We start from the raw sequence: 46617 nt of genomic DNA on the forward strand, positions 1-46617 counted from the left end.
GCGGTGGGCAGTGCGCGCGCCAGCTGTGCGGCGGTGCTGGCGACCGCGGCCGCCTTGCCGGCACCGCCTGCGGCCCCCGCCGCGGCGCCCCCCCCCCCCCCCCCCCCGGGGGCCCGCCCCCGCCCGGGGGGGGGGGCCCCCCCCCCCCACGACGGGACTCAGGTGGCGGTGGAGAAGCGGTAACCCGCGCCGCGCACGGTCTGCACCATGTTCTCGGCATTGAACGGTTCCAGCGTCTTGCGCAGGCGGCGGATGTGCACGTCGATGGTGCGCTCCTCCACGTACACGCTGCCGCCCCACACGTGGTCGAGCAGCTGGGCGCGGGTGTACACGCGCTCGGGGTGGGTCATGAAGAAGTGCAGCAGGCGGTATTCGGTCGGGCCGATCGGCACCGGCTGTTCGTTGGCGAACACGCGATGCGCGGCACCGTCGATGCGGATCGGACCGACCGCCACGCTGCCGTCCTCGTCGTCTTCGCGGGCGCGGCGCATGACCGCACGGATGCGGGCCAGCAGCTCCCGGGCCGAGAACGGCTTGACCACGTAATCGTCGACGCCGGCTTCCAGGCCGCCGACACGGTCGTTCTCCTCGCCACGCGCGGTCAGCATGATGATGGGCACCTCGCGGGTCAGCGTCTCCTTGCGCCAGCGGCGCGCCAGGTCCAGGCCGCTGGTGCCGGGCAGCATCCAGTCCAGCAGGATCAGGTCGGGAACACGGTCGGCGATCGCGGTCTGGGCTTCGCGGGCATCACCGGCGTGAACCGGCTCGTAGTCACCCTTGCGCAGGGCGAAGGCGACCATTTCGCGGATCGCGGGCTCGTCATCGACGATCAGGATACGTTTCTGCACGAGGGCACCGTAGGGCTCGGTTACTGGACGGGTGCCAGTAGACTACGGTTTGATGACATTTTTGTGACCATCGGGCCGGAACCGCTCCCGATTGCCACGGACCGGTCATGCAGCGCTCAGCGGCGGTCCAGGTCGGGGTCCTGCACGCCCTGCCGGCGCAGTTCCAACACGGTCGGGGTGATCGATTCGATGCGCGCGTCGACCCGGGCCCGTCCCACGTAGTCCAGCGCGGGATTGCGCTTGAGTGCCTGCAGCTGCATCAGCGCCTGCTCCGGCCGGCCGCTGAGGAAGGCGGCCTCGGCGTAGGCCTCGCTGGCACGGACGCTGTCCCCGGCCAGCTCGCTGGCACGGGCGTAGCGCTGCTGGAACACCGGATCGTTACCACTTTGCGACAGCAGCGGCCGCAGCATGGCCTGCGCGCGCTGCCCCGCCTCGCGGTTGCCCTGTTCGTTGAGGATCTCGGCGTAGGTCAGCGCGACGGGCCGGCTGTTGGGATGCTCGCGCAGCAGCTGCTCGAAACGGGCATTGGCCTGCGTGGCCTGGCCCGAGCGCGATTCGGCCTCGGCCAGGGCAAGGGCTACCCACAGGCTGTCCGGATGGGCCTGCAGCAGGCCGTTCAGGGTCTGCCGCGCCTCGCCGGCACCGCTGCGTCCCCCCCGCATCACCGCCAGGGCCTGGCCGTAGCGCTGGGCATCGTTCAATCCGCTCTTCTGGCGTTTGCCCAGATCGGCGTATTCACGCTCCACCTCGCCGGTGGAGTCGGCACTGAGCACCCGCAACCGTTCACGTGCCCAGTCGAAGTCGCCGCTGGGGCCCCGGCTGAGCTGGCCAACCGGCACCCGCAGCACACTGCTTGGCAGCAGCGGGTTGCTGCCGCGCAGCAGCGGTTCGGACAGGGTCGGGTCGGCCGGGTCCACCCGTTCCCTGCGCTCGCCGCTGGGCGTGGTGGTGGTCAGCAGCACCGTGTCCTTCTTCATCTGCTCGGCGCGGGCCTTCGCTTCGCTGATGCGGGTGATGTTGACCGGGTGCGTGCGCAGGAACTCCGGCACGCTGTAGCCGCCCTCGTTGCCGCGCATGGCCGTCGACATCCGCTCGAAGAAGCCGGCCATCGCGTCCACGTCGTAACCGCTGCGTGACAGGGTGCGTATGCCCAGCCGATCGGCTTCCGATTCGTTGGAGCGGGTGTAGTTGATCTGCCGCTGCTGCATCAGGCCCATGCCCGAGCTGATCGCGGCCATGGTCGCATTGCCTGAAGAGGTGCTGTTGCTGGCCTGTGCCGCCACCACTGCCGCCAGCATGCCCAGCAGGATCGGGATCTGGTCGCGCTGGGCGCGCTCGACCCCGCGCAGCACGTGCTGCTGGGTGACGTGGGCGATTTCGTGTGACAGCACCGCGGCAACCTCGTCTTCGCGTTCGGCCGTCAGCACCAGCCCGGCGTTGACCCCGATGTAGCCGCCCAGGGTCGCGAAGGCGTTGATCTGGCGGTCCTTCATCACGAAGAAGGTGTAGGGCTGGCGCGGCTGGTCGCTGTTGGACCCCAGGCGGGTGCCCATGGTCTGCAGCCAGTCATTGACCAGCGGATCGTCCAGCAGGTAGCCATAGTTGCGCAGCTCGCGCAGCATCATCGCGCCGTACTCGGCCTGGCGGGCCGGGGTCAGCAGCTCGCCGGCCGAGGAGCCGATGTCGGGCAGCTTCTCCTGGGCCTGGGCCAGCGGCATGGCCAGGGCGAAGGTGACGGCGGTCGAAAGCAGCAGGGCTCGCAAGCGGGAGGTCCTCGGGCGGGGCGCGCCAAGCGTGGCAGGGCAGGGGGCAACCATTCGTTAATCCACAGTGTTGCGGTGGTAGCGTGGAAATTCCAGCGCACCGGTACCATATGTAGACCGTCGATCCATCGTGGAGTTTCCCGTGACAGCCCAGACCGCCGGCGGTGCCCCCGCCATCACCATCTATTCCACTGCCGTCTGCCCGTACTGCGTGGCCGCCAAGAACTTCCTCAAGAGCAAGGGCCAGCAGTGGACCGAGGTCCGCATCGACCTGGACCCGGCCGAACGCGAGAAGATGATGGCGCTGACCCGCCGCACCAGCGTGCCGCAGATCTTCGTCGGCGACGTCCATGTCGGTGGCTATGACGACATGATGGCGCTGCACCGTGAAGGCAAGCTTGAGCCGCTGCTGGCCGGGCAGGGCCAGGCATGAGCGCGGCCGACGACGGCAGCAAGGACCGCATCGCCGAGTTCACCGCGTTCCGCAAGCGCATGAACGAGCGCATCCTGGGCGAGCCGAACCAGGTGGTGCGCCGGTTCTTCGCGCTGGATACGCAGACCTACCAGGCCGGCGCGCTGGATGTGAAGACCAAGGAGCTGCTGGGGCTGGTGGCCTCGATGGTGCTGCGCTGCGACGACTGCATCAGCTACCACGTGGCCCAGTGCAAGGAGGCCGGGGTGACCCGCGAGGAGTTCTTCGAGACCTTCTCGGTCGGCCTGGTGGTCGGCGGCTCGATCGTGATCCCGCACTTGCGCCGCGCGGTCGATTTCCTCGACCAGCTCGAAGGCGGTGCCGCCGCCCCGGAAGCCCACGAGCACTGAGGGTAACGCCGGGCCATGCCCGGCGAATGACCGGACGCCCACCCGCCGGGCATGGCCCGGCGCTACCGGAATACGCGGGCAATTCTGCCTGAGCCGGGGACTGGGACCATGGTCTATTTGGGACCTCGGCCCCGGCTCAGGCATAATTGCCGGTGAAACTTCCTTTGCGCCGGCGTTTCCGGGCACGTCCGGACGGCGTTTTTTCCCCCTGTTCGGAACATCGATCAATGACGCAGAAAATTACGGTCATCCGCGGCGACGGCATCGGCCCGGAGATCATGGACGCCACCCTGTACGTGCTCGACCAGCTCAATGCCGGCCTGGAGTATGAAGAGGCCGACGCCGGCCTGGCGGCGCTGGAGAAGCACGGCGACCTGATGCCGGCGGTCACCCTGGACTCGATCGCGCGCAACAAGGTTGCCCTGAAGAGCCCGCTGACCACGCCGGTCGGTGGTGGCTTCACCTCGATCAATGTCAGCCTGCGCCGCCATTTCGACCTGTACGCCAACGTGCGTCCGGCCCACACCTTCCCGAACACCAAGTCGCGTTTCGACAACGTCGACCTGATCACCGTGCGTGAGAACACCGAAGGCGCCTACCTGGCTGAAGGCCAGGAAGTGTCGGCCGACGGCGAGACTGCCTTCTCCGGCACCCGCATCACCCGCAAGGGCTCGGAGCGCATCGTGCGCTACGCCTTCGAGCTGGCCCGCAGCGTCGGCCGCAAGAAGGTCACGGCCGTGCACAAGGCCAACATCATTAAGTCGACCTCGGGCCTGTTCCTGAACGTCGCCCGTGAAGTGGCCGCGCAGTATCCGGACATCGAGTTCCAGGAAATGATCGTCGACAACACCTGCATGCAGCTGGTGATGCGCCCGGAACAGTTCGATGTGATCGTCACCACCAACCTGTTCGGCGACATCATTTCCGATCTCTGCGCCGGCCTGGTCGGCGGCCTGGGCCTGGCCCCGGGTGCCAACATCGGCAAGGACGCGGCGATCTTCGAAGCGGTGCACGGCACCGCGCCGGACATCGCGGGCCAGGGCAAGGCCAATCCCTGCGCGCTGCTGCTGGCGGCGGCACAAATGCTGGATCATATCGGCCAGCCGCAGAATGCCGAGCGCCTGCGCAAGGCCATCGTGGCGACCATGGAAGCCAAGGACTCGCTGACCGGCGACCTGGGCGGCACCGGCACCACCATGAGCTTCGCCAAGGCCATCGCCACGCGCCTGTAAGCGGTGGCTGGACCTTGTCTGGATTTCCAGCGGGGCGCCTTCGGGCGCCCCGTTGCGTTTGGGTGCCTGCGCATGCTCTGCGCAGCTCATGTGGTGTGGCGGCACCGAAAGTGCGCGCGCTGGTCGGGTACCTTGCCACGCACTACGCTGCCCAGGCCGGCGTGGCAGCGTAGCCACGGGGTCGTAGCGAGGTGATGATGGATTCGGTGTATCTGCTGGTCGCACTTGGAGCGATCGTGGCGGGATTCGTGCAGGGACTGTCCGGCTTTGCGTTCGGAATGGTCGCCATGTCGTTCTGGGCGTGGGGGCTGGAGCCACGCCTGGCGGCGACGCTGTCGGTGTTCGGCGCGCTGGTGGGTCAGCTGGTGGCGGTGTTCACCGTGCGGCGCGGATTCAATCTGCGTCTGCTGCTGCCCTTCGTCTTCGGCGGCCTGGCGGGCATTCCGCTGGGCGTGATGGTATTGCCGCAGCTGGACATGGACTGGTTCAAGGCCCTGCTGGGAGGCTTCCTGGCACTGTGGTGCCCGGTGATGCTGATGGCCCGTTCGCTGCCGCCGATCACCACGGGCGGGCGCATCGGCGACACCGTGGCGGGCATGGCCGGTGGCGTGCTCAGCGGCATCGGCGGCTTCGCAGGTCCCGTGCCCACGTTGTGGAGCACGCTGCGTGGTTTCGGCAAGGAGGAGCAGCGCGCGGTCATCCAGAACTTCAACCTGGCGATGCTGTCGGTCACCATGGCCACCTACGTCGGCAGTGGCCTGGTTACCCGGCAGATGTTGCCGTACTTCGCTGTCGTCGCCCCGGCCATGCTGGTTCCGGCGCTGCTGGGGGCGCGGGTCTACATCGGCATCAGCGAGGCGCGGTTCCGCCAGATCGTATTGAGCCTGCTGACGCTGTCGGGCATCGCGCTGCTCGCCTCGTCGCTGCCGGCCCTGTTGGCGCGCCCGGTTGCCGGCTGAGATTCAGGCCGGCCGGAACATGCGGAAACGCTGCTCGGCACTGACGCGGAAATAGTCGGCCGGTCCACCGCCGCGCAGGATCGGGTCGGCGGCTGCAGTGTCGTAGATGCCATCGACCAGCAGTCGTGCCTCGATATGTACGGCGACCACCTCGCCAAGCACCAGCCAGCCGTTGGTGTCCTGTCCGGCGGCATCGCGCAGGCGGACGATCTGGGTGCAGCGGCATTCCATGCTGACCGGGCTTTCTGCAACACGCGGCGGCTTGACCTGCCCGGAAGCCAACGGCGTCAAGCCGGCCAGCGTGAACTCGTCGACGTCCGGCGCGACCGCCCGGCAGCTCTCATTCATGGCTTCGGCCAGGTCGAAAGTGGCCAGGTTCCAGACGAACTCGCCCGTCGCTTCGATGTTGTGCAGCGAGTCCTTGCGGCCCTGGCTGGAGAAACCAATGATCGGCGGCGTGTAGTTGAAGGCGTTGAAGAAGCTGTAGGGCGCCAGGTTCAACGCGCCGTCGGCAGCGCAGCTGGAAATCCAGCCGATCGGGCGGGGGCCGATGATGGCGTTGAACGGGTCATGCGGCAGGCGATGGCCGTCAGCGGGGCGATAGCTGTGGAAGAGGGCAGGCATGGCGGGGTCGAAAGGGGGAGGGGAACAGAAAGGGCGCCACGGAGGCGCCCTTTGTCGTTTTCAGCCTGACCGGAATCAGCGCTGCTGGATCTTTGACAGCAGGCGGAGGAACTCGACGTACAGCCAGACCAGGGTCACCATCAGGCCGAATGCGCCATACCACTCCATGTACTTGGGCGCGCGCTGGGCCACACCGCTCTCAATGAAATCGAAATCCAGCACCAGGTTCAGCGCGGCGACCACGACCACGAACAGGCTGAAGGCGATGCCCCAGCCGCTGGAGGAGTGGATCAGCGGGACTTCGATGTTGAAGAACGACAGCACGAACGACGCCAGGTAGAGCAGGGCGATGCCACCGGTGGCGGCGACCACGCCGAGCTTGAAATTCTCGGTGGCCTTGATGACGCCGGTGCGGTAGGCCACCAGCAGGGCAGCCAGCGTGCCGAAGGTCAGCAGCACGGCCTGGAATACGATGCCCGGGAACCGCAGCTCGAACACGGCGGAAATGGCGCCGAGGAACAGGCCTTCCACCAGCGCGTACAGCGGTGCGGTGACCGGCGACCATTGCTTCTTGAACACGGTGACCAGCGCCAGCACCAGGCCGCCGATCGCGCCGCCCATGGCATACAGCTTGGCGGCCGGCAGCACCTGGCCGAAGGCCACGGTCTGGTTCCAGGCGAAGGCTGCGGTCAGCACGGTCAGCAGCAACAGGATGCCGGTCTTGTTGACGGTGCCGTTGAGGGTCATCGCCTGGTCGGGGCGGGTCACCACCGAGCCGTTGGCGAGGTCGAGGAAAGTCGACTCGGAAAGAGCCGGGTTGCCGCTGCGCATGCGCGTTCTCCGTGCGAATGAGGGATCAGGAAGGCCATCCGGCCGACGATGTCGAGCATAGCCGATGGCCACTGGCACTGCCGTGACCGCGCGCCCGGGACAGATCGCTGCGTTGACAGTTCGCCGCGTGCTTGGCGACAATGACCAACTCCCCGGGCCTGGCTCGAGGGGATTGCAAGACCGGGGTATAGCGCAGTCTGGTAGCGCGCCTGCTTTGGGAGCAGGATGTCGGGGGTTCGAATCCCTCTACCCCGACCAATCCCACGCCACGTCGGATTGGACGCCGTTCCGGTTCGGGCGCCCGTAGCTCAACTGGATAGAGCACCGGCCTTCTAAGCCGGCGGTTACAGGTTCGATTCCTGTCGGGCGCGCCATTGGCGAGGCACCGGGACCGCGTCGGCGGATGTGAAGAAAGGCTTGCAAAAGCGTGAGGACTCCACCAGAATATCGGACTCGCTTCGGCGGCCCGAACTTCGGTGACGGTCTCCAGGCAAGGCTTCAAAGCTCCAGCGCCAGCAGCATTGGCGATGAAGCGAATGTTTCAGTGGTGGCTGTAGCTCAGTTGGTTAGAGTACCGGATTGTGATTCCGGTGGTCGGGGGTTCGAATCCCCTCAGCCACCCCACTGATTCAACCGCATCGGCACAGCCGACACGGTGTTGCAATAAACAGAATGCACGCTATAATGTGCGTCTGAGTTTCACGGGCCGTTAGCTCAGTTGGTAGAGCAGTTGACTCTTAATCAATAGGTCCAAGGTTCGAATCCTTGACGGCCCACCAAGACAGAAGCCACCTGGTACGCCAGGTGGCTTTTTTCTTGCCTGCAGGCCGCGCAAAGAGCATGCGAAGCACCTTGGGTCGTGGCACGCATGCATCGATCAACGATGTTGAAAAAAAGCTTGCACCCCGTGTGCGCATCAGGTCATAATTCGCGCCCCGATTTCGGGCTGTTAGCTCAGTTGGTAGAGCAGTTGACTCTTAATCAATAGGTCCAAGGTTCGAATCCTTGACAGCCCACCAGACGAAAGCCACTTGGTCCTCCAGGTGGCTTTTTTCTTGGGTGTTCAGCGGCTGCCGGACGGCTCTGCGAGTGTGCCGATGGACACCAGGCGCCTTCCTGCTTCATGCACCAGCAACGGCAGGGCCCAGCTCAGCACCAGCAGGCTCGGCACCATCACCAGGGGCGATGCCAGCTGCATGAGCGCAGGCACCAGCAGCGACAGGCGGAACACCGCGGGTGACAGCGTCACCAGGTAGCTGCGCAGCATCCATCGCCGGTGCTGCTCGACGTCGCCACGCCGGATGCTGCGATAGCCGCAGAATGACGTGACCAACCACGCCAGGCCGGTCGCAGCGAACGCCATTTTCAGTGCCAGCCAGCCCTGGGTGGTGGCGATCAGGCCGGCGACAGCGGCGCTCCCCAGCAGGATGCCGGCCAGGTAGATCCGTCCCAGCCAGCGATGCAGCCGGGGACGGTGTCGCCGCAGGGGACCGATGAACTGCGTGGCGCCAGCCAGCATGGCCAGGCTGCCGCCGGCGACATGCAGCCACAGCCAGTTGCGACGCTCCCAGAACATGCCATAGGCCTCGGCGCTGACCTGCCCGTAGCGCTGTGCGGTGACCCACAGGAAGTGCAGCGCGACTGCAAGACCGAGCAGCCAGACGAGTGTGGACCAGCCGGGCATCCGGGCCTGCAGGGGCGTGCGGAGTGGGGTGCGTTCCATCGGGGCAGACCGGGTGGCGGCAACGGCACGAGTCTACGCGCACGTGCCGGCGCCTGCGCGTGGGTGCCTGGACTACGTATTCAGGTTTGTCACGCCTTCCGCTTTGTGCACCCGCCTGCGACAATGACGGCCTGTGCCGGCCACGCGAAAGTGGCGGAATTGGTAGACGCCCTGGATTTAGGTTCCAGTGCCGCAAGGCGTGGGGGTTCGAGTCCCCCCTTTCGCACCAGTGCCGGCCTGCCTCCGCCCCCGCCGGGCGTTCCCGAGGCGCTTGCCCGGCCTGCGCTGGCAGTGCACGCCGAATTGGGCGAAACTAAAGGGCTGCGGCAAGCAGGCGCGTCCCGGACGCCGTCACCTTACAACCGTTTCATCCATCATCGAGCCGGAGGCCAGAGCGCCACCGGTGGCAGGAGTCAACATGCAAGCTTCGATCGAATCCATCGGCAACCTGGAACGCCGCCTGAGCTTCTCGCTGCCGGAAGACCGTCTGCAGAGCCACATCAACGGCCGCCTGGGCGAAATCGCCCGTACCACCCGCATCAAGGGTTTCCGTCCGGGCAAGGTGCCGGCCAAGGTGATCGAGCAGCGCTTCGGCGCGCAGGTCCGTGGCGAGGCGCTGGACGGCCTGCTGCGCGAAACCTTCGACGCGGCCGTGCGCGAGCACGACCTGCGCATCGTCGGCAGCCCGCGCATCGACAAGGGCGACGAGGGTGAGTTCTCCTTCGTGGCCACCGTGGAGGTGGTGCCGGACTTCGGTGACATCGACGTCAGCAAGCTGACCGTGGTGCGCCACACCGCCGAGATCACCGACGCCGACATCGACCAGATGATCGAGAACCTGCAGAACCAGCGCCGCACCTGGGCACCGGTTGCGCGTGGCGCGCAGGATGGCGACCTGGTTGCGGTCGAAACCTGGTCCCAGGCCGGCGAAGAGCGCCTGCCGGCCGAAGGCACCGAGAAGGGTTCGATCGTGCTCGGCCAGGGCATGATGTTCGAGACCATCGAAAAGGGCCTGGTCGGCCTGGCCAAGGGCGAGGAAAAGACGCTGGACGTCGATTTCCCGGCCGACTGGCGCGTGCCGGTGCTGGCCGGCAAGACCGTGCAGGTCACCGTTAAGGTTGCCGAAGTGTCCGAGCCGGTGGTGCCGGCGGTCGATGAGGCCTTCATCAAGAGCTTCGGCGTGAAGGGCGGTGATGTCGAGCAGTTCCGCAGCGACATCCGCGCCAACCTGGAGCGCGAGCTCAAGGGCGCGCTGATGAACCGCCTGCGCCGTGAAGTGGGCGAGCAGCTGCTCGCCGCCTATTCCTCGGTGGAAATGCCGCCGCGCCTGGTCGAGAACGAAGCCCGCGCGATGCTGGCCCAGCAGGTCGAGCAGATCCGCCGCAGCGGCCGCAACCCGGGCGAGATCCCGGCCGATGCCCACGAAGGTTTCAAGGACGCCGCCGCCAAGCGCGTGCTGGTCGGCCTGCTGGTCGGCGAAGTGGCGCGCACCAACGATCTGCGCCTGGAGCCCAAGCGCCTGAACGAAACGCTGCGTCTGATCGCCTCGACCTACGAAGAGCCGGAGCAGGTCATTGAGATGTACCGCAACGACCCCCAGCTGATGTCTGGTCTGCAGAACCGTGTGATGGAAGAGCAGGTGATCGACTGGATCGCCGAGCGCGCCCAGCACACCGAAGAGAAGCTGTCGTTCCAGGACGCGATCCGCCAGTAAGTCCGGGCGGATCACCGTATGCCCCGCGCCCCTGCCGGCGCGGGGTTGTTTCCCCCCAAGATAGGTACCTCACGTAATGGACAACCGAACCAAAGCCCTGAACCTGGTTCCGATGGTGGTCGAGCAGACCAGCCGCGGCGAGCGTGCCTACGACATCTATTCGCGCCTGTTGAAGGAGCGCCTGATCTTCCTCGTGGGCCCGATCGACGATCACATGGCCAACGTGGTGGTGGCGCAGTTGCTGTTCCTGGAATCGGAGAACCCGGAGAAGGACATCAACATCTACATCAACTCGCCGGGTGGCGTGGTCACCGCCGGTATGGCGATCTACGACACCATGCAGTACATCAAGCCGAATGTGAGCACCACCTGCATCGGCCAGGCGGCCTCGATGGGTGCCCTCCTGCTGGCTGCAGGTGAAGCCGGCAAGCGCTATGCGCTGCCCAATTCGCGCGTGATGATCCACCAGCCGCTGGGGGGTTACCAGGGCCAGGCGACGGACATCGACATCCACGCGCGCGAGATCCTGACGCTGCGTTCGCGCCTGAATGAGATCCTGGCCCGCCACACCGGCCAGTCGCTGGAAACGATCGCTCGCGATACCGAGCGCGACAACTTCAAGAGTGCGGTCGAAGCGCAGGCCTACGGCCTGGTCGACCAGGTCCTGGAGCGTCGCCCGGATGAGTCGGTCCAGGCGGGTTGAGCCGCCTTCACGGGGCCAGGCAGGCCTCGTTCCTGCAGGGTCGGGCGGGACTGGTGTCCCTCCGGCCCTGTGCTATTCTCGAATCGAACCCCCGTTCAGCGGGTGGGGTAACTGGGTAAGCGAAGCATGAGCGAAGACCGCCAAGGTCGTTCCACGGACACCGGCAAGATCCTCTACTGCTCTTTCTGCGGCAAGAGCCAGCATGAAGTGCGCAAGCTGATTGCGGGTCCGAGCGTGTTCATCTGCGATGAATGCGTGGAGCTGTGCAACGACATCATCCGCGAAGAACTTGAGGAGAAGGCGCAGTCGGCGCGCAGCTCGCTGCCGAAGCCGCGCGAGATCCTCGAGGTCCTCGACCAGTACGTGATCGGCCAGAACCGCGCCAAGCGCACCCTGGCCGTGGCCGTGTACAACCATTACAAGCGCATCGAGAGCCGGCAGAAGAACGACGACGTCGAGCTGGCGAAGTCGAACATCCTGCTGGTCGGTCCGACCGGTTCGGGCAAGACCCTGCTGGCCGAAACCCTGGCCCGCCTGCTCAACGTGCCGTTCACCATGGCCGACGCCACCACGCTGACCGAAGCCGGTTACGTGGGCGAGGACGTGGAGAACATCATCCAGAAGCTGCTGCAGAAGTGCGACTACGACGTCGAGAAGGCGCAGCAGGGCATCGTCTACATCGATGAGATCGACAAGATCTCGCGCAAGAGCGAGAACCCGTCGATCACCCGCGACGTGTCCGGCGAAGGCGTACAGCAGGCCCTGCTGAAGCTGATCGAAGGTACCGTGGCCAGCGTGCCGCCGCAGGGCGGTCGCAAGCATCCGCAGCAGGAGTTCCTGCAGGTGGACACCAAGAACATCCTGTTCATCTGCGGCGGCGCGTTCGCCGGCCTGGACAAGGTGATCCAGGCCCGTTCCACCGACGTGGGCAGCATCGGCTTCGGCGCCAAGGTGAAGAGTGCCGAGCGCAAGCAGGAAGTGGGCAAGCTGCTGGCGGAAGTCGAGCCGGAAGATCTGATCAAGTTCGGCCTGATTCCCGAGTTCGTCGGCCGCCTGCCGGTGGTGGCGACCCTGGAGGAGCTGGACGAGCCGGCCCTGATCAAGATCCTGACCGAACCGAAGAACGCCATCACCAAGCAGTTCAAGAAGCTGTTCGAGATGGAGAACGTCGAACTGGAGTTCCGTCCGGACGCCCTGTCGGCCATCGCCCGCAAGGCGCTCAAGCGCAAGACCGGCGCCCGTGGCCTGCGCACCATCGTCGAATCGGTGCTGCTGGACACCATGTACGACCTGCCTTCGCAGGAAAACGTCAGCAAGGTGGTGGTGGACGAATCGGTGATCGAGCACAAGTCCGAGCCGTACCTGATCTACCAGACCCCGGCGGCCCCTGAACAGAAGGCCGCAGGCGCCGAGTGATTCTTCCAAGTTGTTGATTGGAAAGAATTTTAAAGGAATGCCTTGCATCTGAAAGCCGATGGCCCCATAACGGGGCCATCGGCTTTTTTTGTCTCCGGAAGATGTCCTCCCGGAGGCGGTTTTCCCCTTCCCTGGAGCCCCCATGGCCCGTTCCCCAAGTGAAACCCTCGACCTGCCGGTCCTGCCGCTGCGCGACGTAGTGGTGTTCCCGCACATGGTCATCCCGCTGTTCGTCGGCCGTGACAAGTCCATGCACGCGCTCGAACAGGCAATGGAGGCAGACAAGCGCATCCTGCTGCTCGCGCAGAAGTCCGCCGAGACCGACGACCCGCATGCGGCCGATCTCTACCAGGTCGGTACGCTGGCGCAGGTGCTGCAGCTGCTGAAGCTGCCCGATGGCACGATCAAGGTGCTGGTCGAAGGCCTCTCGCGCGTGCAGGTGACCCATGTCGACGAACGCAACGGTTCGCTGCACGGCCAGGCCGTGGAGATCGACGCTGCGGACGAGCGCGAGCCGCGCGAGATCGAGGCGATCGCCCGCTCGCTGATGTCGCTGTTCGAGCAGTACGTGAAAACCAACCGCAAGCTGCCGCCGGAGCTGCTGCAGACCCTGGCCGGGATCGACGAGCCTGCGCGCCTGGCCGACACCATCGCCGCCCACATCAGCGTGCGCCTGGCCGACAAGCAGCGCCTGCTGGAAACGCTGGCCGTCGGCGAGCGCCTGGAGATGCTGGTCGGCCTGGTCGACGGCGAGATCGACGTGCAGCAGATGGAAAAGCGCATCCGCGGCCGCGTGAAGTCGCAGATGGAGAAGAGCCAGCGCGAGTACTACCTCAACGAACAGATGAAGGCCATCCAGAAGGAACTGGGTGACCTCGACGACGCGCCGGGCGAGCTGGAAGAGCTGGCCCGCAAGATCGCCGAAGCGGGCATGCCGAAGGCCGTGGAAGCCAAGGCGCGCAACGAACTGAACAAGCTCAAGCAGATGTCGCCGATGTCCGCTGAGGCGGCGGTCGTGCGCAATTACCTGGAGTGGCTGCTGGGCGTGCCGTGGAAGAAGCGCACCAAGGTGCGCAAGGACCTGAAGGCTGCGCAGGACACGCTCGATGCCGACCATTACGGCCTGGAGAAGGTCAAGGAGCGCATCCTTGAATACCTGGCGGTGCAGTCGCGGGTGAAGCAGATGAAGGGCCCGATCCTGTGCCTGGTCGGACCGCCGGGCGTGGGCAAGACCTCGCTCGGCCAGTCCATCGCCAAGGCCACCAACCGCAAGTTCGTGCGCATGTCGCTGGGCGGCGTGCGTGATGAGGCCGAGATCCGTGGCCACCGTCGCACCTACGTCGGCTCCATGCCGGGCCGCATCGTGCAGAACCTCAACAAGGTCGGCAGCAAGAACCCGCTGTTCGTGCTCGACGAGATCGACAAGATGTCGATGGACTTCCGTGGCGATCCCTCTTCGGCGCTGCTGGAAGTGCTCGATCCGGAGCAGAACAACGCATTCAACGATCACTACCTGGAAGTGGACCTGGATCTGTCGGAAGTGATGTTCGTGGCCACCTCGAACTCGCTCAACATTCCGGGCCCGCTGCTGGACCGCATGGAAGTGATCCGCATCCCCGGTTACACCGAGGATGAGAAGCTCAACATCGCGACCCGCTACCTGGTGCCCAAGCAGATCAAGGCCAATGGCCTGAAGCCGGAGGAACTGGAAATCGGCAGCGATGCGATCCAGGACATCGTGCGCTACTACACCCGCGAGTCGGGCGTGCGCAATCTGGAACGCGAGATCGCCAAGATCTGCCGCAAGGTGGTGAAGGAGATCGCGCTGGCAGGCCCGCAGCCGGTGAAGGCCAGGAAGGGCGCGAAGAAGGCCAAGGCGCTGGTCACGGTGACCGGCAAGAACCTGGACAAGTACCTGGGCGTGCGCCGCTTTGATTTTGGCCGCGCGGAGGAAGAGAACGAGATCGGCCTGGTCACCGGCCTGGCCTGGACCGAAGTCGGTGGCGACCTGCTGCAGATCGAATCGACGCTGGTGCCAGGCAAGGGCCAGTTGATCCTGACCGGCCAGCTCGGCAACGTGATGAAGGAATCGGCTTCGGCGGCGTTGTCGGTCGTGCGTTCGCGCGCCGATCGTTTCGGCATCGACAGCGACTTCCTGCAGAAGCACGACGTGCACCTGCACGTTCCGGACGGCGCCACGCCGAAGGACGGCCCGAGCGCCGGCGCGGCGATGGTGACGTCCCTGGTCTCGATGCTGACCAGGGTGCCGGTGCGTGCCGATGTGGCGATGACCGGCGAAATCACGCTGCGTGGGCGGGTCACCGCCATCGGTGGACTGAAGGAGAAGCTGCTGGCTGCCCTGCGTGGCGGTATCCGCACGGTCATCATTCCCGAAGAGAACCGCAAGGATCTGGCCGACATCCCGGCCAACGTCACCCGTGATCTGAAGATCGTGCCGGTGAAGTACATCGAAGAAGTGCTTGATCTGGCGTTGGAGCGTCCGCTGGCACCGAAGAAGGCGCGCAAGAGTGCGCAGCGCGTCACGGTACGTAGCAAGGCGAAACCGAGTGGAAACGCGCGCGTCAAGCACTGACGCGCGTTGCCGAATGGCCCGAAACCCGCGTCGTTGCTGGCTTTCCAGCTTGCGTGGGGGTAGGGCCACTGGTATAAAAGCAGCACTCGCAAATGAGTGATCGCTGTTGGCGATCTCTGAATCGGCGAACCGTTTCCACATGGCGATCGCGCGCAGATGGCGTGCGGTTGCTTCCCTGTCGAATCCGCGGAACCCACCGCCAAAGGAGTTGTAGAGAATGAACAAGACCGAATTGATCGACGCCGTTGCTGAAGCTGCCGACCTGACCAAGGCCGAGTCCAGCCGCGCTGTCGATGCCGTCGTTGCTGCCATCACCAAGGCGCTGAAGGACGGCGATGCGGTCACCCTGGTTGGCTTCGGTACCTTCCAGGTCCGCGACCGTGCAGCCCGCACCGGCCGCAACCCGAAGACCGGCGACACCATCAAGATCGCTGCTTCGAAGAATCCGTCCTTCAAGGCTGGCAAGGCCCTTAAGGATGCTGTAAACTAAGCGGCTCGCTGGGGTGCTTAGCTCAGCGGTAGAGCGTCTCCTTTACACGGAGAGGGTCGGGGGTTCGAAACCCTCAGCACCCACCACAGCACCGCGGTAAAAGTTTGAGTGTGGAGCGGTAGTTCAGCTGGTTAGAATGCTGGCCTGTCACGCCGGAGGTCGCGGGTTCGAGTCCCGTCCGCTCCGCCACTTCAACGAGGCCTCCGGCCAAAAGCTGGAGGCTTTGTTTTCTCCCTGCTCCTGATCGGGAAGAGAACACAAGCAGTACAACGCGGAGCGGTAGTTCAGCTGGTTAGAATGCTGGCCTGTCACGCCGGAGGTCGCGGGTTCGAGTCCCGTCCGCTCCGCCATTACATCGAGGCCCCCGGCCCAAAGCTGGGGGCCTTGTCTTCTCGCCGGCCTGTCCGGGACGAAGGCAGAAGGGTTGTCGCAAGCACGGAGCGGTAGTTCAGCTGGTTAGAATGCTGGCCTGTCACGCCGGAGGTCGCGGGTTCGAGTCCCGTCCGCTCCGCCATTGCGAAGTTCTTAAGTCCCCGTGAAAAAACTTTGAAAAAAGTGTTCATCGGGCTGGGTTTCCAGGGTGTCTTCGGATATACTGGGCGCCTGCAAAGTTTCAAGCGCGGAGCGGTAGTTCAGCTGGTTAGAATGCTGGCCTGTCACGCCGGAGGTCGCGGGTTCGAGTCCCGTCCGCTCCGCCAACTTTCAAAAGCCCTCGGCGAATGCCGGGGGCTTTTTCTTTGCGCGCATGTCGCCCTTGGCGTTTTTGGTCCCTGCGACGAAGCGGGTTACACTGCCGGGCTCGCCAATCAGGCCTTGTGATTCCTCACCATGCTGCAGAAACTCCGCGACAAGACCTCAGGCTGGATCGTCACCGTGATCCTGGGGCTGCTGATGATTCCGTTCCTGTTCGTGATCGACAACAGCTACCTGGGTGGCGTTGGCGCACAGAACGTGGCCAAGGTTTCCGCACCGCCGACCTGGTGGCGTTCCGCGCCGTCGTGGTGGCCGGTACGCATGCTGTGGCAGCACCATGAGATCAGCGCGCAGGATTTCCGCACCCGTTTCGAGCAGGAGCGCATGCGTGAGCGCCAGCAGCAGGGCGAGAACTTCGACCCGCGCGCGTTCGAAAGCACCGAGAACAAGCTGGCGGTCCTGGATCAGCTGATCGACGAGCAGGTTGTGCGCCTGGTCGGCGAGCAGGCAGGTGTGGTGATTGGCGATGGCGCCGTGCGCGAGTACATCACGTCCATGCCGGCGTTCCAGGGGCCGGATGGCAAGTTCAACGAGAACAGCTACCGCCTGGCGCTGGCCGGCGGCAATCCTCCGCGTACCCCGACCCAGTTCCAGGAACTGGTGCGCGAGAGCCTGCAGCAGTCGGTGATTCCGGCCGGACTGCAGAACTCCGGTTTTGTCACCCAGGCCGAGACCGAACGCCTGTTGAAGCTGCTGGGCGAAACCCGTGATGTCGAGCTGGCTGCGCTGCCGCCGGTGCCGGCTGACACGGCCCCGGTGACCGATGCGCAGATCAAGCAGTGGTACGACAGCCATGGCAAGGATTTCCGCCAGGCCGAAACCGTTTCGCTGGAGTATGTCGAGGTCAACGGTGCCAACCTGCCGGCGCCGACGCCGGCCGACGAAGCCACCCTGCGCAAGCGCTATGAGGAAGAGAAGGCCAAGTTCACCTCTCCCGAGCAGCGCCAGGCCGCCCACATCCTGATTACCGGCGACGGTGCTGAGGCCAAGGCGAACAAGCTGGCGGCCGAGGCAAAGGCGGCCGGTGCCGACTTCGCAGCCCTGGCCAAGGCCAACTCCGAGGATCCAGGCTCCAAGGACCAGGGCGGTGACCTGGGCTGGGTGGAGCGTGGCGCGATGGTCAAGCCGTTTGAAGACGCCCTGTTCGCGGCCAAGGCCGGCGACGTGATCGGTCCGGTCAAGACCGAATACGGATACCACATCATCAAGGTGGCCGCGGTACGCGGCGGCGAAGGCAAGTCGTTCGAGGACGTGCGCGATACGCTGGCCGCCGAACAGCTCAAGGCCGATGGCGAGCGCGGTTTCAACGAGCTGGCCGGCCGTTTGGTCGATGCCATCAACAAGAGCCCGAGCGACCTGGCTGCCGCAGCCAAGGAAGTGGGGCTGCCGCTGCAGACCCTGGGACCGATCACCCGCGCTACCGCCAGCGGCATCGCCAGCGACCCGGCCGTGCTGCGCGCCGCGTTCTCGGACGTGCTGGTGCAGGACGGGACCGCCAGCGATCCGATCGCCCTGGGAGGCGCCACCAACCACAGCGTCGTGATCCGCGTCGCGGCCCACACGCCGGAGCAGGCGTTGCCGCTGGAGAAGGCCCGCGAGCAGGTGATCGCCGCGATTCGTGCCGACCGCCAGCGCCAGGCCAGCGACAAGGCGGCCGAAGCGCTGCTGGCCAAGTTGAAGGGCGGTGCCACCCTGCAGTCGCTGGCTGCCAGCGAAAAGCTGCAGCTGAGCCCGATGCCGGGCCTGCCGCGTGGCCAGCCGGTGCCGACCCCGGAAATCAACAGCGCGATCTTCAGCGCGCCGGTACCCACCGCAGGCAAGCCGACCTACGGCAAGGTCGACGTCAACGGCCGTGCGCTGGTGTTCGCGGTGAACAAGGTCAATCCGGGCGACATCAAGGAAGTGACCGCCGAGCAGCAGAAGCAGCTGAAGGAACAGTTGAGCCAGATCGACGGCATGGCCGCAGCCAAGGCCTACATCGACGCGATGCGCAAGAAGTTCGTGGTGCAGACCACCGAAGCGAATCTGTAAGCCCACGGCGGGCAGAACGGAAAGGCCCGGCATTGCCGGGCCTTTTTCGTGGGCGGGTGCCCGGTAGCAGGAGGATCGCGCGGCGCTGCTGTGCGCCGGTCAGTCTTCCAGGCGAAGCACCGCGCCCGGCTTGAGCACGCTGCTGCCACTCAGGCCATTCAGCGACAGCAGCGCCTTGACCGGCATGCCGTAGCGACGGGCAATGGTCCAGGCCGACTCGCCGTTGCGCACCGTATGCCGACGGCTGCGCGGACGGTCGACAGCGGCGGCGACGGTGCGGGCAACCTGCGGCGCTGGCGAGGCAGCGGGGGCAGAGGTGGACGAAACCGAGGCCGCCAGCGCCGTCGTGCTGTCCACTACGTCGGCGGTCGCCGCTGCGACAGGGGCCAGCACCCGGGTGGTGCCCGTGGGGCGGCCACCGGCGGCCAGGGCGGGATTCAGGCGGGCGATGCGTGCCGGGTCCAGTGAGCGCTGGGCGGCCCACTGCTGGACGCTGGTGCCGGCCGGCAGGGCATGATCCTTCAGCACCGGCACGGTGCGGTCCAGCGAGGCCATGACGCCCGGCTGTTCTTCCACGTCTTCCAGCACGCAGGCCAGGGCGTGAAGCTTCTCGACGTAGGCATAGGTGACCGGCGACAGGCCGGGCAGGGCCGATGGCGTGGCGTTCTGCGCATTCATGCCCGCCTTGCGCAGCGCCTGCAGCACGCGATATTCGCCAGCGTTGTAGGCCATGGTGGCCAGCCGCCAGTCGCCGCCGAACATGCCGTGCAGGGTTTTCAGGTAACGCATCGCGGCCTGGGTCGAATCCACCGCCGACAGGCGGCCGTCGTAGCCGTTGGCCATCGGCACGCGATGGTTGCGGGCGGTGGTGGCGATGAACTGCCACAACCCGGTCGGTCCGCTGCCATTGCGGGCATTGGGCCGGTAGCCGCTTTCCACGAAGGGAATCAGCGCGAATTCGGTCGGCAGGTTGGCCTTGCGCAGTTCTTCGACCACATAGCCGAACAGGACCAGTGCATCGTCATCCTGGTTGGCCAGGCGCGAAGGGGCGTGCGCGAACTGCTTCTGCCAGCGCGGGCTGGTGGCCTCGGCGTCGCAGGTGGGCTCAGCCAGGCCATCGCGGAAGCTGGAGAAGATCTCCTGGCCATTGCGCACCGATGCAGGTGGCAGCGAAGAGGCATCCAAGGGCAACGCAGCAGCGGCGGTGAGATTCTGGCCGATGCCAGCGCCCAGCGACTGCGCGCCTGCGGTTCCAGCCAGCCCCAGAGCGATGCCCAGGGCCAGCGGCAGACTTCGGCGCATCATGCGCGGAAGCCGTCTTTCCAATGCCGGAGACCGGCCATGACATCGACATCGTCAACGACGTCGCGCCCCAGGTGCGCCGACACCGCCGCGCGGATCGGCGCGGTGTGCACACGCAGGAACGGATTGCAGTCCAGTTCGTTGGCCAGGGTTACCGGCAGGGTGGAACGGTCATCGCGGCGCATGGCCAAAGCCTCCTCTTGGCGCTGCCGCAGGGCAGCGTTGGCGGGGTCGACATGCCGCGCGAAGACGGCATTTGACACGGTGTACTCATGGGCACAACAAAGCAGCAGTCGTGCAGGCAAGGTACCCAGCGTGCGCATCGATGCCAGCAGCTGGGACGGCGTACCTTCGAACAGGCGTCCACAGCCCAGGCTGAACAACGAATCTCCGCTGAAAAGATGTTCAGCAGTGTGAAACGCGATGTGGCTGCGGGTATGCCCGGGCACGGATAGTACGTGGAACGTCCGGCCCAGTGCCTGAACGCGTTCACCTTCGCCGACGCGTTCGGTGGCGGTGGTGATGCGTTCCTCCATCGGTGCGACCACCCGCGCGCCGGGAAAACGGGCACGCAGGGCCGGCACGCCACCGATGTGGTCGTCGTGATGGTGGGTCAGCAGGATGGTATCCACGCGCAGGCCCTGTTCGGCCAGCGCGAGCACCGGCGCGGCATCACCGGGATCGACGACGATGGCAGCGCCTTCATCATCGATCAGCACCCAGATGTAGTTGTCCGCAAATGCGGGCAGGGCAGTCAGTCGCATAGAATTGGACCATGCCCGCGCTGCAGAGCACCCGTCAAGCGAGCCTGGCCCCGTGGTTCGACAGCGAGCCGGCGGCGGCCCTGCGCGTGCTGGAGCGGCAACTGCTGTTGCCACAGCTGTCGGTGCTGCCCGCACAGCCCTGGATGTGGATCGCGCCGAGCGCTGCCTGGCTGGAAGATGCGCAGCCGGGCGGGCGCGGCCTGCGCCTGTACCGCGATGGCGGCCGCTATGCCGGCGATGCGTGCTGCGGTCTGCCGCTGCCGCTGGCCACCGAAAGCGTCAATGCCATCGTGCTGCAGCACGTGACGGCCGCTGATGCCGACCAGCTGCTTGACGAGTGCGAGCGGGTGCTGATGCCCGGCGGCCATCTGTGGTTGAGCAGCCTTAATCCGTTCAGTCCGTTCCGCACCCACTGGCGCCAGCATGGCCTGACGGTGCGTACGCCGCAGCGGATCCGCCAGCTGCTGGGTCGTCACGGGCTGGACTGCGACGACATGCGCTACCTGGGCCCGCTCTGGCAGGGCGCCGGCAGTCGTGGCCGCGGGGGTTGGGCCCCGCTGCGCGCGGCCTGCCTGTTCCATGCCGAAAAACGTACGTTGGCCCTGCCCGGGCCGACACCGCTGCCGGTGCGCTGGCATGGCACCGTTGCTACCTGATTCTGGAGCTGTATTGAAAACCATCGAAATCCATACCGACGGATCCTGCCTCGGCAATCCCGGTCCCGGCGGCTGGGCCGCGTTGCTGCGCTACAAGGACCACGAGCGTGAACTGAGCGGCGGCGAAGCGCATACCACCAACAACCGGATGGAACTGATGGCGGCCATTTCCGGCCTGGAGGCGCTGACCGAGCCCTGCAACATCGTGCTGTTCACCGACTCCCAGTATGTGCGGCAGGGCCTGACCCAATGGATGCCGGGCTGGATCCGCAAGAACTGGAAGACCGCCGGAGGTGATCCGGTGAAGAACCGCGAGCTGTGGGAGCGGCTGCATGCGGCCACGCTGCGGCACCAGATCGACTGGCGCTGGGTGAAGGGGCATTCCGGCGATCCGGACAATGAACGCGTCGATACGCTGGCGCGCAATGCCGCCATCCAGATCCGCGATGCCAGCCCGGTAAACTGAGCCCATGCGTCAGATCATCCTCGATACCGAAACCACCGGCCTGGAGTGGAAGAAGGGCAACCGCATCGTCGAAATCGGCTGCGTGGAGCTGTTCAAGCGTCGCCCCACCGGCAACAACTATCACCAGTACATCAAGCCGGACTGTGAGTTCGAACAGGGCGCGCAGGAGGTCACCGGCCTGACCCTGGACTTCCTGGCCGACAAGCCCGAGTTCGCGCAGATCGCCGATGAGTTCCTGGCGTTCATCGACGGCGCCGAGCTGATCATCCACAACGCGGCATTCGACCTGGGCTTCCTCGACAACGAGTTGTCCCTGCTGGGGCCGCAGTACGGGAAGATCACCGATCGCTGCACCGTGATCGACACCCTGGCGATGGCGCGCGAGCGTTTCCCGGGCCAGCGCAACTCGCTGGATGCGCTGTGCAAGCGGCTGGGCGTGGACAATTCGCACCGTGCACTGCACGGCGGCCTGCTCGATGCGCAGATCCTGGGCGATGTCTACATCGCGCTGACGTCAGGGCAGGAAGAGATCGGCTTCGGTCTGGGCGAGGACGAGGCCGGCGCGGGTGGCGCGGTGCTGCAGGCGTTCGATGCTGCCAAGCTGCTGCCGCGTCCGCGCGTGGTCGCCACCGCATCGGAACGTGAAGCGCACGCCGCGCGACTGGAACGCCTGCGCAAGAAGGCCGGTCATGCGCTGTGGGACGGCCCGAAGGTGGAAGAGCCCGCCAGCGCGTAGACCCTCGGCGCAGGGTGCGCGTGCGGTCCGCTGGCTCAGTGGCAGCGGACCAGGATCACGCTGATGTTGTCGCGGCCGCCGCCATCAAGCGCGGCGGCGACGAGCGTATCCACGCATTCCTGTGCGCTGGCGTCGTCGAAGGCCAGCGTGCGGGCGATGCCACGATCATCGACCTCCTCGGTCAGGCCATCGCTGCACAGCAGCAGCTGCATGCCGGGACGAAGTTCGCCACGGGTGGTGGCCACGTTCAGGTGCGCCGGATCGGTCACGCCCAGCGCCTGGGTGACCACATTGCGGTGCGGATGCGCGCGCGCCTGCTCTGCGGTCAGGTTGCCCTGCGTGACCAGTTCCTGCACCACGCTGTGATCCTGGCTGAGCTGGGCCAGCTGGCCGTCGCGCCACAGGTAGGCCCGGCTGTCACCGACCCAGGCCACTTCGTAGCGATTGCCCTGCACGCGCGCGGCGACCACGGTGGTGCCCATCGGCAGCGTATCGTTGCGTCGCCGCGAAGCGCGGATGATCTCTTCGTCGGCCGTGCGGATGGCCTGCTCCAGCGACGCGCCGCGGCGGATCTCGCGGACGATGGCTTCGCGCGCCAGCGCGCTGGCGACCTCGCCGCAGGCGTGCCCGCCCATGCCATCGGCCACCAGCCACACGCCCAGCTCGCTGTCACCGTAATAGGTGTCCTCGTTGAGCTCGCGGCGCAGGCCGGGATGGGTGAGATGTCCGAATTCGATCATGGTGTGCGGGGCGGAGTAGCGCGGGGGAGAGGGCATCATCACGGCGTGACCGGCATCCGGCAAGGCATGGCGGCAGGAAAATTGCGCTGCAGGCCCCAGGAGACTTGTCGGCAGCCTCACTTCCTCGTATGATGCGCGTCCCCGGTTCGCCGGGGACCACCCGGAGAGGTGGCAGAGTGGTTGAATGTACCTGACTCGAAATCAGGCAGGCGTTTATAGCGCCTCGGGGGTTCGAATCCCCCCCTCTCCGCCAAATGAAGAAGAAAGCCGCCCCCCGGGCGGCTTTTTTCGTTGTCCGGCTGGCCGCGCGCGTTGCGGGGCGGCAATGGATCTCCCCTCGGGGTGCTGCGGGTTAACATGTACGCATCACCTGCTGGAGCTCCCCCATGACTGCTGAAATCCTCGTTCCCGTGTCCTTTGGCGAACTGCTCGACAAGATTTCGATCCTGCAGATCAAGTCCGAGCGGATCAGCGACGAGGGCAAGCTGGCCAACGTGCGCAAGGAGCTGTCGGCGCTGGAGCAGACCTGGATGGCGCACCCGGCCGCGGTCAAGGACATCGCCAAGCTGCGCGGTGAACTCAAGGCCGTCAACGAGCAGTTGTGGGACATCGAGGACGACATCCGCCTGAAGGAGAAGGCGCAGGCGTTCGACCAGGGCTTCATCGACCTTGCACGCAGTGTGTATCTGCGCAATGACGAGCGCGCTCGCATCAAGAAGGCGATCAACCTGGCACTGGGCTCTGCCTACGTGGAAGAGAAGTCGTACCAGGATTACGCACAGCGCGGGTGAGATGGATCCGCCGGGCGTGGCCCGGCGCTACCGATGATCCATCGACTCAGGTGAGGTGGTCGGTCACGTAACGTTCGAAGGCGGCGATGCCGTCCTCGACCGTGATCAGTTCCATCACATCATCGAACTCGATCTTGGTGCCCCACTTGAGGTCGGCGGCCTGCTTGCCGAGATACTTGCGTGCGGCGTCGTCATAGCGGTCCACGCAGTAGCGGCGATCCGAATACGGGCCGCTGCGGTGCGGGTTGCTGGCCGCGTGCAGGCCCAGCACCTTCGCTCCCATGGCATTGGCGATATGCATCGGTCCCGAATCGGGTGTCATCACCAGATTGGCGCGTGCCAGCAGCGCAGGCAGCTGCTTGAGCGTGTCCTTGCCGACCAGGTCCAGTGCCGGCGTGTGCAGCTGGGCCTGGATCGCGTCGGCCATGCTGCGTTCCAGTTCACTGCGCCCACCGCACAGCACCACCTGCCAGCCGCGCTGCGTGGCATGGTTGGCGACGGCCGCGTAGCGGTCGGCGTACCAGTTGCGGCGGACGTGGCTGGAGCAGGGCGAAATCATCAGTACCGGCCGGCCATCATCCTGCCACTGCGCCGCGGCCCACTCGAAGGCGGACTGCGGCACGGCCAGGTCCCAGCTCACGTCGGTCTGGCGCAGGCCCAGCGGCTCGCAGAAGCTGCCGATCGCGTCCAGCACGTGGATGCCGGGGCGGTCCGGAATGCGTTCGTTGATGAACAACCCATGCAGATCCTTCGAGCGGCTGCGGTCGTATCCGATGCGGCGTTCGGCCGGGATGAACGCCGACAGCAGGTTCGCGCGGAAGGCCACCTGCATCTGCAGCAGCGCCTCGAAGCGCCCCGGTGGCAGCTGCTTGCGCAGCTCCTTGACGCCGGCCATGCCGCTCTTCTTGTCGTAGGCGTGGAAGGTTACGCCCGGCAGACCCTCGAGCAGCTTCTGCCCTGCCTTGTCGATGATCCAGTGGATCGGCGTGTCCGGGCGCGCGGCCTGCAGCGTACGCACCAGGGGCACCACGTGGGTGACATCGCCGAGTGCGGACAGGCGCAGAAGGCACAAGGATGAGGACGCTGATGCCATGTGTTGTTAGACTCAAAGAAATGGTCGCATTCGACGCCAATGAAGCGCTGACGCCATGCCGCGAGGGTCGCGGCATCGGGGCCATTCTGTTCGACCGCGAGCGCCTGCGGCAAGCCGACATCGGCCTGTTCTCTCCCCAGCACTGGGGCAGCCGGGCCCGGCCGGTGGGCGAAGGGGGACGTGGCAGCGCCTGGTTCGTCGACGCGCCGTTCGGCCCCAGCGTGCTGCGCCACTATCTGCGCGGTGGCCTGGTGGCCAGGATCAGCCACGACCAGTACCTGTGGCGGGGCGCCGACCGGACCCGCAGTTTTGCCGAGTTCCGGCTGATGCGGGCCCTGCGCGCGCTGAAGCTGCCGGTTCCCCGGCCGGTGGCGGCTTTCTACATGCGGCAGGGCATGCGCTACCGGGCGGCGATCCTGATGGAACGGATCGAAGGGGTGCGTTCGCTGGCCGACCGCGCGCTGGTTGCCGGACGTGGCGCGCCGTGGGAAGAGACCGGTCGGCTGATCGCCCGCTTCCACCGTGCCGGCCTGGACCATGCCGACCTCAACGCGCACAACATCCTGTTCGACAGCAACGGCCATGGCTGGCTGATCGACTTCGATCGTGGCGTCATCCGCATTCCGGCCACCGCCTGGCGGGAGCGCAACCTCAAGCGCCTGCTGCGCTCGTTGATCAAGCTGCGCGGCGAGCGCAGCGTAGAGGACGTGCAGAAGGACTACGCGCGGCTGCGCCGCGCCTATGACATGGCCTGGAACCGGGGCACCTGATGGACTGGTCGTTGCGTTTCCTCGGCGTCGGCAATGCGTCGGCGGTCGAGTTGGGATCACCGATGTCGGTGATCGAGCGCGAAGGTCGGCCGTGGTTGACGATCGACTGTGGCGGGGAAGGCCTGACCGCCTTCAAGGCGCACTACGGCCACATGCCGCAGGCGCTGTTCATCACGCATGTCCACCTGGACCATGTGGCCGGTTTCGAGCGGCTGTTCGTGGATACCTACTTCAACGCGCAGCGGCGTGGGAAGGTGCGCCTGTATGTGCCGGCCACCGTGGTGCCGCTGCTGCACAGGCGCATCGGCGATTACCCCAATGTGCTGGCCGAGGGCGGTGCCAATTTCTGGGATGCGTTCCAGTTGGTCGTGGTCGGCGACGCGTTCTGGCATGAAGGCGTGCGCCTGGAAGTATTCCCGGCACGCCACCACTGGCCGGAGACCGCCTATGGGCTGCGCCTGCAGGGCGCGCTGACCTGGAGCGGTGATACCCGGCCGATCCCGGAGATGCTGGCGCGGTACGCCAGTGACAACGAGCTGATCGCCCACGACTGCGGCCTGCACGGCAATCCATCGCATACCGGGGTCGATGATCTGGAGCGCGAGTACAGCGCTGAGCTGCAGGCGCGGATGATGCTGTACCACTACGCCAGCGTGGCCGATGGTGCTGCGCTGGCCGCGCGCGGACACCGCGTGGCACAGCCGGGCCAGTGCGTGCCGCTGGCGACCCCGACCGCGCCGCACGTGCTGGCGCAGGATCCGCCGTGAATACCTCTGGCCAGCCTGCCGACGCGGCGCTGGCGGCCGAGCTGGAACATCTGGAACGCGCGCTGCACATCCCGCAGGTGCGCGGTGATCGCGCGCGGCTGTCGGAACTGCTGGATGAGGATTTCAGCGAGATCGGCAGCTCCGGCCAGTGCTATGGCCGTGCGGCTGCGCTGGCGGAGATTCCGCTGGAGCGGGCGCAGGTGCAGATCGAATCGGAGCAGTACGCGGTCTCGTTGCTGGCACCAGACCTGGCCCAAGTGCGTTATCGCAGCCGCTACCACCTGGATGGCCAGCCGCAACGCTGGGTGCTGCGCAGTTCGTTGTGGCGCAGGCATGGGCAGGGATGGCGGGTGGTATTCCATCAAGGGACGCCCGAAGCACGGTAGCGCCGGGCCACGCCCGGCGAGGGGGCCAACCAGGGTTGACCTCTTACCAGAGCGCGGCACTGCCAGAAAGGCGATGGCCCCGCCGGCTGACCTCGGCGCCCGCGTCGATCGATACCGTTGCTGCCTTCCGGCCCTGGCGGGGTTTTCGACCTAGCGTCGCGAGGGGCCGACGGGGCCACCATAGAGACGTTGGCCGCCCGGAGGCGGCCTGTTCACGGATCAGGGGAAGCAGCGCAGGGTGCGCCGGAGACCACAGCCGGACTGCACATCGGCTGGCCGATGGCAGGCGCGCATTCTAGCGCAGGCATGCGTATCGACGCCAGCGCCATGCGCTGAATCTGCTGTAACCCGCGGCGCGTATTCGCGGCCGGGCGGCGCGGGCGTTGCTAGAATCCCGGGCCAGGAGGAACGACCTCCCCCGCATCGGGAATCAATGACCAGGACGGCCTGGCCCTGCCAAGAGGAGGGCCGTCATGGCCTGGATCTATCTGTTGTTCGCTGGCCTGCTGGAAATCGTCTGGGCCGTGTCGATGAAGCAATCGGAAGGCTTCACCAGGCTCACTCCCACCCTGGTTACTCTCGCCGGCATGATCGCCAGTTTCTGGCTGCTGGCCGTGGCCATGCGCAGCTTGCCGCTGGGAACGGCTTACACGATCTGGACCGGCATCGGCGCGGTCGGTGCCTTCGTGGTCGGCATCGTGTTCCTGGGTGAACAGGTCAGCCCGATGCGGATCGGCGCGGCGGTGTTGATCGTGTCGGGGCTGGTGCTGATGAAGCTGTCCAGCAGTTGAGGCTGGGCGGAGTTTGCTGGACAACCGACTCTGGCTGCCAGACAAATAAAAAAGCCGCCCGATGGGCGGCTTTTTCATTCATCTGGCGGAGAGAGGGGGATTCGAACCCCCGAAGCGCGGTTTAGACGCTTACACACTTTCCAGGCGTGCTCCTTCAACCACTCGGACACCTCTCCGGATCCCTGCCATCGGCAAACGCCTCAGCAGGGGCGCAGATTCTAGCGGGCGGCGCGGCAGGACACAAGCACCCATTCAGGGCGCGTCGCAGGCGGAGGGGGATGGACAGGCGTGGCACAATGGAGCATCCGATGGAAGACGGTGGCCTGATGTCCTATCTCGTCCTTGCCCGCAAGTGGCGTCCGAAGCGTTTTGCCGAGCTGGTGGGCCAGGAACACGTGGTCCGTGCGCTCAGCAATGCGCTGGACAGTGGCCGGGTCCACCACGCGTTCCTGTTCACCGGTACCCGCGGTGTGGGCAAGACCACCATCGCGCGCATCTTCGCCAAGTCGCTGAACTGCGAGCAGGGCACCAGTGCCGATCCGTGCGGCCAGTGCCCGGCCTGCCTGGACATCGATGCCGGTCGCTACATCGACCTGCTGGAGATCGACGCCGCGTCCAACACCGGCGTGGATGACGTCCGCGAGGTGATCGAGAACGCGCAGTACATGCCCTCGCGCGGCAAGTACAAGGTCTACCTGATCGACGAAGTGCACATGCTCTCGAAGGCGGCGTTCAACGCGCTGCTGAAGACGCTGGAAGAGCCGCCGGAGCACGTCAAGTTCCTGCTGGCCACCACCGATCCGCAGAAGCTGCCGGTCACCGTGCTCAGCCGCTGCCTGCAGTTCAACCTCAAGCGCCTGGATGAGGACCAGATCCAGGGCCAGATGACCCGCATCCTGGCGGCCGAGGAAATCGAAGCCGACGGCAGTGCCATCGTGCAGCTGGCCAAGGCCGCCGACGGCAGTTTGCGCGACGGTCTGTCGCTACTGGACCAGGCCATCGCCTACGCCGGTGGTGCGCTGCGCGACGATGTGGTGCGCACCATGCTGGGGACCGTCGATCGCACCCAGGTGGCAGCGATGCTCGATGCCCTCGCCGAAGGTGACGGGTCGCGCCTGTTGCAGGTGGTGGCGGCACTGGCGGAATTCTCGCCCGACTGGAGTGGCGTGCTGGAGGCCTTGGCCGAAGGCCTGCATCGCATCCAGGTGCAGCAGCTGGTACCCGGTGTTGCCGCCGCGGCTGAAGGCCTGGACGCGGCAGCGTTCGCCGGGCGGCTGCGTCCGGAGGTGGTGCAGCTCTGGTATCAGATGGCCCTGAACGGCCGTCGCGACCTGTCGCTGGCGCCGAGCCCGCGCGCGGGCTTTGAAATGGCCGTGCTGCGCATGCTGGCGTTCCGCCCGGCAGCGTCGGTGCCGCCGGTGCCGCGTTCGGTGGATGCCGCCGGCGGTGCCGCCGGGGGGGCGATGCCAGGTGGTGGTGCAGGTGCTGGCAGCCAGGAAACGGCCCCGGTGGCCGCCGCTGCCGCGATCCCGGCCCGCGTGCCTGCGCAGGCTGCCCCACGCGAACCCGACACGGAGCCCGAGCCGGCGCCTGAGCCCGAACCTGATCCGACACCCGAGCCGAAGCCGGTTCCGGTCGAAGAACCGGTGTCGCCCCCGCCGGTGAAGGCCGACGGCACCCCGGCGCCGGTGGCCGTTGATGATCTTCCGCCGTGGGCCACGGACGAGGCCGAGGCACGCGACCAGGCACTGGCTGTGGATGTCGCCACGCCAGACGCGGCCATGGTCGCGCCCTGGCATGAGCCGTCGCCTCCGGTCGCTGCATCGTCCGCGCCCGAGCGTCCGTTCCGTTCCGAGGGCATCGTCATCGCTCCACCCGCGCCCGTCACCGCTGCATCGGCGGAGACGGGCGCGCGGGCTGACATCGGCGAGCTGGCGACAGCGGAAGACTGGCTGGATCTGGTCGCCAACAGCGGCCTGAGCGGGCCTTCGCGGCAGCTTGCGGCCAATGCCGCCTTCATCTCCTGCCGGCAGGGGACCTTGAAACTGGGGCTTTCGCCCGGATTTGAGTACCTGCGCTCGGAGCGCGCGCTGGCCGCTCTTGGCGAAATGCTGGAAAAGGCCTTGGGGCACGCGCTGAAGATCGTGGTCGAGACCGTGGAAACCGAACACGTTCCGGCCGAGACCCTGCACCAGCGCGCCGATCGCCAGCGCGGCGAGCGGCAACAGGTGGCAGAGGCTGTTTTCATGGACGATCCGGAAGTGCAGGTGCTGATCCAGCAACACGGCGCCCGGGTCGTTTCCGATTCCATCCGTTCTTTTGACGAGTAAGACACTATGCGCGGCAACATCGCCCAACTGATGCAGCAGGCCCAGAAGATGCAGGAGAACCTGCAGAAGGCCCAGGAAGAAATCGCCAGGATCGAAGTGACCGGCAGTGCCGGCGGTGGCATGGTCAGCGTGACGCTGACCGGTGCCAAGGAGTGCCGCAAGGTGCGCATCGACCCGTCGCTGGCCAGTGACCCGGAGATGCTGGAAGACCTGATCGCCGCGGCGTTCAACGATGCCTCCAACAAGATCGATGCCGAATCGAAGTCGAAGATGGGCTCGGCTACCGCCGGCATGCAGCTTCCGCCGGGCATGAAGCTGCCGTTCTGATCGTCGGCGCGGTGCCCGCGTTGCCGGGTGCCGCGCACACCCATAAAGCCAGAAGCTGCCGTGTCCGCACCCCTGCTTGAACAATTGATCGATGCGCTGCGGGTGCTGCCTGGCGTGGGCCAGAAGACCGCGCAGCGCATGGCCTACCACCTGCTGGAACGCGAACGCGACGGCGGCCAGCGCCTGGCCGAGGTGTTGGCGCTGGCCGTAGAGCGCATCGGCCACTGCGCGCAGTGCCGCGATTTCAGTGAAACCGAACTGTGCCCGACCTGCGCCAACGGCAGCCGCGAGCGCAGCCAGCTGTGCGTGGTGGAATCGCCCGCCGACCGCCTTGCCATCGAGAATGCCACCGGCTTCCGGGGTGTCTACTTCGTGCTGCAGGGGCGTCTGTCGCCGCTCGACGGCATCGGTCCGCGCGACCTGGGCCTGGAGCAGCTGGAGCAGCGCCTTGGCGAAGGCGAAGTGCAGGAGCTGATCATCGCCACCAGCGCCACCGTCGAGGGAGAGGCCACCGCGCATTATCTGGCGCAGCTGGCGCGGGCCCGCCAGGTCCGGCCGAGCCGGTTGGCGCAGGGGCTGCCGCTGGGGGGCGAACTGGAGTACGTGGATCGCGGCACGCTGTCGCACGCGTTCGGCACCCGCAGCGAATTCCGCGATTGACGGCCTGGCCCTTTGAAGGGCGGGGGTTGCCTACAATGCAGGCGACATTTCACCGAGGCCGACCATGAGCAACGAAACCCTTTTCAGCAGGATCATCCGTCGCGAGATTCCGGCCACCATCGTCTATGAAGACGAAGACGTGCTGGGCTTCAAGGACATCGCGCCGCAGGCGCCGGTGCACGTGCTGTTCATTCCGAAGAATGAAATCATTCCGACCCTGGACGACCTGCAGCCTTCGCAGGCGCACCTGATCGGCAAGCTGGCCCTGGCGGCGGCCGACTATGCGCGCCGCGAGGGCTTTGCCGAGCAGGGCTACCGCATCGTGATGAACTGCCGTGAGGATGCGGGGCAGACCGTGTTCCACATCCACATGCATCTGCTGGCCGGCGCGCCGCTGGGCCATTTCGGCGCGCCCGGGAAGTAAGCGCCCGCCGGCGCGATGCCGTGCAAGCAGAAGGCCGCCCGGTGGGCGGCCTTCTGCGTCATGCGTGCCGGAGGGGGGTTACCACCAGCCCCAGCGGCCGTAGCCCCAGTACGGGCCATACGGGCCCGGGCCCCAGGGGCCATAGGGGTAGGGCACGACGTCGACCTGTCGCTGCTCCGGCCACAGGTAGATCACATCGGCCGACAGCTTCGGCAGGCGATAGTCGTACTCGCCGATGCGGGTGTTCTGGTAGCCATCGATCTTGCCGATGAAGGTCACGTCACGGCCGGGCTCAAACACCGCCGGATCGTAGAAGCCGGAGCGGCAGGCGATGAAGCGGCCGTCGCTGGCATCGGACGAGGTGGTGTTCGGGCGGCCGGAGGCGTTGAGCGGGCGCGAGATCATCTGGAAGCAGGTCTCGCCCTGGCCGGGCTTGGTTTCGATGATGCGGCCGCCCCAGCGCACGGGCGTGCCGACCTGCTGGGTGGCGACTGAATCGCGCGGGGAGACCAGGCTGAACTGTCCCTGCAGCGGCTTTGGGGCCGTGGCGCAGGCCGACAGGGCCAGCGTGGCCACAGCGGTGAGAAGGAACTTGGTGTTCATGGGGAGGCTCCGGAAGTCGGGCGATGCCTGCGCAGGTCCCGCAATAATGAAGCGAGGTCGGTGCAAGTTCCAGCGTAGCGCGCGTCGGCGAAACGCTGGCTGAGTGCCAGCAGGGCCGGATCGGGCCGGCACGCATGGACGCGACGGGCCCAGAGCAGTGCCGGCTCGTGCGGTTCGCGGGCCAAGCCGAGCCGGGCGTAGCGCCGGCCCAGGCGGTGCCAGGCGCGCAGCAGCGGGTCGCGTTCGCGCTCGCCCCGGGCCAGCAGCCATGCCATCCACAGCACGGCTGCCAACGCGGCCATCACGAAGCCTGACAGCAACTGTCCCGGCGCGATGTCGTCCAGACCCAGGGGCTTGAACAGCTGCTGCTGGCGGCGCGCATCGAAGGACAGCACCAGGTCGTTCCAGCCACGGCGCAGCCAGTCGCCCATCTGCCCCAGCTGCAGCCAGCGCTGCCGCAGCGGATTGCCGGCGTCTGCCAGCAGGCGATCGTCGAGGGTGTCCAGGATGCGTTCTGGGGCGACGGCCGCCGTGGGATCGACCCGCACCCAGCCCCGTTGCGGCAGCCAGACCTCGGCCCAGGCGTGGGCATCCATCCGCCGGACAACCCAGTAGTCGCCCACCCGGTTGCGCGTGCCGCCGGCGAAGCCGGTCACCACGCGGGCCGGAATGCCTGCATTGCGCATCAGCACCACGAAGGCCGAACTGAAGTGCTCGCAGAAGCCTGCCTTGTAGCCGAACAGGAATTCATCGATGGGGTCGCGGCCGGCCACGGGCGTGTCCAGCGTGTAGGAGAAATCGGTGGTGATCCACTGCAGGGCGCGACGTACCACGGCCTCATCGTTGCTGCCCGCCTCCTGCCGCCACTGCCGGGCGAGGGTGGCGGTGCGTGGATTGAAGCCGGCCGGCAACTGCAGCGCTGCGCGTCGCAGGTAGGGGGGGAGCGCGCTGTCGAAGTGCTGCGGCGGCGCCGAGTGCAGGCGCCACCGGCTCAGCGCCGACAGCGTGCGGTCGCTGAGCAGGCTCATGTCCGCATCCAGCGTGCTGCCTTCCGGCGCACGGGTGGGCAGATCCAGTGCCACCAGCTGGCGGCGGTCGGTCGGTTCGTAGTCGATCTGGTAGTCCCAGCCGCGCGCACCGGCATCGACGATCGCGGGTGGGCGCTGCGTGCGGGCAGGGTCACGGGTCCAGCGTCGGCCATCGAAGTCGGTCAACACCGGTCCTCGCCAGTAGCGCTGGTCCGGCTCGGGTACGGCGCCGAAGAACTGCACCCGCAGCGCAGGTGTGTCGTCGGCCATCAGGTCCAGCCACTGCCCCGGCTCCATGCTGTCGGACAGGCCCGGCGTGCTGACCGCGCGTTCGGGTACGCCCCACAGCGGCGTGGACAGACGCGGAAACAGCCAGAACGACGCCAGCGCCAGTGGCAGGCCCAGCGCCAGCAGCCGGCCGACGCCCTTCAGCTGGCCGCGCAACGGCAAGGCGTCGGCGTGGCCCTCGCCCTGTGCCAGGCGCTGCAGGGCCAGAAGTGCACAAAGGCCGGCCAGCGCCGCCAGCAGCGTGGTCAGCGGGCCCTGGTCCAGCAGGAAGGCGGCGAATGGCGAGAACAGCGCGAAGCCCAGCAGGCTGCGTGCATCGCGCAGGCTGCGCAGCTCGCTGGACTTTATTGCAAGCATCGCGGCGAGCAGTGCGCAGCCGGTATCGCGTCCGGGGCGGACCAGGCCCATCTGCCAGACGATGGCGGCCAGCATGCCCAGCACCAGCAGCAGGCGCACCGGCATCGGCAACACGCGTCGCCACGACAGCGCGGCCGTCAGCAGCGCAGCCAGCGCGATCACCGTGGCCAGCATCGGCGGCAACTGCAGCAGCAACGGCAGCAGCGCAAGCGCAGCGCTGGCCAGGGTCCAGGTGCGGGCGTTGCGGTCGAGCGTGGGCGCGGCGTCAGTCATGCGGCATCAGCGCCAACGCGCGCAGGCAGAGATGGTGATGGCTGGCGCCCTGTCCCGGCCCCAGTGGCGGATGCGAGGGCAGCAGCAGGGTGTAGCGGCGACCTCCGCGTTCGGCCATGTCGATCCAGCGCGCCAAGCGTGCGATGCGCGCTTCGGTCGGCAGTGGCGCCAGCGTGTGCCAGTCCAGCACGACCTCGATGCCGACCGGCTTTTCGTACTCACGGACCAGCAGGCTGTCGCGGCGCGCGGAGTGCTTCCAGGCAATGCTGCGTGGCGCGTCTCCGGCGCGGTAGGGGCGCAGCTGGTGCAGCTCTTCGCCGCTGGCGTGGGCGCGGGTGTGCAATGGATCGTTGCCGCGCTCCGGCAGCGCGGGGGCCAACGCTTCGGCCAGGGGATACACCAGCAATGGCTGTTCCGGCCACACCCACGACCACGCACGGACCAGGCCCAACGGTTGCGTGGTGGACAGGCGGATGCGCGACAGCTCCCGCCAGCCGCGACGTTCGCTGGGGACGTCCAGCTCCACTTCGCCGCGCCCCTGTGCCGGCAGCGAGGTCCAGGCCTGGCTGTCGCCCAGTTGCAGGTGCAGCCCCTGTCGTGGCCGCGGATCACGCAGCGACAGGTCCACGCGCAGCCGCAGCGGCTGGCCGGCAGGCACCGGCTCGGCGGAGATCGCATCGATCTGCACGCCCGACAACTGCAGGTGCGCGGCAATGGCGCTGGCGATTGCCGCCGCCGCCAGCAGCAACGCCAGCAGCAACGCGGGGTTGTTGTTGTAGTTCAGCGCACCCAGCAGCATCGCCGACAGCAGCGTGGCGACGAACAGGCCGAAGCGCGTCGGCAGCACGTAGATGCGGTGGCGGTTCAACCGCTGCGGCAGTGCTTCCGGCGCACGCGGGCGTGCCAGCAGCTGCAGCCGCGCCCAGCGCGAGGCCACGCTCAGTCCACCGTGACGGTCTGCAGGATCGCGCGTGCCAGCGCAGGCCCGGAGCTGGACTCGGCTTCGGCCACCAGTCGATGCCCCGCCACCGCCACGAACAGCGTCTGCACGTCTTCGGGAATGACATGGCTGCGGCCGAGCAGCAGCGCATGCGCCCGGGCTGCACGCAGCAGCGCCAGTCCCGCACGAGGCGACAGCCCTACGCGCACGCCTGCATGCTGGCGGCTGCGGGTCAGCAGGGCCTGCACGTAGTCGACCAGCGCGTCGCTGGCGTGGACCTGGCCTACGGCCTCACGCAATGCCCGCACCTGCACTTCGTCCAGTTTCGGCATCGCACGTGCGATCAGGTCGCGGCGATCGGTGCCGCGCAGCAGCTCGCGCTCGGCCTGCGGGCTGGGATAGCCCATCGCCAGCCGCAGCAGGAAACGGTCCAGCTGCGAGTCGGGCAAGGGGAACGTGCCCGACAGGTCCACCGGATTCTGGGTGGCGATCACGAAGAAGGGGTCCGGCAGCGCATGCGTCTGTCCATCCAGTGTCACCTGCTGTTCGGCCATGGCCTCCAGCAGCGCGCTCTGCGTGCGTGGTGGCGCGCGGTTGATTTCATCGGCCAGCAGCACATGGGTGAACACCGGGCCGGGATGGAACTGGAACTGGCGACTGCCTGCCTCATACACCGATACGCCAAGCACATCGGCCGGCAACAGGTCCGAGGTGAACTGCACGCGCTGGAAGCCCAGGCCCAGACTGCTGGCCAGCGCGTGGGCCAGCGTGGTCTTGCCGAGGCCGGGCAGGTCCTCGATCAGCAGATGTCCACCGGACAGCAGCGCGACGAAGGCGAGCCGCACTTCCGGAACCTTGCCCAGCACCAGCGCGTTGACCTGATCCTGGGCCTCCCGCAGGGACTGGCGCAGTTGATCGGTTAGCATGCTGGGACTGGGGGACGAAGCTGGCATGATCGTCTCTGATCTGGAATCTCCTCGATTATCCATAGAGCAATGCAGGGCGAACAGCGCGCACGGACGATTTTTCTCTGGTTATGGACGCTGGTCACAGCGGCCAAGCTGGTGGTGGCCGCGCGCCTGCCACTGTTCGTCGATGAAGCGTTCTACTGGCAGGAAGGCCAGCACCTGGCGGCGGCCTATTCCGATCTGCCGGGCCTGACCGCGTGGATGGCGCGGCTGGGCGTGGAGATCGGCGGTCATCACGTGCTGGCCTTGCGCCTGCCGTTCCTGGCGATCGGTGCGTTGCTGCCCTGGCTGGTTTCGCGCATCGCCACGCGCTGGTTCGGTGCGGTGGCCGGTTGGCAGGCAGGCAGCCTTACTCTGCTGATGCCACTGTCGGCCACACTGGGTCTGCTGGCGGTGCCGGACGTACCCATGGCGCTGGCGGCCGTGCTGTGCCTGCACGCGGGTGCGCGCCTGCTGCACAACGTGGACGCATCGTCGGCGATGAAGCTGGCGTTGGGCCTGCTGATCGGTGCGCTCAGCCACTATCGCTTCATTGGTGTGATCGGCGTCGGCTTCATCGCGTTGCTGGCGTTGCCGCAGGGCCGGCGCATGCTGGCCGATCCGCGGGTCTGGGTCGCGCTGGCCATCGGTGTACTGGCCTGGTTGCCGTTGCTGGCGTGGAATGCGGACAACCACGATGCCGGGCTGAAGTTCCAGGTGGTCGAGCGCCATCCCTGGGCGTTCGAGTGGGGCGGGCTGTGGTTCCTGGTGATCCAGCCGATGCTGGTCACCCCCATCCTGTGCATCGCGATGTGGAAGGTGGCGCTGGCCGGCACGCGCAGCGGTGGTGGTGCGCGCGTGCAGTGGCGCTACTTCGGGCTGGTGGGCGGCGTATCGACGCTGGGCATCTTCCTGCTGGGCTTCTTCACCGATGTCGAGCGCATCAGTTTCCACTGGCCGCTGCCGGGCTACCTGGCGCTGCTGGTCGCGGTACCGGTGGTGCTCAATGGATGGCCGCGCTGGCTGCGCAGGACAGGGTGGTGGCTGGCAGGGCTGGGCATGGTGCTGGCGTTCGGCTACTACCTGATGGCATCCACGCCGGCACTGCGCGAGCAGATGGCCGGCAGCAAGTACTACCCGCGCAATTTCGCCGGCTGGGAGCCGTTGGCCGCGGCGGTCCGCGAGGAACTGCAGCAGATGCCGGAAGGCACGCGTGTCCTGGCCGGCAACTTCAAGGTGGGGGCCGAGCTGGGCTTCCAACTGGGCGATGGCGATATCGAAGTGTTGCCGCACCCGCTCAACGACAAGCATGGCCGCACGGCGCAGCTGGCGCAGTGGAACCTGGTGCATGCCGGTGAGCGCACCGCGCCCATGCTGCTGGTGCTGTCACCCAGCGACCAGCGGTACCGCGAGCTGCTGGACCGCTATCACGCGGTCTGCGAACAGGTGGGGCCGCTGCCGGCACCACGGATTGTCAGCAGTGACCACGGCTTCCAGCGCTTCCTGCTGTTCCGCCTGCCGGCGCAGCGCGCGCCGGGGCCCTGCGTGACGCCGGCGATGGCGTGGCTGGATGCGCCGTCCAATGGCGAGAAGGTGTCCGGCACGCTGGCGATCCGGGGCTGGGCCTTCAAGGACGGCGTCGGCCTGGCGCGCGTGGAGGTGCTGGTCGATGGCCGTTCGATCGGCGATGCACGCTACGGTCGCGAGTTCGACCTGCGCCCGGCCTGGCCGGACAGCACCGATCCGCAGCATCCGGCCGTGGGCTTCGATGCCAGCCTCGATACCTCCGTGCTGGCACCGGGCAAGCACTGGCTGGGCCTGCGCCTGTACGGCCACGACGGCAGCGTGGAAGCATGGCAGGAGCAGCCGTTCGTGGTGGAGAAGCGCTGAAGGCGCTACCCCGGGGCTCAGGGCACCCGGAATCCGGCCCTGCGCAGCACGCCGCACAGGGCGATCAGGGGCAAGCCGACCAGCGCAGTGGGATCGCGGCTGTCGATGGCTTCGAACAGGCTGATGCCCAGTCCTTCGCATTTGAAGCTGCCGGCACAGTCAAGGGGCTGCTCGGCAGCGACATAACGGGCGATTTCCGCGGCATCAAGATGACGGAAGCGCACTTCGGTCAGATCCAGCGCTGCGAAAGATTCTCCGTCCCGTGTGAGATTGAGGGCGGTGTGGAAGCGTACGGTGCGTCCGGCCATGGCCGCCAACTGCGCACAGGCGGCATCGACCGTGCCTGGCTTGCCCAGCGACCGGCCTTCCAGATCGGCGACCTGGTCCGAGCCGATCACCCAGGCGCCCGGGTGGCGGGCGGCCACATCGGCCGCCTTGGCCGCGGCCAGGCGTACCGCCAGATCCAGCGGGGCTTCACCGCTCAACGGCGTTTCATCCACCTCCGGGCGCGCGCACTCGAACGGCAGGGCCAGCCGCTGCAGCAGTTCGCGGCGGTAACGGGAGGTGGAGGCCAGGACCAGGGTCATGCAACAATACCGGGGCAGGGTGCGGCAGTCTGGCCCGGCCTGACTGCCAGCGGCAAGCCTCATGTGGCGGGCATTTGACAGCCGCCGCCCGGATCCTTAGTATTCAGCGGCTTATGTCCGCGAACGTGCCCGAAACGCTGGATGCCTGGCGGATGGTTGTAGCGCGAAGGCGCTTCGACGGTCAGGTGTCCCTGGCTGAATTGACCCGCCTGCAGGGGTTGGTCGCAGATACCGACGGCGAGTGCGTGTACTCGCTTGAGTTCGGTCGCGACGACGTCTTGCGGGTATCCTATGTGGAACTGACCATCGACACCGCGCTGCCGCTGACCTGTCAGCGCAGCATGCAGCGATTCCTGTTGCCGGTGAAGGTGACCCAGAGGCTTGGCCTGATCCGCGACGAGGACGAGGAATCGTCCCTGCCGGAGGAATACGAGGCGTTGCTGGTGCCGGAAGATGGCCAGCTGCGTCCGCTGGACCTGGTCGAGGACGAACTGGTGCTGGCGGTGCCGGTGGTACCGCTGTCACCCGACGGTGAAGCAGTCGACAAGGACTGGGCACCGAGCGAAGAAGAAACGAAGAAGGCCAACCCGTTCGCGGCGTTGGCGGCGTTGAAGAAACAATAGCAGCCGGTTGTCGTCGGCGGCTGCGGCGAAAGCGAAAAGTGTGCTGGGCGCTGGCGTCCTGTGCGACGAAACGACGAAGCAAAACGAACCGAGTTTGGAGCAATCCCATGGCTGTCCAGAAATCCCGTGTTACCCCGTCCCGTCGCGGCCAGCGTCGTTCGCATGACGCCCTGAGCGCCAAGCAGCTGTCGACCGACCCGACCACCGGTGAAGTGCATCTGCGTCACCACATCACTGCCGACGGTTTCTACCGTGGCAAGAAGGTCATCCAGACCAAGACCTCGGCCGTCGAAGAAGATTGATGTGCCGGGAAGGCCGCTGCCCGACGGGCAGCGGCCTTTGCCTTCTTTCCCCGGGCGTGCCGGTGATCGGCGGCCCGCGCAACAGGAAACATGATGAGCAAGCGGATCTACTCGAGGATCGCGGGCACCGGCAGCTATTTGCCGGAAAAAGTCCTGACCAACGCCGACCTGGAAAAAATGGTCGAAACCTCGGACGAGTGGATCCAGACGCGCACCGGTATTCGTGAGCGGCACATTGCGGCCGAAGGCGAGACCACCAGCGATCTCGGCTACCAGGCTGCGCTGCGTGCGCTTGAAGCGGCGGGCATCGACGCTTCCCAGCTCGACATGATCGTGGTCGGCACGACCACGCCTGATCTGATTTTCCCGTCCACCGCGTGCCTCATCCAGGCCAAGCTCGGTGTGGCCGGTTGCCCCGCCTTCGACGTCAACGCGGCCTGCTCGGGCTTCGTGTTCGCGCTGAGCGTGGCCGACAAGTTCATCCGTTCCGGCGACTGCAGGCACGTGCTGGTGATCGGCGCGGAAACCCTGACCCGCATCGTCGACTGGAACGACCGCACCACCTGCGTGCTGTTCGGTGATGGTGCTGGCGCCGTCGTGCTCAAGGCCGACGAGGAAACCGGCATCCTCAGCACGCATCTGCACTCTGATGGCAGCAAGAAGGAACTGCTGTGGAATCCGGTTGGCGTTTCGGCCGGTTTCAAGGACGGCGCCAATGGCGGCGGCACCATCAACATGAAGGGCAACGACGTGTTCAAGTACGCCGTCAAGGCGCTGGACTCGGTCGTGGACGAGACCCTGGCTGCCAATGGCCTGGACAAGTCGGACCTGGACTGGCTGATCCCGCACCAGGCCAACCTGCGCATCATCGAAGCCACCGCCAAGCGGCTGGAAATGTCGATGGACCAGGTCGTGGTCACCGTCGACCAGCATGGCAACACCTCGTCCGGCTCGGTGCCGCTGGCGCTGGACGCTGCGGTCCGCTCGGGCCGCGTCGAGCGCGGTCAGCTGCTGCTGCTGGAAGCCTTTGGTGGCGGCTTCACGTGGGGTTCGGCCCTGTTGCGCTATTGATAGTGCAAGTTACGACAACGTGAAGTCTGTCGTTGCGGCCCTCCGGGGCCGTAACGCGTTTAAGGAGGTCCTGTCATGGTTGAGCCCATCGTCATCGACGGGCAGCGCGCCTGGCTGAAGCAGTACGGCAAGGGAAGCCGAGCCATGGCCCTGGGCCTGCTCAATTTCGTCGCCCGCCGGTTCCAGCTGGACGCGCTGCGTCCGCCACCGCACCGGGGCGGTGACGCCGCACGCGAGGTCGAGGCCCGCCGCCTGGGTGAACTGCAGGCACAAGGGGTGAACGTGCCCGACGTGATCGGCAGCGGCCATGCCGCGCTGGTGATCGGTGACAACGGCAGCTCGTTCAACACCTGCCTGCGCGAGGCCGATGACGCCGGGCGGGACCGGCTGGTGATGGCCGCAATGCGGGCACTTGCCGAAGCACACAGCCGTGGCGCCTATTTCGGCCAGCCGCTGCCGCGCAATCTCACCTGGGATGGCGAGCGGGTCGGTTTCATCGACTTCGAGGAAGATCCGCTGGAAGTGATGGATCTGGCCGAAGCCCAGGCGCGCGACTGGCTGATGTTCGGCTATGGCGTGGCCAAGTACTACGCCGACCGGCCCGACTGCCTGCAGGCGATGATGGCCGAGGCGATCGGCACCGTGCAGGCGCCGGTACGCGAGCACGTGCACGCTGTGAGCGGCCGCCTGCAGCGCCTGGCCCGGGTCTGCATGAAGCTCGGACGCTCGGCGCGCACGCTGGCCCATTCGATCTTCATCGCGCACGGCGCCACGACCATGGGGGTGCTGATGGTGGTCGGGCTGTGCATGGACTTCTTTGCCGATGGCGAACTGGACATTCTGCAGTTGTTCTGCTGATTGCATCCGCCGGGCATGGCCCGGCGCTACCGGAGCCGTTCACCGGGCATGGCTTGGCGCTGCCGCAACCGTTCGCCGGCCCGGCATTGCTGGCGCGCTCCATACGCCCTGCATACGCGCACGTACAGACGACACGGCGGATTCACCCTTATCATGGCCCGCTTCGATTGCAACAAGCGGATGACCGCGTGACCGTATCCACCCTCGCTTTTGTCTTCCCCGGCCAGGGCTCGCAGTCTGTGGGCATGGTGGCCGAGCTGGCCGAGCTGCACCCGCAGGTGCGTGAGGCCTTCACCGAGGCATCCGATGGTGCCGGCGTCGACCTGTGGGCGCTGTCCCAGGGTGGCCCGGAGGAAATGCTCAACCGTACCGAATACACGCAGCCGGCCCTGCTGGCGGCGAGCATCGGCGTTTGGCGCGCCTGGAACGCCGTGGGTGGTCCGCGCCCGTCGGTGCTGGCCGGCCACAGCCTGGGCGAGTACACGGCGCTGGTCGCCGCTGGCGCGCTGAGCCTGCATGACGGTGCGCACCTGGTGCGCCTGCGCGGCCAGCTGATGCAGGACGCGGCTCCGGCCGGCGTGGGCGCCATGGCCGCCGTGCTCGGCGCCGAAGACCAGCTGGTGCTGGACGTCTGCGCCGAAGCAGCGGGCAGCCAGGTGGTGGTACCGGCCAACTTCAACTCGCCCGGCCAGATCGTGATCGGTGGCGATGCGGCAGCAGTCGACCGCGCGCTGGCGTTGCTGGCCGACAAGGGCGTGCGCAAGGCAGTGAAGCTGGCCGTCAGCGTGCCCTCGCATACCCCGTTGATGCGCGAGGCCGCCAACCGTCTGGCCGAAGTGATGGCCGGGCTGTCCTGGCAGGCTCCGCAGCTGCCGGTGGTACAGAACGTCGATGCCCAGGTGCACGACGGCGTGGATGCCATCCGCACCGCGCTGGTCCAGCAGCTGTACCAGCCGGTGCAGTGGACCGGTTGCGTGCAGGCCCTGGCCGCCCGTGGCATCACCCAGGTTGCCGAATGTGGCCCGGGCAAGGTGCTGACCGGCCTGGTCAAGCGCATCGACAAGGCCATCGACGGCCGTTCGCTGGCCACCCCGGGCGACTTTGAAAGCGCCCGCGAGGCATGGTCGGCCTGATCGCCCCTGTTCCTGTCGACCCTGCCAGTGGCCGCTGCACGCGGCGCGGGTGGGGCGGCTGCCCCCGTCTGAGGAAACCATCATGAGCAAGCCCCTGCAGGGTGAAATCGCACTGGTCACCGGCGCCAGCCGTGGCATCGGTGCCGCCATTGCCGATCTGCTGGCCGCCCAGGGCGCCACCGTCATCGGCACCGCCACCACCGAGTCCGGCGCTGCTGCGATCGGCGAGCGCCTGGCGGCCCACGGTGGTCACGGCCGCGCGCTGAACGTCACCGATGCCGCCGCACTGGACAGCGTGCTGGATGGCATCGCCAAGGAATTCGGCCCGATCTCGATCCTGGTCAACAACGCCGGCATCACCCGCGACAATCTGCTGATGCGCATGAAGGACGATGACTGGGCCTCGATCATCGACACCAACCTGACCAGCGTGTTCCGCACCAGCAAGGCGGTCATGCGCGGCATGATGAAGGCACGCAAGGGCCGCATCATCAACATCGCCTCGGTGGTGGGCGTGACCGGCAATGCCGGCCAGGCCAACTACGCGGCCGCCAAGGCCGGCATCATCGGCTTCAGCAAGTCGCTGGCCAAGGAGATCGGCTCGCGTGGCGTCACCGTCAACGTGGTCGCGCCGGGCTTCATCGACACCGATATGACCAAGGCACTGCCGGAAGAAGCGCGCACCGCGCTGATCAACGACATCGCCCTCGAACGCCTGGGTTCACCGGAAGACATCGCCCATGCGGTGGCCTTCCTGGCCAGCCCGGCTGCCGGCTACATCACCGGCGAAACCCTCCATGTGAACGGCGGCATGTACATGCCGTAAGCAAGGGGCGCACGGATTGCGCCGCAAGTGGTTGATCTGCGTGGATTTTTGCTGCAATGCAAGGGCGCGCCGGTTTCCACTACACTATCCCACGGCCATCGCCCTTGATGGCGACCACTTTTGAACCACAACTCCATCTGGAGCGAGATCCCATGAGCACCATCGAAGAACGCGTCAAGAAAATCGTCGTCGAACAGCTTGGCGTCAAGGAAGAAGAAGTCACCACCAGCGCATCGTTCGTCGATGACCTGGGCGCTGACTCGCTGGACACCGTCGAGCTGGTGATGGCGCTGGAAGAAGAATTCGAGTGCGAAATCCCGGACGAAGAAGCCGAGAAGATCAGCACCGTGCAGGCCGCCATCGACTACATCAAGGCCCACGTCAAGGCCTGATGTCAGACGGCAGTGCGCGTGCGGGCATCCGCCCGGCGCGCACCGCACCCCATGGGGCCGCTGTTGCGGCCCCGTGTGTTTGCGCATCACACCGAAGCAAACCGCGTTGCCCGAAAGCATCTTCGGGTCAGGAGAATCAGCAATGAAGCGTCGCGTCGTCGTAACCGGCCTGGGTATCGTCTCGCCGTTGGGCAATGATCTGGCCAGCAGCTGGGAAGGCATCACCCATGGTCGTTCGGGCATCGGTCCGCTGACCAACGTCGCCGATTCCTACCTGGAACGGTTCACCACCAAGATTGCAGGTGAGGTCAAGGGCTTCGACATCACCGCCGACAATGCACTGTTCGGCAAGTACCGGGTCAGCGGCAAGGATGCCAAGAAGATGGACCCGTTCATCCATTACGGCCTCGGTGCCTCGTTCATGGCCCTGCATGATTCGGGCCTGGAGATCACCGACGCCAATGCCGAGCGCATCGGCGCCATCGTCGGCGCCGGCATCGGCGGCCTGCTCGGCATCGAAGAGCAGACCATCGAATTCCACGAGGGCAAGAAGATCTCGCCCTTCTACGTGCCCAAGACCATCATCAACATGCTGCCGGGCCAGCTGAGCATCATCACCGGCCTGAAGGGCCCGTCGTTCTCGGCGGTTTCGGCCTGCGCCACCTCGAACCACTCGATCGGCACCGCCATGCGCATGATCCAGTACGGCGATGCGGACGTGATGGTGGTGGGCGGCGCCGAGCGCGGCTCCTCGCCGACCGCCGTGGGCGGCTTCTGCGCGATGAAGGCCATGTCCACCCGCAACGACGCACCGGAACAGGCCTCGCGCCCCTGGGACAAGGACCGCGACGGCTTCGTGCTGGGCGACGGTGCCGGCATCCTGATCCTGGAAGAGTACGAGCACGCCAAGGCCCGTGGCGCGAAGATCTATTGCGAGCTGGCCGGCTTCGGCGCCAGCTCCGACGCGTACCACATGACCGCGCCGAGCGAGAACGGCGAAGGCGCTGCCCGCTGCATGACCATGGCGTTGAAGGACGCTGGCCTGAATCCGGAACAGGTGGGTTACCTCAACGCACATGGCACCTCCACGCCGCTGGGCGACCTCGGCGAAACCATGGCGATGAAGACGGCCTTCGGCGACCACGCCTACAAGATGATGGTCAGCTCCACCAAGTCGATGACCGGCCACCTGCTCGGCGCGGCCGGCGGTGTGGAGGCGATCTTCTCGGTGATGGCGCTGCAGGACAACGTCATCCCGCCGACCATCAACCTGCAGGAGCCGGGCGAAGGCTGTGATCTGGACTACGTCCCCAATGAAGCGCGCCAGGCCAAGGTCGACGTGGTGATGTCCAATGGCTTCGGCTTCGGCGGCACCAACGGCACGCTGATCTTCAAGCGCGTCTGACCGGGTTGTCGCGTCGGGCCATGCTCGACCGGACGTGCTCCACGCACGAGGAAGCCGCCGCAAGGCGGCTTCCGTGTATCTGAATTCCCCTGCAGGCCACCATGACCCACGCCCCGCTGATCCACCCGCTGCCGCATCCGATCGATCTGCTGGCCCTGCAGCAGCAGGCGCCGGAACGTTTCCCGCTGCTGATGGAGTCCACCGCTTCCGGCACCGCGCAGGGCCGCTGGAGCCTGCTGTTGGCCGCACAGGGCGACACGCTGCGCCTGGATGCCGATGGTTGCGTGCGCGACCAGCAGGATACGGTGCAGCCCGGCAGCTTCCTGCAGGCGCTGGACCGCGCCTGGCAGCAGGCACGGCTGCCGCACGATGGCAGTCACAGCCTGCCGTTCCGCGGCGGCTGGGCCTTGATGCTCGACTACGAAGTGGCCAGCCAGATCGAGCCGGTGCTGCCGGCGCGTGCGCGCGATGATGGCCGGCCGACGGCACTGGCGCTGCGCTGCCCGGCGGCCGTGCTGCACGATCACCAGAACCACGCCAGCTTCGTCATCGCCGAAGCGGGCGAGCAGGCGCTGCTGGACTCGCTGGTGGCGCTGGCCGCGCAGGCGCTGCCGGAGGCGGGGCAGGGCTGGCAGCCGCCGCAGTCGGTCGGCGAAGACGCGCCGCAGCGCTTCACCGACGGCGTGCGCCGGGTGATCGACTACCTGCGCGCCGGCGATGTGTTCCAGGTGAACCTGTCGCGGCGCTGGAGCGCGCAGTTCGCCACGCCGGTCAGCCCGCAGGCCCTGTACGCACAGCTGCGCCGCGCCAACCCCGCACCGTTTGCCGGCCTGTTCAGTGCGTTTGGGCGGCACGTGGTCAGCTCCTCGCCGGAGCGGCTGGTATCGGTGCATGCCGGCCACGCGCAGACCCGGCCGATCGCGGGCACGCGCCCGCGTTTCGAGGGTGACGATGATGCCGCGCGCATCCAGGAGCTGGTCGGGCACCCGAAGGAGCGCGCCGAGCACGTGATGCTGATCGACCTCGAACGCAACGATCTGGGCCGCATCTGCCTGCCCGGCACCGTGGTGGTCGATGAACTGATGACGGTGGAGAGCTACGCCCATGTGCACCACATCGTCAGCAACGTCAGCGGCCATCTGCGCCCGGAGGTCACCCCCGGCGAAGTGATCGCCGCAACGTTCCCCGGCGGCACCATCACCGGCTGCCCGAAGGTGCGCTGCATGCAGATCATCAGCGAGCTGGAGCAGGTGCCGCGCGGTGCCTATACCGGGGCGTTCGGCTGGCTGAACCGCGATGGCGACCTGGACCTGAACATCCTGATCCGTACCGCCGAGGTGGACGGCCACGAGGTCAGTTTCCGCACCGGCGCCGGCATCGTGGTCGATTCGGACCCAGACAAGGAGCTGGACGAGACCCGTGCCAAAGCGCGTGGCCTGCTGCGCGCCCTGGGCCAGCAGGGGTAGGCGATCGACCCCCGCCGGGGGGGGGGGCGGGGGGCGGGAGGGGTGGCACCCCCCCCGCGCCCGGCGGGCGGGGGGGGGGGGGTGGGGGCCCCCCCGCGCGCGCCCCCACCCCCCCCCCCGCGG

Annotated in this window: 46 protein-coding genes, 13 tRNA genes and 1 other RNA gene; 44 read left to right on the forward strand and 16 right to left on the reverse strand. The window is 66.8% G+C overall.

Annotated elements, in window-relative coordinates; genetic code table 11:
- Positions 1 to 158: 158 nt before the first annotated feature.
- Positions 159 to 848 carry a phosphate regulon transcriptional regulator PhoB gene (phoB, locus tag ACVOME_RS13980; RefSeq protein WP_053519436.1) on the reverse strand — a complete coding sequence of 230 codons (690 nt, stop codon included), beginning with the start codon at positions 846 to 848 and terminating at the stop codon, positions 159 to 161.
- Positions 849 to 964: 116 nt separating this feature from the next.
- Complete coding sequence (locus ACVOME_RS13985; protein ID WP_053519435.1) at positions 965 to 2611, reverse strand: M48 family metalloprotease; 1647 nt, start codon at positions 2609 to 2611, stop codon at positions 965 to 967.
- A 142-nt stretch (positions 2612 to 2753) separates the two neighbouring features.
- On the opposite strand from ACVOME_RS13985, the gene grxC reads away from it, so the two are divergent.
- The 4 genes from grxC (at position 2754) to ACVOME_RS14005 (ending at position 5624) form a co-directional block, all read left to right on the forward strand.
- The gene (grxC, locus tag ACVOME_RS13990; RefSeq protein WP_004154541.1) at positions 2754 to 3044 is read left to right on the forward strand and encodes a glutaredoxin 3; all 291 of its coding nucleotides are present in this window, start codon (positions 2754 to 2756) and stop codon (positions 3042 to 3044) included.
- On the forward strand, positions 3041 to 3433 hold the full coding sequence (locus ACVOME_RS13995; RefSeq protein ID WP_053519434.1) for a carboxymuconolactone decarboxylase family protein: 393 nt from the start codon (positions 3041 to 3043) through the stop codon (positions 3431 to 3433). Before grxC ends, ACVOME_RS13995 begins: the two co-directional genes overlap by 4 nt.
- Before the next feature lie 227 nt (positions 3434 to 3660).
- Complete coding sequence (locus ACVOME_RS14000; protein ID WP_053520418.1) at positions 3661 to 4665, forward strand: isocitrate dehydrogenase; 1005 nt, start codon at positions 3661 to 3663, stop codon at positions 4663 to 4665.
- A gap of 197 nt (positions 4666 to 4862) precedes the next feature.
- Positions 4863 to 5624, forward strand: a complete 762-nt coding sequence (locus tag ACVOME_RS14005; RefSeq protein WP_053520419.1) for a sulfite exporter TauE/SafE family protein — start codon at positions 4863 to 4865, stop codon at positions 5622 to 5624.
- A 3-nt stretch (positions 5625 to 5627) separates the two neighbouring features.
- On the opposite strand, the gene ACVOME_RS14010 is transcribed toward ACVOME_RS14005, so the two are convergent.
- On the reverse strand, positions 5628 to 6248 hold the full coding sequence (locus ACVOME_RS14010; protein ID WP_053520417.1) for a flavin reductase family protein: 621 nt from the start codon (positions 6246 to 6248) through the stop codon (positions 5628 to 5630).
- A 75-nt stretch (positions 6249 to 6323) separates the two neighbouring features.
- Positions 6324 to 7079, reverse strand: a complete 756-nt coding sequence (locus ACVOME_RS14015) for a Bax inhibitor-1/YccA family protein (RefSeq protein WP_053520416.1) — start codon at positions 7077 to 7079, stop codon at positions 6324 to 6326.
- A gap of 181 nt (positions 7080 to 7260) precedes the next feature.
- Between ACVOME_RS14015 and ACVOME_RS14020 the strand changes: the two genes are divergently transcribed.
- From ACVOME_RS14020 to ACVOME_RS14040, 5 genes are all read left to right on the forward strand, one after another.
- Positions 7261 to 7337, forward strand: a tRNA-Pro gene (locus ACVOME_RS14020).
- A 39-nt stretch (positions 7338 to 7376) separates the two neighbouring features.
- Positions 7377 to 7453: transfer RNA gene (locus ACVOME_RS14025), tRNA-Arg, on the forward strand.
- Positions 7454 to 7626: 173 nt separating this feature from the next.
- Positions 7627 to 7703: transfer RNA gene (locus ACVOME_RS14030), tRNA-His, on the forward strand.
- 79 nt (positions 7704 to 7782) lie between these two features.
- Positions 7783 to 7858: transfer RNA gene (locus tag ACVOME_RS14035), tRNA-Lys, on the forward strand.
- Positions 7859 to 8022: 164 nt separating this feature from the next.
- Positions 8023 to 8098, forward strand: a tRNA-Lys gene (locus ACVOME_RS14040).
- Between the two features lie 44 nt (positions 8099 to 8142).
- On the opposite strand, the gene ACVOME_RS14045 is transcribed toward ACVOME_RS14040, so the two are convergent.
- The gene (locus ACVOME_RS14045) at positions 8143 to 8802 is read right to left on the reverse strand and encodes a DUF2306 domain-containing protein (protein ID WP_081279789.1); all 660 of its coding nucleotides are present in this window, start codon (positions 8800 to 8802) and stop codon (positions 8143 to 8145) included.
- A gap of 144 nt (positions 8803 to 8946) precedes the next feature.
- Here ACVOME_RS14045 and ACVOME_RS14050 point away from each other — a divergent pair.
- The 12 genes from ACVOME_RS14050 to ACVOME_RS14105 all read left to right on the forward strand — a co-directional run bounded on the left by ACVOME_RS14050 (position 8947) and on the right by ACVOME_RS14105 (position 18502).
- A tRNA-Leu gene (locus tag ACVOME_RS14050) sits at positions 8947 to 9031 on the forward strand.
- A gap of 189 nt (positions 9032 to 9220) precedes the next feature.
- Positions 9221 to 10516 carry a trigger factor gene (gene tig, locus ACVOME_RS14055; RefSeq protein WP_481505196.1) on the forward strand — a complete coding sequence of 432 codons (1296 nt, stop codon included), beginning with the start codon at positions 9221 to 9223 and terminating at the stop codon, positions 10514 to 10516.
- A gap of 76 nt (positions 10517 to 10592) precedes the next feature.
- Positions 10593 to 11219, forward strand: coding sequence for an ATP-dependent Clp endopeptidase proteolytic subunit ClpP (gene clpP, locus ACVOME_RS14060; protein ID WP_053520351.1), 627 nt, complete (start codon positions 10593 to 10595; stop codon positions 11217 to 11219).
- A 126-nt stretch (positions 11220 to 11345) separates the two neighbouring features.
- Positions 11346 to 12635, forward strand: coding sequence for an ATP-dependent Clp protease ATP-binding subunit ClpX (gene clpX / locus ACVOME_RS14065; protein WP_053520352.1), 1290 nt, complete (start codon positions 11346 to 11348; stop codon positions 12633 to 12635).
- Positions 12636 to 12777: 142 nt separating this feature from the next.
- Complete coding sequence (lon, locus tag ACVOME_RS14070; RefSeq protein ID WP_053520353.1) at positions 12778 to 15228, forward strand: endopeptidase La; 2451 nt, start codon at positions 12778 to 12780, stop codon at positions 15226 to 15228.
- 217 nt (positions 15229 to 15445) lie between these two features.
- Positions 15446 to 15718: an HU family DNA-binding protein gene (locus ACVOME_RS14075; RefSeq protein WP_005408270.1), complete on the forward strand. Its 273-nt coding sequence runs from the start codon at positions 15446 to 15448 to the stop codon at positions 15716 to 15718.
- 11 nt (positions 15719 to 15729) lie between these two features.
- Positions 15730 to 15804 (forward strand) — tRNA-Val (locus ACVOME_RS14080).
- Between the two features lie 26 nt (positions 15805 to 15830).
- Positions 15831 to 15907: transfer RNA gene (locus ACVOME_RS14085), tRNA-Asp, on the forward strand.
- A gap of 84 nt (positions 15908 to 15991) precedes the next feature.
- Positions 15992 to 16068, forward strand: a tRNA-Asp gene (locus tag ACVOME_RS14090).
- A gap of 87 nt (positions 16069 to 16155) precedes the next feature.
- Positions 16156 to 16232 (forward strand) — tRNA-Asp (locus ACVOME_RS14095).
- Positions 16233 to 16339: 107 nt separating this feature from the next.
- Positions 16340 to 16416 (forward strand) — tRNA-Asp (locus ACVOME_RS14100).
- A 130-nt stretch (positions 16417 to 16546) separates the two neighbouring features.
- Complete coding sequence (locus ACVOME_RS14105; protein ID WP_481505197.1) at positions 16547 to 18502, forward strand: peptidyl-prolyl cis-trans isomerase; 1956 nt, start codon at positions 16547 to 16549, stop codon at positions 18500 to 18502.
- A 99-nt stretch (positions 18503 to 18601) separates the two neighbouring features.
- Here the strand turns inward: ACVOME_RS14105 and ACVOME_RS14110 are convergent, their stop codons facing one another.
- Both ACVOME_RS14110 and gloB read right to left on the reverse strand, forming a co-directional pair.
- Positions 18602 to 19807: a lytic transglycosylase domain-containing protein gene (locus tag ACVOME_RS14110; RefSeq protein ID WP_481505198.1), complete on the reverse strand. Its 1206-nt coding sequence runs from the start codon at positions 19805 to 19807 to the stop codon at positions 18602 to 18604.
- Entirely contained in the window at positions 19804 to 20568 is a 765-nt protein-coding gene (gene gloB / locus ACVOME_RS14115) for a hydroxyacylglutathione hydrolase (protein ID WP_481505199.1), read from the reverse strand. The genes ACVOME_RS14110 and gloB overlap by 4 nt, the downstream gene beginning before the upstream one ends.
- Before the next feature lie 11 nt (positions 20569 to 20579).
- On the opposite strand from gloB, the gene ACVOME_RS14120 reads away from it, so the two are divergent.
- The 3 genes from ACVOME_RS14120 to dnaQ are packed head-to-tail and all read left to right on the forward strand — an operon-like array spanning position 20580 to position 22426.
- Entirely contained in the window at positions 20580 to 21224 is a 645-nt protein-coding gene (locus ACVOME_RS14120) for a methyltransferase domain-containing protein (protein ID WP_481505200.1), read from the forward strand.
- 13 nt (positions 21225 to 21237) lie between these two features.
- On the forward strand, positions 21238 to 21690 hold the full coding sequence (gene rnhA / locus ACVOME_RS14125) for a ribonuclease HI (protein ID WP_053519056.1): 453 nt from the start codon (positions 21238 to 21240) through the stop codon (positions 21688 to 21690).
- Between the two features lie 4 nt (positions 21691 to 21694).
- Positions 21695 to 22426: a DNA polymerase III subunit epsilon gene (gene dnaQ / locus ACVOME_RS14130; RefSeq protein WP_053519058.1), complete on the forward strand. Its 732-nt coding sequence runs from the start codon at positions 21695 to 21697 to the stop codon at positions 22424 to 22426.
- 35 nt (positions 22427 to 22461) lie between these two features.
- Here the strand turns inward: dnaQ and ACVOME_RS14135 are convergent, their stop codons facing one another.
- Positions 22462 to 23166 carry a PP2C family protein-serine/threonine phosphatase gene (locus ACVOME_RS14135; RefSeq protein WP_053519060.1) on the reverse strand — a complete coding sequence of 235 codons (705 nt, stop codon included), beginning with the start codon at positions 23164 to 23166 and terminating at the stop codon, positions 22462 to 22464.
- Between the two features lie 162 nt (positions 23167 to 23328).
- On the opposite strand from ACVOME_RS14135, the gene ACVOME_RS14140 reads away from it, so the two are divergent.
- Together ACVOME_RS14140 and ACVOME_RS14145 are read left to right on the forward strand one after the other, a co-directional pair.
- Positions 23329 to 23419, forward strand: a tRNA-Ser gene (locus ACVOME_RS14140).
- Positions 23420 to 23552: 133 nt separating this feature from the next.
- Positions 23553 to 23957 (forward strand): DUF6165 family protein, encoded by a 405-nt coding sequence (locus ACVOME_RS14145; RefSeq protein WP_053519062.1) that lies wholly within the window; start codon positions 23553 to 23555, stop codon positions 23955 to 23957.
- 46 nt (positions 23958 to 24003) lie between these two features.
- On the opposite strand, the gene ACVOME_RS14150 is transcribed toward ACVOME_RS14145, so the two are convergent.
- Positions 24004 to 25050: a glycosyltransferase family 9 protein gene (locus ACVOME_RS14150; protein ID WP_053519064.1), complete on the reverse strand. Its 1047-nt coding sequence runs from the start codon at positions 25048 to 25050 to the stop codon at positions 24004 to 24006.
- A gap of 20 nt (positions 25051 to 25070) precedes the next feature.
- On the opposite strand from ACVOME_RS14150, the gene ACVOME_RS14155 reads away from it, so the two are divergent.
- Genes ACVOME_RS14155 through ACVOME_RS14165 form a run of 3 tightly spaced genes read left to right on the forward strand, consistent with a single transcriptional unit; the run spans position 25071 to position 26973 of the window.
- On the forward strand, positions 25071 to 25820 hold the full coding sequence (locus tag ACVOME_RS14155) for a 3-deoxy-D-manno-octulosonic acid kinase (RefSeq protein WP_053519066.1): 750 nt from the start codon (positions 25071 to 25073) through the stop codon (positions 25818 to 25820).
- The gene (locus ACVOME_RS14160) at positions 25820 to 26587 is read left to right on the forward strand and encodes an MBL fold metallo-hydrolase (protein ID WP_065175949.1); all 768 of its coding nucleotides are present in this window, start codon (positions 25820 to 25822) and stop codon (positions 26585 to 26587) included. Before ACVOME_RS14155 ends, ACVOME_RS14160 begins: the two co-directional genes overlap by 1 nt.
- On the forward strand, positions 26584 to 26973 hold the full coding sequence (locus tag ACVOME_RS14165; RefSeq protein WP_197600973.1) for a DUF4440 domain-containing protein: 390 nt from the start codon (positions 26584 to 26586) through the stop codon (positions 26971 to 26973). Before ACVOME_RS14160 ends, ACVOME_RS14165 begins: the two co-directional genes overlap by 4 nt.
- A gap of 76 nt (positions 26974 to 27049) precedes the next feature.
- On the opposite strand, the gene ffs is transcribed toward ACVOME_RS14165, so the two are convergent.
- Positions 27050 to 27146, reverse strand: an RNA gene (ffs, locus tag ACVOME_RS14170) — signal recognition particle sRNA small type.
- Positions 27147 to 27446: 300 nt separating this feature from the next.
- On the opposite strand from ffs, the gene ACVOME_RS14175 reads away from it, so the two are divergent.
- The gene (locus tag ACVOME_RS14175) at positions 27447 to 27764 is read left to right on the forward strand and encodes a DMT family transporter (protein ID WP_053519073.1); all 318 of its coding nucleotides are present in this window, start codon (positions 27447 to 27449) and stop codon (positions 27762 to 27764) included.
- Positions 27765 to 27847: 83 nt separating this feature from the next.
- Here the strand turns inward: ACVOME_RS14175 and ACVOME_RS14180 are convergent.
- Positions 27848 to 27940 (reverse strand) — tRNA-Ser (locus ACVOME_RS14180).
- A 132-nt stretch (positions 27941 to 28072) separates the two neighbouring features.
- Here ACVOME_RS14180 and dnaX point away from each other — a divergent pair.
- The 4 genes from dnaX to ACVOME_RS14200 all read left to right on the forward strand — a co-directional run bounded on the left by dnaX (position 28073) and on the right by ACVOME_RS14200 (position 31505).
- Complete coding sequence (gene dnaX / locus ACVOME_RS14185; protein ID WP_481505201.1) at positions 28073 to 30094, forward strand: DNA polymerase III subunit gamma/tau; 2022 nt, start codon at positions 28073 to 28075, stop codon at positions 30092 to 30094.
- A gap of 6 nt (positions 30095 to 30100) precedes the next feature.
- Positions 30101 to 30421 (forward strand): YbaB/EbfC family nucleoid-associated protein, encoded by a 321-nt coding sequence (locus ACVOME_RS14190; RefSeq protein WP_010483846.1) that lies wholly within the window; start codon positions 30101 to 30103, stop codon positions 30419 to 30421.
- A gap of 60 nt (positions 30422 to 30481) precedes the next feature.
- Positions 30482 to 31081: a recombination mediator RecR gene (gene recR, locus ACVOME_RS14195; RefSeq protein ID WP_053519077.1), complete on the forward strand. Its 600-nt coding sequence runs from the start codon at positions 30482 to 30484 to the stop codon at positions 31079 to 31081.
- 64 nt (positions 31082 to 31145) lie between these two features.
- Positions 31146 to 31505 (forward strand): histidine triad nucleotide-binding protein, encoded by a 360-nt coding sequence (locus tag ACVOME_RS14200; protein WP_053519079.1) that lies wholly within the window; start codon positions 31146 to 31148, stop codon positions 31503 to 31505.
- 78 nt (positions 31506 to 31583) lie between these two features.
- On the opposite strand, the gene ACVOME_RS14205 is transcribed toward ACVOME_RS14200, so the two are convergent.
- The 4 genes from ACVOME_RS14205 to ACVOME_RS14220 are packed head-to-tail and all read right to left on the reverse strand — an operon-like array spanning position 31584 to position 35947.
- Positions 31584 to 32108 carry a Slp family lipoprotein gene (locus tag ACVOME_RS14205; protein WP_065175952.1) on the reverse strand — a complete coding sequence of 175 codons (525 nt, stop codon included), beginning with the start codon at positions 32106 to 32108 and terminating at the stop codon, positions 31584 to 31586.
- Positions 32105 to 34054, reverse strand: a complete 1950-nt coding sequence (locus ACVOME_RS14210; protein ID WP_481505202.1) for a transglutaminase TgpA family protein — start codon at positions 34052 to 34054, stop codon at positions 32105 to 32107. Before ACVOME_RS14210 ends, ACVOME_RS14205 begins: the two co-directional genes overlap by 4 nt.
- Positions 34047 to 34991: a DUF58 domain-containing protein gene (locus ACVOME_RS14215; RefSeq protein WP_053519085.1), complete on the reverse strand. Its 945-nt coding sequence runs from the start codon at positions 34989 to 34991 to the stop codon at positions 34047 to 34049. Before ACVOME_RS14215 ends, ACVOME_RS14210 begins: the two co-directional genes overlap by 8 nt.
- Positions 34992 to 34993: 2 nt before the next feature.
- Complete coding sequence (locus ACVOME_RS14220; RefSeq protein WP_065175954.1) at positions 34994 to 35947, reverse strand: AAA family ATPase; 954 nt, start codon at positions 35945 to 35947, stop codon at positions 34994 to 34996.
- A gap of 42 nt (positions 35948 to 35989) precedes the next feature.
- Between ACVOME_RS14220 and ACVOME_RS14225 the strand changes: the two genes are divergently transcribed.
- Complete coding sequence (locus ACVOME_RS14225; RefSeq protein WP_065175955.1) at positions 35990 to 37831, forward strand: glycosyltransferase family 39 protein; 1842 nt, start codon at positions 35990 to 35992, stop codon at positions 37829 to 37831.
- 17 nt (positions 37832 to 37848) lie between these two features.
- Here the strand turns inward: ACVOME_RS14225 and ACVOME_RS14230 are convergent, their stop codons facing one another.
- A complete protein-coding gene (locus tag ACVOME_RS14230; protein WP_197571487.1) occupies positions 37849 to 38418 on the reverse strand; it encodes a Maf family nucleotide pyrophosphatase in 570 nt (189 codons plus the stop codon).
- A 113-nt stretch (positions 38419 to 38531) separates the two neighbouring features.
- On the opposite strand from ACVOME_RS14230, the gene ACVOME_RS14235 reads away from it, so the two are divergent.
- From ACVOME_RS14235 to ACVOME_RS14275, 9 genes are all read left to right on the forward strand, one after another.
- Positions 38532 to 39041: a YceD family protein gene (locus tag ACVOME_RS14235; protein WP_049404889.1), complete on the forward strand. Its 510-nt coding sequence runs from the start codon at positions 38532 to 38534 to the stop codon at positions 39039 to 39041.
- Between the two features lie 107 nt (positions 39042 to 39148).
- Entirely contained in the window at positions 39149 to 39343 is a 195-nt protein-coding gene (gene rpmF, locus ACVOME_RS14240) for a 50S ribosomal protein L32 (RefSeq protein ID WP_005408308.1), read from the forward strand.
- A gap of 93 nt (positions 39344 to 39436) precedes the next feature.
- On the forward strand, positions 39437 to 40414 hold the full coding sequence (locus tag ACVOME_RS14245) for a beta-ketoacyl-ACP synthase III (RefSeq protein ID WP_053519093.1): 978 nt from the start codon (positions 39437 to 39439) through the stop codon (positions 40412 to 40414).
- Between the two features lie 75 nt (positions 40415 to 40489).
- Positions 40490 to 41272 carry a BUD32 family EKC/KEOPS complex subunit gene (locus tag ACVOME_RS14250; protein ID WP_065182460.1) on the forward strand — a complete coding sequence of 261 codons (783 nt, stop codon included), beginning with the start codon at positions 40490 to 40492 and terminating at the stop codon, positions 41270 to 41272.
- A gap of 188 nt (positions 41273 to 41460) precedes the next feature.
- Positions 41461 to 42405 carry an ACP S-malonyltransferase gene (gene fabD / locus ACVOME_RS14255; protein WP_263177719.1) on the forward strand — a complete coding sequence of 315 codons (945 nt, stop codon included), beginning with the start codon at positions 41461 to 41463 and terminating at the stop codon, positions 42403 to 42405.
- An 82-nt stretch (positions 42406 to 42487) separates the two neighbouring features.
- Positions 42488 to 43231 carry a 3-oxoacyl-ACP reductase FabG gene (gene fabG, locus ACVOME_RS14260; protein WP_053519099.1) on the forward strand — a complete coding sequence of 248 codons (744 nt, stop codon included), beginning with the start codon at positions 42488 to 42490 and terminating at the stop codon, positions 43229 to 43231.
- Positions 43232 to 43383: 152 nt separating this feature from the next.
- Positions 43384 to 43623 carry an acyl carrier protein gene (gene acpP, locus ACVOME_RS14265; protein ID WP_053519101.1) on the forward strand — a complete coding sequence of 80 codons (240 nt, stop codon included), beginning with the start codon at positions 43384 to 43386 and terminating at the stop codon, positions 43621 to 43623.
- Positions 43624 to 43765: 142 nt separating this feature from the next.
- Entirely contained in the window at positions 43766 to 45028 is a 1263-nt protein-coding gene (gene fabF, locus ACVOME_RS14270) for a beta-ketoacyl-ACP synthase II (RefSeq protein ID WP_053519103.1), read from the forward strand.
- A 101-nt stretch (positions 45029 to 45129) separates the two neighbouring features.
- The gene (locus ACVOME_RS14275; RefSeq protein WP_053519105.1) at positions 45130 to 46494 is read left to right on the forward strand and encodes an aminodeoxychorismate synthase component I; all 1365 of its coding nucleotides are present in this window, start codon (positions 45130 to 45132) and stop codon (positions 46492 to 46494) included.
- Positions 46495 to 46617: the final 123 nt, after the last annotated feature.

The sequence above is a fragment of the Stenotrophomonas sp. STEN008 genome (assembly GCF_056760435.1).

Excerpts from the sequence above, each read along its gene's own strand:
- ACVOME_RS13995 (WP_053519434.1), top strand. The coding sequence starts at position 3,041 with ATGAGCGCGGCCGACGACGGCAGCAAGGACCGCATCGCCGAGTTCACC.
- ACVOME_RS14000 (WP_053520418.1), top strand. The coding sequence starts at position 3,661 with ATGACGCAGAAAATTACGGTCATCCGCGGCGACGGCATCGGCCCGGAG.
- ACVOME_RS14005 (WP_053520419.1), top strand. The coding sequence starts at position 4,863 with ATGGATTCGGTGTATCTGCTGGTCGCACTTGGAGCGATCGTGGCGGGA.
- ACVOME_RS14010 (WP_053520417.1), bottom strand. The coding sequence starts at position 6,248 with ATGCCTGCCCTCTTCCACAGCTATCGCCCCGCTGACGGCCATCGCCTG.
- ACVOME_RS14015 (WP_053520416.1), bottom strand. The coding sequence starts at position 7,079 with ATGCGCAGCGGCAACCCGGCTCTTTCCGAGTCGACTTTCCTCGACCTC.
- ACVOME_RS14045 (WP_081279789.1), bottom strand. The coding sequence starts at position 8,802 with ATGGAACGCACCCCACTCCGCACGCCCCTGCAGGCCCGGATGCCCGGC.
- tig (WP_481505196.1), top strand. The coding sequence starts at position 9,221 with ATGCAAGCTTCGATCGAATCCATCGGCAACCTGGAACGCCGCCTGAGC.
- clpP (WP_053520351.1), top strand. The coding sequence starts at position 10,593 with ATGGACAACCGAACCAAAGCCCTGAACCTGGTTCCGATGGTGGTCGAG.
- clpX (WP_053520352.1), top strand. The coding sequence starts at position 11,346 with ATGAGCGAAGACCGCCAAGGTCGTTCCACGGACACCGGCAAGATCCTC.
- lon (WP_053520353.1), top strand. The coding sequence starts at position 12,778 with ATGGCCCGTTCCCCAAGTGAAACCCTCGACCTGCCGGTCCTGCCGCTG.
- ACVOME_RS14075 (WP_005408270.1), top strand. The coding sequence starts at position 15,446 with ATGAACAAGACCGAATTGATCGACGCCGTTGCTGAAGCTGCCGACCTG.
- ACVOME_RS14105 (WP_481505197.1), top strand. The coding sequence starts at position 16,547 with ATGCTGCAGAAACTCCGCGACAAGACCTCAGGCTGGATCGTCACCGTG.
- ACVOME_RS14110 (WP_481505198.1), bottom strand. The coding sequence starts at position 19,807 with ATGATGCGCCGAAGTCTGCCGCTGGCCCTGGGCATCGCTCTGGGGCTG.
- gloB (WP_481505199.1), bottom strand. The coding sequence starts at position 20,568 with ATGCGACTGACTGCCCTGCCCGCATTTGCGGACAACTACATCTGGGTG.
- ACVOME_RS14120 (WP_481505200.1), top strand. The coding sequence starts at position 20,580 with ATGCCCGCGCTGCAGAGCACCCGTCAAGCGAGCCTGGCCCCGTGGTTC.
- dnaQ (WP_053519058.1), top strand. The coding sequence starts at position 21,695 with ATGCGTCAGATCATCCTCGATACCGAAACCACCGGCCTGGAGTGGAAG.
- ACVOME_RS14135 (WP_053519060.1), bottom strand. The coding sequence starts at position 23,166 with ATGATCGAATTCGGACATCTCACCCATCCCGGCCTGCGCCGCGAGCTC.
- ACVOME_RS14145 (WP_053519062.1), top strand. The coding sequence starts at position 23,553 with ATGACTGCTGAAATCCTCGTTCCCGTGTCCTTTGGCGAACTGCTCGAC.
- ACVOME_RS14150 (WP_053519064.1), bottom strand. The coding sequence starts at position 25,050 with ATGGCATCAGCGTCCTCATCCTTGTGCCTTCTGCGCCTGTCCGCACTC.
- ACVOME_RS14155 (WP_053519066.1), top strand. The coding sequence starts at position 25,071 with ATGGTCGCATTCGACGCCAATGAAGCGCTGACGCCATGCCGCGAGGGT.
- ACVOME_RS14160 (WP_065175949.1), top strand. The coding sequence starts at position 25,820 with ATGGACTGGTCGTTGCGTTTCCTCGGCGTCGGCAATGCGTCGGCGGTC.
- ACVOME_RS14175 (WP_053519073.1), top strand. The coding sequence starts at position 27,447 with ATGGCCTGGATCTATCTGTTGTTCGCTGGCCTGCTGGAAATCGTCTGG.
- dnaX (WP_481505201.1), top strand. The coding sequence starts at position 28,073 with ATGGAAGACGGTGGCCTGATGTCCTATCTCGTCCTTGCCCGCAAGTGG.
- ACVOME_RS14190 (WP_010483846.1), top strand. The coding sequence starts at position 30,101 with ATGCGCGGCAACATCGCCCAACTGATGCAGCAGGCCCAGAAGATGCAG.
- ACVOME_RS14200 (WP_053519079.1), top strand. The coding sequence starts at position 31,146 with ATGAGCAACGAAACCCTTTTCAGCAGGATCATCCGTCGCGAGATTCCG.
- ACVOME_RS14205 (WP_065175952.1), bottom strand. The coding sequence starts at position 32,108 with ATGAACACCAAGTTCCTTCTCACCGCTGTGGCCACGCTGGCCCTGTCG.
- ACVOME_RS14210 (WP_481505202.1), bottom strand. The coding sequence starts at position 34,054 with ATGACTGACGCCGCGCCCACGCTCGACCGCAACGCCCGCACCTGGACC.
- ACVOME_RS14220 (WP_065175954.1), bottom strand. The coding sequence starts at position 35,947 with ATGCCAGCTTCGTCCCCCAGTCCCAGCATGCTAACCGATCAACTGCGC.
- ACVOME_RS14225 (WP_065175955.1), top strand. The coding sequence starts at position 35,990 with ATGCAGGGCGAACAGCGCGCACGGACGATTTTTCTCTGGTTATGGACG.
- ACVOME_RS14230 (WP_197571487.1), bottom strand. The coding sequence starts at position 38,418 with ATGACCCTGGTCCTGGCCTCCACCTCCCGTTACCGCCGCGAACTGCTG.
- ACVOME_RS14235 (WP_049404889.1), top strand. The coding sequence starts at position 38,532 with ATGTCCGCGAACGTGCCCGAAACGCTGGATGCCTGGCGGATGGTTGTA.
- rpmF (WP_005408308.1), top strand. The coding sequence starts at position 39,149 with ATGGCTGTCCAGAAATCCCGTGTTACCCCGTCCCGTCGCGGCCAGCGT.
- ACVOME_RS14245 (WP_053519093.1), top strand. The coding sequence starts at position 39,437 with ATGAGCAAGCGGATCTACTCGAGGATCGCGGGCACCGGCAGCTATTTG.
- ACVOME_RS14250 (WP_065182460.1), top strand. The coding sequence starts at position 40,490 with ATGGTTGAGCCCATCGTCATCGACGGGCAGCGCGCCTGGCTGAAGCAG.
- fabG (WP_053519099.1), top strand. The coding sequence starts at position 42,488 with ATGAGCAAGCCCCTGCAGGGTGAAATCGCACTGGTCACCGGCGCCAGC.
- acpP (WP_053519101.1), top strand. The coding sequence starts at position 43,384 with ATGAGCACCATCGAAGAACGCGTCAAGAAAATCGTCGTCGAACAGCTT.
- fabF (WP_053519103.1), top strand. The coding sequence starts at position 43,766 with ATGAAGCGTCGCGTCGTCGTAACCGGCCTGGGTATCGTCTCGCCGTTG.
- ACVOME_RS14275 (WP_053519105.1), top strand. The coding sequence starts at position 45,130 with ATGACCCACGCCCCGCTGATCCACCCGCTGCCGCATCCGATCGATCTG.